Here is a 57,671-nt window from a genome sequence, read left to right as displayed (position 1 = left end):
TGATTTTACCACCTTTAGACTCTTCAACTGCTTTAGCAACATCCATTGTTACAGTACCAGTTTTAGGGTTTGGCATCAAGTTACGTGGTCCAAGAACACGTCCAAGACGTCCAACAAGAGCCATCATGTCAGGTGTAGCGATAACTACGTCGAAGTCCAACCAACCGTCGTTGATTTTCGCAACAAGGTCATCTTCACCAACAAAGTCTGCACCAGCAGCTTTTGCTTCTTCAGCTTTTGCACCACGTGCAAAAACAAGAACGCGTGAAGTTTTACCAGTACCGTTTGGCAATACCATTGCGCCACGGATTTGTTGGTCAGCTTTTTTAACGTCGATGTTCAAGTTGTAAGCAACTTCTACAGTTGCGTCAAATTTTGCAAAGTTAGTTTCTTTTGCAAGTGCTACAGCTTCTTCTACACTGTATGCTTTTGTGCTGTCGATTTTCTCAAGAGCAGCACGAAGTTGTTTGCTTTTTTTAGCCATTTTCTATTCTCCTTGTAAGTGGTTCAATCGATTTTCATCTCCCACGTCACTTCTCGAAATGATGAAGTCTTGCGGGTTATCAGTCTATTGTTTTTCTTTTCCTACTTCGTTAAGTTCCTTTGCTGTACCTAAGTACAAGCATCAGTCACTTGCCTAGTATGAAAAGCAACTAATAGACTGCTGTGAGATTTTCTACTGTGTTATTGATTAGTCAACAACAGTGAATCCCATAGAACGAGCAGTACCTTCGATCATACGCATTGCAGACTCAATGTTTGCTGCGTTCAAATCTGGCATCTTAGTTTCTGCAATTTCTTGTACTTGTGCACGAGTAACTGTAGCTACTTTAGTTTTGTTAGGTGTACCTGATCCTTTTTCAACACCTGCAGCTTTTTTCAAAAGAACAGCAGCTGGTGGTGTTTTTGTAACGAAAGTAAATGATTTGTCTTCGTATACTGAGATAACAACTGGAATGATCATACCAGCTTGGTCAGCTGTACGAGCGTTGAACTCTTTTGTGAATCCCATGATGTTGATACCAGCTTGACCAAGAGCAGGTCCAACCGGTGGAGCTGGTGTAGCTTTACCAGCAGGGATTTGCAATTTTACAAGTTTTTCGACTTTTTTAGCCATTTTTAAATCCTCCTTTGTGGTTTTGGCGGTAATGTAAGATTTTTACCTCCCACAAGTATGCTTTACACATACCTTTCAATTATACACTATTTATCTAAAAATGCAAGAGAAAACTTTCATTTTTAATCGACATAATCTCCGCCTTCAAAGCCATAGTATTCTTCCAAACTGAGGCCACTTGCAGCAATTTCTTTGGCTTCTTTTCCAACGTAGCGGAGATGCCATTCTTCTGCCATGTAGCCAGTCTCTTTTTCCTTGCCTTTGAGATAGCGAACAACAAAGCCATAGTCAGCCGCATGATCCAAGAGCCACTGAGCTGCCTTCTCCTCTGTCACCAATTCTCCATTAGTCCCAATCAAATCAAAAGCAAGACCTGTTTGGTGTTCACTATAACCTGGGCGAGCTGAGTAGCGATCTGCTGCTTCCTTACCGTCTTGATTCACATAGTCTTGATAAAGCTTGGTTTGAGTTTCATAACTCCTAAAACCACTGTAATGATCGCTGATTGGGTAGCCAGCTGCTTGCATGGCTGCGATGAGTTTGACCAACTCTGCTTTAGCTGTTGGATTTTCTCCTGGATTGTAGTCTTTTGACAAAGGATAGTGCTTATTGGCTACGACGATTTCATCATATTTCCCTTGGATACTATAGTGGTCTCCCTTATTCACAACTTCTGCTTTTTTCTGACTAGAAGCTTGGGATTTACTTCCTACAGTTCCCTCAGGTTGACTGCTTTGCTCCGTCTTTTGAGTGTTTTCTTCATTTTTAGGTTTTTCTTGAGCACATGCTACTAGGGTTACTGCTAGCAAACCAGATAAAACGATGTATCTTTTCTTCATTTTTTCTTCCTCTCTTAAACCACGTGCTTCTCTAGTTCATCGGATAAGGCTCTTATCATTTGTTCCAGTTCAGGGGATTGCACTTGGTAATCTTCTGCCGCCATTTCTTCCCAGGGCACCCACCAGACTGGACCACGGCCATTAAGTCCATGACCCTTCATATCACCCGACCGTCTTGGAAAGAGGTGCCAGTGAGCGTGGGCATCTCCATTTCCTAGAAGTTCGATGTTCATCTTTTCAGCCTTAAACGCTTTGGCAACAGCTTCTTGGACCAGACTCATTTCCTCTAGAAAGCGAAGTTTCACAGAAGTCTCCATTTGATAGAGTTCTGTGACATGATCCTTTGCTAGAAATAAGGTATAACCCTTAAAGTATTGATGGTCTCCAATAACAACATAGCCTGTTTCTAGTTCTTTGACAAAGTAAGGATTTTCCCCTGCCTTGATCCATTCAATTCTTTGACAAATCAAACACATATTAGTCTACCAATGCACTCTTGAGATAAGCATCGACCATACGCTCAGTCGCCACTACTGAATCAATGTGTGTTCGTTCGTAAGAGTGACTGGACTCAATACCAGCTCCAAGGAGGGCATGCTTAACCTCTACTCCTGCTGACATAGCTGCGGAAGCATCCGAACCGTAAAATGGATAGATATCCAACTTAAATGGAATATCTTGCTCTTTCGCCAAAGCTACCAAGTGTTGACGGAAGTCATAGTGATAGGGACCTGAAGCGTCCTTGACACATATAGACACTGTATATTCATCCGTCTGCTGGTCATCGCCCATAGCTCCCATATCTACAGCTAGATATTCCACCACTTGAGTTGGAATATTGGAGTTAGCACCGTGGCCCACCTCTTCGAAGACTGAAAAAGCAAAATGAGTTGTTACTGGCAACTCAATTCCCTCTTCCTTATAAACACGAAGTAGATTGAGCAAAATCGCTGCGCTGACCTTGTCATCCAAGTGACGTGACTTGATAAAACCAGTCTCTGTCACGACAGTTCGCGGGTCAAAACTGATAAAATCACCGACCTCGATGCCCAAGGCGCGGGTTTCTTTTTCATTGGTCACTTTTGCATCCAAACGCACTTCCATATTGTCCTGTGTGCGTTCAGCAGTTCCTGCATCTTTGTAGACATGGCATGATGTCTGGTGGATGAGGATGGTCCCAGATACCTTTTGACCAGTGCTAGCCACATGAACGGTACAGTTTTCTCCTTCAATCATGTTCCAAGGAAAACCACCAATACGATCCAATTTGAGACGGCCATCTGGTTTGACTGCACGAACAATAGCACCTAGCGTATCCACATGGGCAGTCACATAGCGTTGTTGTTCATCATTTTGACCTTTAATGGTCACATTGACACCGCCCTTGGCTGTACGAACAGGCTGGTAACCAAGCTCTTCTAAAGTATGGACTAGGTAGTCTGAAATCTCACGAGTAAAGCCTGTTGGAGATGCAATAGCGGTTAGTTCTTTGATATAGTTTATAGTCTGATTCATTTCTTCACCTCTTTTGCTACCTATTATAGCACATTTCAGTAGAGAGGAAAAAAGAAAAATCACTCCTGTAGAGTTGACTTACAAAAGTGATTTCTATTTTTTATTCCATTTCAAAAACATCGCTTTCTTGCTTGTTTGGTAAAACCAAGGAAAGCAAAATTCCAATAATAGCTGGCACCAACCATGGTAGAGAGGCAGCTGCAAACGGAAGAGCATTGACGAGATTTGCTAGAAACTCAATTTTAAAGGAACTTCCAAGAACACTTGCAAGAGCAATAGCTGTAACAAGCCCAATAGTTAACTGCATGCCCGGTTTTGATAGGGCGACAAACTTATTAACAATCACGATCATCACAATGGCGATGGTGATTGGGTACAAGATTACCAGTACTGGCACTGAGTACTTGATAATGGCATCCAAACCAAGGTTGGCAATAGCAAATCCAATCAAGGTAAAGGCAGTTGCATAAATCTTATAGCTGATTTGCGGGAAACGTCCGTTAAAGAACTCAGCTGTAGACACAATCAAGCCAACTGTCGTTGTGAAGCAGGTTACAGTTACCATAACAGCAAGGAAGAGTTGAGCCGTTGAACCAAAGATTTCCTGAGTTGCTTGTGACAAAATATAAACACCTGGTGTTCCACCCTTGATGGCTTCTGCTGGTACTGGGAAATGATTTCCAAGGAAACCTAAACCAATGTAAAGAGCGCTAAAGGCAAGAGCTACAACGATACCAACCACCCAAATAGTTGAAATGTATTCTTTCTTACTGGAGAATCCAAGTTGTTTCAAGGTTTGAACAGCGATTACGCTGAAGGCCACTGAGGCAAGGGCATCTAAGGTGTTATACCCTTCTAGGAAACCTGTACCAAAGGCAGAAGCTTGATAAGCATCTGAAGCCGCTTGAGGACTTGTTCCACCATATTTAAAGGCACCTAGTACAACTAAGATAACGATAAGCAAAGCAAAGACTGGTGTCAAGATACGTCCGATTCGATCCAAAATCTTTGATGGATTGAGTGAAATCAGATAGGCTGCTGCAAAATACAGCACTGTAAAAATAATCAATCCTAGACCTTTATTTGCTTCAGACAAGAGGGGGCTAATGCCAACTTCATAAGCTGTTGTAGATGTACGTGGAATGGCAAAGAATGGGCCAATCGATAGATAGAGGACTGCAAGATAAAGCGTCGCAAACCAAGGTGAGATTTTCTTAGAAATCTCGTGAATGTATCCTTTAGGGTTTAGAGTTCCAATAATAAGTGTCAAGACGGCAATACCAACACCTGAAAAGACAAAACCTGCGATGGCAGGAAGAAACTGTTCTCCAGATAAAGCACCTAGAGAAGGTGGAAAAATCAAGTTTCCCGCACCAAAAAATATTCCAAACAGGAGCAAGCCTGTTAGAGCACCTTTTTTAGCCATAAAAATCTCCTTCATATTTCTAAAATACTGACCTAGTATACCATGATTAAGACTCTGAAAAAAGTATCCAAAATTAATCATTGAATGTTTTCAATATTTTTAAAAATAAGAATTGTCTAAAAACACAAGCCCTCACTCAGTTAGAACCTAGCAAGGGAAGATTAGGATCTATCGCCATACAGTTTTAAAGATTTTCAAAGGCCGTCATTCCACCTTGGACATTGATGACCTTGTATCCATGCTCCTCTAAGAATTGACAAGCACGAGCCGAACGAATGCCCGACTTACAAATGACATAATGCAAGAGGTCCTTGTCCAATTGATCATAGATATCAGCCAATTGACTAAGTGGTAGGTTCTGAGCACCTTCTAAATGAAGCATCTCAAACTCTTCTACTTCTCTCACGTCTATGACTGAAAGGGACCCTTTCTGGTAAAGCTGGTAGAATTTGTCAAAAACAATTTCTTTCATCATTTCTTCTTTTTGATGCCTTTAACGCAAAGTTAAAAACTTATAGGTAAATCCAATCGACTCTAAAAATCGGAACAAGTCTTTGCTTTTGATAAAGATGGTCTTTTCATTAGTATTGGGATGGAAAGTCATGATATCCTCCGATACAATGTCCTTATCAAAATAAACTAGAATATCTTTTTCTTCATTATTTAACAAACCAAAAGGTGATACAGTTCCTGCTGATAGGGTCATTTTCTCAGCCAAGGAGTCCAATGAGGCCATTCGAATCCGATCGGCTCCCACTTGAACTTTAAAGTCATCCATATCCAATCGTTTCTTGTCACCCATGATGAGCAGATAGTACTGGGTTTTCTTTCTATTGGTCAAAAACATGGACTTAGTCCGGACTCCTTCCATTCCTTCAATATAGCTATCTGCCTGCTCTGTCGTAAATACAGGTGGGTGCTCCACCACATCAAAGGTAATTCCCAACTCTTGCAACTTATTAGCTACTTGTTGATAAGCATCCATAGTTTTTCTCCTTTATTGATGAATAATCTTTTGTACCAACGCTTTCAAATCTGGCACCACTTCTGACTCAAACCAAGGATTCTTAGCCATCCAGATTTGATTACGAGGAGAAGGGTGAACTAGAGGAAAATATTCTGGCAAATAGTCTTTGTAGTGTTTTACCCGCTCTGCTACCTTGCCACTAACTTTCTCATGAAGATAGTAGGCCTGAGCATATTGTCCAATCAAAAGGGTCAATTCAATATTGGGACATTCCTTGAGGAGTTGTGGGTGCCATTTTTCGGCAAAGCCTTTACGAGGTGGAAGGTCGCCTGATTTTCCATGTCCTGGGAAATAAAAGTCCATGGGAATAACTGCGAAATAACCTGAATTGTAAAAAGTATCTTCGTCAACACCGAGCCAGTCTCGCAAGCGGTCACCACTTTTATCTTTCCAATAAAGACCTGCCTCCTGAGTCTTTAGACCAGGCGCTTGACCGACGATATTGATACGTGCTGTCTTTGGCGCTGCAAAGAGAGGCTCTATCCCCTGCTCTGTATAGCTTTTATTTTGCGAATCTGCCATAATGGCTTGTTTGATCTTTTCGATTTGAGACATCTAGTTTCCCTCCAAAAAGAAGTCCAAGCATAAAATCTCAGACTTCTATCGTTTTATTTGATTAATTCATAGATAGCTTCAGCATAGATTGCTGCTGCTCGGAAGAGATCGTCCAAGGCGATAAATTCATTGGCTTGGTGCATGGTGTCAATTGAGTCTGGGAACATGGCACCGTAGGCTACACCACGCTCTAACAAACGTCCAAATGTTCCACCACCGATGACTTGCTCATGACCTTGAAGTCCCGTTTGTTTTTCATAGACATTCAACAAGGTTTGCACAAGTGGATCTTCCATCGGTACATAGTGAGGCGTGTGTCCGTGTTCAGAAAGACTAACAGAAGCAACTGGCAAGTTTTCAAGAACTGATTTGATTTGCTCTGGACTTGTTCCTTTTGGATAACGGAAGTTGAGGGCAATAGTATTGTCAGCACTTGCTTCGTCAAAGCGGAAGACACCGGCATTCATAGAAAGGGCACCCATCTTTTCATCCACATGAGCAACCTTAAGATTTTCACCCTCATGGTCGTTCAAAAGAATCTTACCAGCGATGTCGAGGTAGTCTTTAGCAGGTCCAGCAAAGTCAAACTGACTGAGGAAAAGGGCAAGGTAAGTTGCACCATTGACACCTGAAGCAGGCATAGCACCATGGGCTGATTTACCAATAATCGTCACCTTGTATTGACCAGCTTCTTCTTGGAGTTCTCCTCTGAGTTTGTGCTCTGCAACGAAGGAATCTAGTTTAGCTTGTAAGTCAGCCAAGTCACCTGAAATAACTGCTGTTGCTGATTCAGGTACCATGTTTTCACGCAAACCACCTGTAAAGCTGTGAAGACGGGCTGCACCTGTATTTTCACCTGCAAAGTGGAGGTATTCTGTAATGTTTCCTTTTTCACCATTGATGATTGGAAATTCAGCGTCCGGAGAGAAGCCAAAGTCTGGTTTCGCAAGTCCTACATGTTCAAAATAGTAGTCCATGTCTGCCCAGCCTGATTCTTCATCAGTTCCGACGATGAAGCGAACTTTTTTAGAAGTTGGAAGGCCCAATTCTTTAATGATTTTCAAACCATAGTAACAAGCTATTGTAGGTCCCTTATCATCAGAAGCTCCACGCGCATATAGGCGACCATCTTTGATAGTTGGTGTGTAAGGATCTGTATCCCAACCGCTACCAGCTGGCACCACGTCCATGTGGGCGAAGATTCCGAGAACTTCTTCTCCATCACCAAACTCAAAATGTCCTGCGTAGTTATCTACATTGGTAGTTGGATAGCCATCACGGTCTGCGATTTCAAGGAATTTTTCTAAGGCTTTTACTGGACCAGGTCCAAATGGATGCTGCGCATCTACCTTGCTATCGTCACGTTCTGAGTTGATTTCCAAAAGGCTAAACAAGTCAGCCAAGAGGTCTTCTTTGCGTTTTTCTACTTCTGCTGTAAAATCAATTGCTGTCATTTTTTCTTCTTTCTATCTTTTCTCAATGATTTCATCTACTGGCAAGCGGTAGCTTGGTTCCAATTTTTCGTCTGTATAACCTACCGTAATCAAGAGTTCTGGGCGGAAACGGTCTTCAATTCCCAAAACCTCATTGACTTTTGATTTGTCAAATCCAAGAATCAGATTTGATCCGATTCCTTGATCTGTAAGAGCCAAAACCAAGTTCATAGCAACCAAACCTGCATTGAGGGCTAGGTAGTCGCTGACTTGTTGTTCACTGTAACGTGCAAACTCAGCAGGCAAATTTTTCATAAAGTATTGAAGTTGCTCTTCAGAAAAATTATTAGCACCGCCAACACGGGCAATCTTACGAGCACGTTTAGCCAAATCTGTATCGGTAAACAAGGCAATGGTCACTGGCGCTGACGAAACCTGCTCAAAGTTCGAACCATAAGCCAATTTTGCCAATTCAGCATTTTTCTCACGAACGACCACAAATTTCCATGGCTGGCTGTTGTGGGCACTTGGGGCTAAAGTTGCGATTTCGATAGCAGTGCGTACATCTTTGGGATCAACTGGCTTATCAGTGAAATGCTTGGTCGCATGACGTTTTTTATTTAATTCAAGAAATTTCATAATCGATTTCCTTTTCTAATTCTACTGCTTCCATTCTACCATATTTTGAAAGAGCTTGCAGGGATTTTTCATAGAATTAGTACTTCTTTCAAACTCTCTGCTATTAATTTGGAGCTATTTAAGTAGGTATCGCTTTAGATTTGAAGCAATCAAAAAGCAGGTGATCGAACACCTACTTTCTTATATTATTGACCAGATGTGTATGGAGCAATTGCTTTATAAGCCGCTTCCAGCGCTTTCTTCATTGTGTCACGTCCAGTTTTCAACTGTTGAACAAATAGAGTACGAGTTTGTTCTGGCACTACTGTATCATCAGAACCAATACTTGAAAGGCTTTCGTTAAATGACTCTCTTACAGTCTCCATAGACTTAAGCGCTGGTTCAACTTGGGCGTTATATGCTTCTTTTCCACTCTCTGGAATTTTTTCCCCAATTTCAACTGCATGCTTTTTATAATTGTCGACTAGTTTACCAAAGACTTTCTTCACATCTCCAACAGTTTTAGCATTGTCAATTTCTTCATCGGTGATCAAAACAACCTCATTATTTTCTGTCTTTGAACTAGACGTTGTTGATGAAGTCTCTGAGGAAGAAGTTTGTTCTACAGAGCTTGAAGTCTTAGTTGAAGAATCAGACGTTGTTTTCCCTGAACATGCTGCTAAAACAACAACAGATAAAAGAGCCATACTGGCTGTAATAATTTTCTTCATAATGTTCTCCTTTTTATTAAGAATTAAGTCCATTTTATAACAAAATAATTTCAATGTCAAACTTTAGCTAAGCCATCTTTTCTTCCTTATCGTCTGACTCTCTTCTAAGCAATTCGGCTACCACCTCACTTCAAATTAAGGGCGTCCATTTTATTTCTAACTTTGCAGAAAATTAAAATACTCCTTTACATCCTCTACATACCCATGCTTTTTGATTAAACTAGATAAAAGTTCCAGATTGTGCCCCTGATAATTGTCTTCTCGTCGTAGCTCTTCATACATTTCGATAAAGGGAAGCCCCTTGGACTTGGCCAATTCTAACTCCGCTTCATAGTCATAAGCGACTTTGCGGAATTGGATATTTACCAATTCCCCATCTTCCACTTCTATCACGGCGTACTGGGCACGATGATTTTTTAACGCCTCCCAGTTAAAATAGGGCATGCCAATCGAACCTGGATTGATGATTTGTTGCCCTTGACTGCCATAACGAAGCAACTGCTTGTGAACATGACCATAGACTGCCACATCAGTCTCCTCATCCAGTAGCCGGTCAAATTTCTCTGTATCATTGTCAACCAGTAAGTCACTCCCATAGTTCTTATCAGGCAAATTATGAGAAAGAGAAAAGTGCAGTCCGTCAACTTCTTTCTTTTCTAGCAAGGGTAAGCTTCGTAGCCAGACAATCGTTGCAGGATCCATTCGCTCCATCAAATACTGGGTCATACGCAAGAGCTGGACTTCCTGTGGATCTTCTAAGCCATATTGCCCATCTAAAGCCTCAAGGATACAATCATCCCAATTTCCTCGAACACTTGCTGTGATAGGAAGTTCCTTTAACAGAGCGACCAAGTCATTTGCACCTGGACCAGGTAGAAAATTATCTCCCATAAGCCAATATTCACTGGCTCCTTGAACTTTGGCATCTGCAATTACTGCTTCTAAGGCTGTCGCATTGCCATGAATATCTGATAAAATTGCGATTTTATGGTTCATAATAGTTTCCTTCCGTTTGGTAATCTACTCTCTCTTCTGCCACTTGAGCCAATTCCACTTCTTCCTGAGGGTTCAACTTTCTCTGCACAGCTTCTGCGACTGCTCTTGGCACTCCAACTTCGACAATTTCATCCACACTGGCTTCCTTGATTTTAGTGAGAGACTTAAAATGCTTCATGAGATTCTGTTTGCGTTTAGGTCCCAGACCGTCAATCCCATCCAATTGAGATGAAAAAGAATTTTTAGAGCGCAGTTGGCGGTGGAAAGTGATAGCAAAGCGGTGTACCTCATCTTGAATGCGTTGGAGGAGGAAAAATTCCTGAGAATTGCGAGACAACTCCACCACTTCCAGCGGATCTCCAAAGAGCAGTTCATGGGTTTGGTGCTTGTCATTCTTTTGCAGACCTGCAATTGGGATATCCAAACCTAGCTCTTCTTGGATGACTTGCTTTGCGATATTGACTTGACCTTGTCCCCCATCAATCACAATCAAATCTGGCGAGGTTAAACCATCACGTTGAACTCGGCCATAACGTCTGCGAATAACCTCTCGCATACTAGCATAGTCATCTGGGCCAACAACCGTTTTTATCTTGTACTTTCGGTAGTCTTTTTTACTCGGTTTGCCATTGACAAAGACCACCATGGCTGAAACAGGGCTAGTTCCCATGATATTAGAGTTATCAAAGGACTCGATGCGAACTGGAGTCGGTATTTGGAGCAAGCGTCCCAGATTTTCAATAGCTCCTTGGGTCTTTTCAACAGATTTCTCTAGCAGATTGAACTTCTGCTCCAGACTAACACGAGCATTTTTTATGGCTAGATTGACCAGTTGTTTTTTTTCTCCACGTTGGGGTTTGAGAATCTTGGTATCCACCAAGACCTTGACGGCTTCTTCATCGATATCCTGCGGAATCAATACTTCATTGGGAACCAGGTGAGATTTTTCTTGATAGAATTGTCCCACATAGGTCAAGAAGTCCTCATCCGGATCATTGTAGTAGGGGAAGAGGTTGACGTCCCGCTCAATGAGCTTGCCTTGACGAACAAAGAAAACCTGGACACACATCCAACCCTTGTCCACATAGTAGCCAAAGACATCACGGTTTTGGAGATCCTTTGCCATAACCCGTTGCTTGGTCCGAAGTGTTCCAATAGCCTGAATCAGGTCACGGTATTCCGCCGCACGTTCAAATTCCATAGTCTGAGCTGCCGTAGCCATTTTTCCCTTGAGGTCATCGATGATTTTGTCATCCTGTCCTTTTAGGAAATCAGAAACCTCCTGAGCCATGGACTTGAAATAGGCCTCATCTTTTTTACAGATAGTATGGGCCATACACTGGCCGATATGGTAGTAAAAACAGACCTTAGAGGGTGGATTAGTACACTTGCGAAAAGGAAAAATCCGATCCAGTAGTCGCTTGATTTCATTTGCTGCCCCCACATCTGGATAAGGGCCAAAATAAAGGCCGCCGTCCTTCTTGACCTGACGGGTGATAATCAAGCGAGGATAACGCTCATTGGTGATTTTGATGAAGGGATAGGACTTATCATCCTTGAGCATGATATTATATTTAGGCTTATTCTCCTTGATCAGGTTAATTTCTAGGAGAAGCGCTTCGATATTGGACTCAGTGACGATAAATTCAAAATCCACAATCTCAGATACCAGAGCTTCCGTCTTGGTATCGTGACTGCCACGGAAGTAGGACCGCACGCGATTGCGTAGATTTTTAGCCTTTCCTACATAGATAATGGTGCCGTTTTTGTCTTTGTGAATGTAGCAACCAGGGCTGGTCGGCAAGAGCTCTAGTTTTGATTTGATCAAGTTATTCATAGTTCTATTATAGCAAAAAGGCCGTAACAGGACGAACAAAAAGCCCCACCCACCGCTTGATGGAGGAGCTTTGATTTCATTTCGGATTGCACTGACTTCATCTAGTCGCTACTGGTATAGAGTTCTTGAACAGCGGTCACATCCCGAGGCTGAATTCCATAGTAGGAACCTGCTGGTTGCATGACAGAAGTTTCGTTGGTATGATCCAATCCGATGGCATGCCCCAGTTCGTGCTCCGCCGTGTGCACGATCCGTTCATAAGAATAACCATAGTTTGGATTGGATAGATAATAGTGATTCAGGCGAACCGTTACAGATATAAATTGATTGGTCAACAAATTGGTTTGACTCTCGGCTTGACCTGCTACAGCGGTCGATCCATCATTCATCTCACTTGCCACAATATCTGCCTGGCTAGGATCTGCAACCACCTCAAAGGTAAAGGCTCCCGTTTGATTCCAGTTTTTTATGGCTTCTGCATAGGCACCTTGGAAGGTCTCATCCATTTGAGGCTCAATATAGATGCGAGCTGAGGCCTGAGTCCACTTGCCTTCTGCATGTTGGTGACTGTCTGTCTGAGACAAGACTTCCAGCGTTCCCGTCTCCCTCCATTGATTCCAGCCACCTTGACCAATCTTGCTCATTTTTTCAACCTGATTGACCGCAGAATGAAAATCACCTGTCAGATACCATAGCACTCCAAAAGCAAGGAGAACGATGATGACCAAGGTCCAGACCAGACGCCAGAAGAAACGCCAAATTCCCAAAAGAAATCGGAACAATAATCGAATAATCCAGAACATGACGCTCCACCTTTCATAAAAATAAGAACCTATCTTGAAATCACATTCTCCTTGACCAAGATAGATTCTCTATTTTACTGAATAAAGCTGAAAGAAACCTAAAACTAAGATAAGCGCTCTTCCAAAACAAAGTTAATTGGTAGAGTAGCTAAAAAACGCTCCAATTGTTTTTCCCAGTAGTACCACTCGTGCTTACCTGGACTATGACTATAGGTCACCTCAAAACCAAGCTTTTTGAGATTCTTCACCGCTAGATTATTAGCAGAATAGAGATAGTCTTGCTCCCCACACCAAGCCCAAAGTTTGGTTTTTTTATCCGATTTCGCAGCAATACTTTCAAGCGAATGAGGGCTAGCTGTCCAGTCTTTGATTTCTCCAAAAACTCCCCTCCAGTAGGCAAGAGACCCCAAATCCTGACTTTCAGGAGAAAATTCCTGAAAACTGAGCGCACCAGAAAAACTAGCCGCATGAGAAAAATGATTGGTTGCGAGAGCTAGTTTGAAGGAACCATAGCCACCCATGGAGAGACCTGCTATGAAGGTCTTTTCTCGCTTGCTGGTCATGTTGGGGAAGAAACGTTTCATAACCTGAGGTAACTCTTCTGCTAGAGCAGTAAAGTAGTTAAAACCGTACTGGGTATCCGTGTACCAGCCATTATTTGTATTAGGCATGATAACAATGAGATTGGTTCCGCGCAACAAACGTTCGACATTGGTACGTTTGAGCCAGCTATTTTGATTTCCTGACATTCCGTGCAAAAGATAAAGGACAGGAATATCTGTGCAATCTGGTTCAGTCACCCGACTGGCATCCGGATAGAGCACAGTAACACCCCACTCCATATCCAAAACTTCTGAGTAATACTCAATATTCATAACTGCCATGGTTTTCTCCTTTTACTATTCTATAAGAAAAAGCCGAATTTCGACTTTTTCTGTAGGTATTCTGCTTATTATTTTGCTTCCATCACGACTGGCAAGATTGCTGGGCGACGCTTGGTTTGATCAAAGAGGTACTTGGTCAGATTGTCACGAACCTTGCCTTTGAGATCTGCCCAATCAAAGTCATCACCTTGAAGATACTCTTCTACAGTTTGGTTAATCAATTCTGAACTTTCACGGAGAATATCACGGCTCTTCTTGAGGTAAACAAATCCACGCGTATGAACACGGGCCTTGGCCACAATTTTCTTCTCACGACGGTTGACAGTGATCGCCACGATAAAGATTCCATCCTCTGACAAGACCTTACGGTCACGAAGGACCACATTTCCAACATCCCCGATGGCATTTCCATCAATCAAGACATCACCTGCAGAAACTCCTCCAGCTGGAACAAAGTCCCCATGTTCATAAGACATGGTCGTTCCCTTTTTAGGGATGAAAATGCGCTCTGGCAACATCCCAACTGCCATGGCAGCCTTGGCATGCGCATCTAACTCACGGTATTCCCCTTGGATAGGGAAAAGGTATTTTGGTTGCAAGAGATTGATCATCAACTGCAAATCACGCGCATTTCCGTGTCCTGATACTCGCAAACTTTGGGTAATGAGTTTCACCACACCACCAGCTTGGTAGATCATGTTTTCAACACGCGCCATGACGGCTTCTTTGGCGATAGATGGAGTCGTTACGATATAGACCAAGTCCCCATCTTTGATTTCCACATAGCGGTGGCGACCGATAGACATCTTACGAAGTCCATTGATCGGTTCACCCATACGACCTGTCTCAAGAATAATCAACTCATGGTCTTCAAAACGAGACATTTCTTTTGGTTTGATCAAGAGACTTTCATTAGCTAGAGACAATTTTTTGAGACGAATCGCTGTTCGGACGATATTTTCAACATCAAAACCAGTCAAAACAACTCGGCGACCTGTATCTGCAGCCGCATCAAAAACCTGCTGGATACGAGAGAGGTTGCTGGCAACTGCTGCAACGATGATACGACCTTCCCAGTCTGCAATGGTCTGAGTAATTTCATCCCCAACTTCACTCTCGCTCGCCACCTGGATATTGCTGTCTGCATTGGCGGAGTCACTGAGGAGCGCCAAGACACCCTCACGACCAATCTCCGCCAAACGAGCAAAGTCTGTCGCATAAGATTCACTAGCTGTCTGGTCAAATTTGAAGTCACCTGTATAAACGATACTACCTTCAGCCGTCTTCAAGACAACTCCCAAACTTTCTGGGATAGAGTGAGTTGTACGGAAGAAGGAAACAACAGTTCCTCCAAAGTCAATCTCCGTATCCTCATCAATCACATGGAAGTCATTGAATTTCTTAACCGTATCATTTCCTTTGACAAAGAGTTTTGCCAACTCAATGGTCAACTCAGAGCCAAACACAGGCACCTTAGCCTCTGCCAAAAGATAAGGCAAGGCACCAATAGCATCCGCATGCCCATGGGTCAAGAAGACCCCAGCGATACGATCACTATTTTCAAAAAGGTAGTCCATGTTTGGAATGACGACATCAACCCCTAGTTGTTCATTTTCAGGGTATTTAAGCCCTGCATCCAAAACAAAAATTGAATTGCCAATCTCAGCAATGTACATATTTTTCCCGTTTTCTCGTACACCACCTAGTGTTGTTAAACTGATATTACTCATTTTCCCTCCGAAACTTAATTTATCTTGATTATAGGGTAGATTTACCCTTTTATTCTAAAAGTTCTAAAACTTTCAGCCGAATCTTTTCCTACCATTATACCATTTTTTTGATGATTTTCAAAATGAAGATTTGTTTCCAAAAAAGAGCTGGTTGCCCAACTCTGTCCTACCTTCTAGTTTTCTGCCATTAAAAAATCATACATTTCCTGCACCGTACCCAGCGCCATCATTTCTTGATCTTTAACGGTTTGTTTGAGATTTTGGTAAATCCGACTTTCTCCTATCTCTCGCTTTGGCGCTTCCTTATTGACTGTCATGACACCATCTTTGATTGTCACAAAGCCCAGTTCTTCAAAGACTTGAATCATCTTGACCAGCAAGATTTGTTGGATATTGAGATAAGCCGCCAAATCCTTAAGCTTGTAGCGAATATCAAACTCTGGGAACTGGTAAATAGTCTTGTACAATTTTGCAAACTGTTCTCTAGTTCCATAACCTGTCAGATAGTAGGCCTTGTCAATGTCGTTTTTGAAATAGACTGCAGAGAAATTTTGTTCCTGAAAAATGGTCTTCAACAGGGTGATATCTTCAGGAATGGTTTTTACAACCACAGCTTCACTGGTCGCTAGATCTGGCAACTCTCCAGAGAAATCCAAGACTGGAACCCCTTCTGGCAAGGCTGCGTTCTTCCCACGAATGTTAAAGAGTTGAACGCCTTCCACACGCGCATCCACCATCATCAACTGGAGGGCAGTTTGGCCATTCCATTGATTGACAGACAAGGTGACTGCCAATTCAAGATTTTTTGTTTGAGCAAACTCCGTCGCCCATCTGCCTTGACCAAAGGCCACCACTTCAAAACTCGCTTCACCCTTGGAAATTTTTAGTTTGAGATGAGCATTACCTGCCCCCATGGTACGGGCACTTTCAACCTGAAAATCCTTGATATAAAAGACAGGTTTCTGATTGTCCATTCCAAAGGGTGCCAAGCGCTCAAAACTCTTGACTGTTTCAAGACTCAAAGTCTCCAAGTCTAGCTCTTCATCTAGGTTTAACTTGTTCTTACCACCCGCATCTGCGCCTTTTTCACGGACATAGTCTTCCAAAACCTGAGATAAATCTGAGAGCTTCTCAACTTCCAGCGTCATTCCTGCTGCACCAGCATGGCCACCGAATGCGATGAAGAGATCTCGATGAGGATCCAGAGCTTCAAAAATATCGACTGCTTCCACACTACGAGCACTACCCTTGGCACGACCATCTTCTATATTAAGAACGATAACTGTCTGCCCTAGTTCTTCCAACAAACGACCAGCCACGATACCCAGAACCCCAGGATTCCAGCCTTCCTTGGCCAAGACCTGGACCTTCTTCTCAGGATCCACCATAGTCTTGGCTTCTTCATAGATTGACTGAACGATTTCCTTACGTTCTTCATTTTTCTGATGAATCATGAGGGCAATCTCATGAGCTTCCTCGTCGTCAAATCCAGTCAACAAATCAATGGCAGGATTGGGATCATCCAAACGCCCCAAAGCATTTAAACGAGGAGCAATCTGGAAACCAACCGTTTCTTCTGTCACTTCATTAGCAGAAATCCCAGCCATTTCCAGCATTTCTTGCAAGCCAATACGCTGAGTATGCCCCAGCATTTCCAGACCATATTGAACCAAGATACGGTTCTCATCCGTCAAGCTCACCATATCGGCAATGGTACCGATAGCAACCAAATCAAGCAGTTCCACTTGCACTTCCTCTAAAAGGGCGCAAGCCAGCTTGAAAGCCACTCCACAACCAGCCAAATATTTGAAAGGATAGTCCGCATCTGGATGCTCGGGATGAACAATCGCATAAGCATCTGGCAGGGTTTCCGGCATGGAATGATGGTCCGTCACAATAACATCCACTCCCATAGACTGGGCCAGTTCAATGGCCTCGTGACCAGCAACTCCATTATCCACTGTCACAATCAAGGAAATTCCCTCTTGCTCGATAAAGTATTTATAGACACTGGCATTGGGACCATAGCCATCGGTAAAGCGATTTGGCAGATAAACACGGCACTCGGCGCCAAGCTGTTCCAAACTTTCCTTAACAATAGAAGCTGAGGTCATGCCATCCGCATCGTAGTCTCCATAGATGAGAATGTTTTCCTCTTCTTCAATGGCCTGACGAATCCGTTCCACTGCCTTATCCATATCATGGAGCAGATAAGGGTCATGCAAGTCCTCCAAAGAAGGTTCTAAAAACTTCTTTAGACTTTCTTCATCCTGAATCCCTCTTTCAAATAATAAGCAAGCCACCTCAGGACCCAGCCCAGCCTTCTTGGCTATCTTTGTAAAATCCGCATCTTCAACCTGCGGGGCAAACTGCCATTCATAAGTAGGAGTTATCAAAAAGACATCCACTCTTTCTAAGAATTCTATCGCTTCATTATAACATGATTTAGGCTTTTTCTCTATCCTGATTGCTTTTTTATAAAATTTTAGTGAATTTTTTCAGATATGATTTGACAAGAACATTCTTTTGGTGTAGAATCATGTTATAAAATCTAACACAAAGGAGATCTCTCATGGCTTTAGTAGAATTTAAAAACGTCGAAAAATATTACGGAGACTACCACGCACTCCGCGACATCAATCTCCGTTTTGAAAAAGGACAAGTTGTTGTCCTGCTTGGACCTTCTGGTTCTGGGAAGTCCACTCTTATCCGCACCATCAATGGTTTGGAGGCTGTAGACAAAGGAAGTCTTCTAGTCAATGGACACCAAGTAGCAGGCGCTAGCCAGAAAGATTTGGTGCCTCTTCGTAAGGAAGTCGGCATGGTTTTCCAGCATTTCAACCTCTATCCACACAAAACAGTGTTAGAAAACGTGACATTAGCACCCATAAAAGTTCTAGGAATTGATAAAAAAGAAGCTGAAAAAACAGCCCAAAAATATTTGGAATTTGTAAACATGTGGGACAAGAAAGATTCTTATCCAGCCATGCTATCTGGTGGACAAAAACAGCGGATTGCCATCGCACGTGGTCTCGCTATGCATCCTGAGCTCCTCCTCTTTGATGAGCCAACATCTGCCCTTGACCCTGAGACTATCGGAGACGTTCTAGCTGTTATGCAAAAACTGGCACATGACGGGATGAACATGATCATCGTTACCCACGAAATGGGCTTTGCCCGTGAAGTTGCTGACCGTATCATCTTTATGGCCGATGGAGAAGTTTTGGTGGATACGACAGATGTCGATGACTTTTTCGACAATCCAAGCGAACCTCGTGCCCAGCAATTCCTCAGCAAAATTATCAACCACGAAAGTGATAAAGTCAAATAAGGAGGCACCTATGAAAAAGAAATTCTTTTTATCCGCATTATTAATTAGCCTTTTCAGCCTTGTTGCTGCCAAACCAGTTCAGGCTGACACCAGTGTCGCAGATATTCAAAAGAGAGGCGAGCTAGTTGTCGGTGTGAAACAAGACGTTCCCAATTTTGGCTACAAGGATCCCAAGACAGGGACTTATTCTGGTATCGAAACCGACTTAGCCAAGATGATTGCAGATGAGCTCAAGGTCAAGGTTCGCTACGTTCCTGTTACCGCTCAAACCCGTGGCCCACTTCTTGACAATGAACAGGTCGATTTGGATATCGCGACCTTTACCATCACAGAAGAACGTAAAAAACTATACAACTTCACCAGTCCCTACTATACGGACGCTTCTGGCTTTTTGGTCAATAAATCTGCCAATATCAAAAGCATTGAAGACCTAAATGGTAAAACGATCGGAGTTGCCCAAGGTTCCATCACCCAACGCTTGATTACCGAACTAGGTAAAAAGAAAGGTTTGAAGTTTAAATTCGTAGAACTTGGTTCCTATCCAGAATTGATTACTTCCCTTCACGCTCACCGTATCGATGCCTTTTCCGTGGATCGCTCTATCCTGTCTGGCTACACCAGTAAACGAACAGAACTACTAGATGATAGTTTTAAACCATCTGACTACGGTATTGTTACCAAGAAATCAAATACCGAGCTCAACGATTATCTTAATAACTTGATTACAAAATGGAGCAAGGACGGTAGTTTGCAGAAACTCTATGACCGTTACAAGCTCAAACCATCTAGCCATACCGCAGATTAAGGAGGACACCCCATGACAGATTTATCATCTTGGACAGCCTATTTTCAGGATTTTGGACAATTTTTCAATGGTTTCCTCTTCACTCTTGCCCTAGCTATTGGATCCTTTATCCTAGCTATGGTCTTAGGAATCATCTTTGGAGTCCTATCAACTAGCAAACATCAAATTTTAAGAATTTTGGCTCGTATCTTTGTCGAATTTTACCAAAATACTCCCCTCTTAGTACAGTTTGTCATCGTCTTTTATGGTTTGCCTCTTATCAGTGACCATACCATCATGATTCCGATTTATTGGACAGCTGTTCTCTGCGTGGGACTCTATCACGGCGCTTATATCGCTGAGGTTATTCGTTCAGGGATTCAGTCTATTCCTAGCGGTCAGATAGAGGCCGCCTTGTCTCAAGGTTTTACCTATATCAGCGCCATGCGCTTGATTATCTTGCCTCAGGCCTTCCGTATCATTCTCCCACCTTTGACCAACCAAATCGTTAACCTCATCAAGAATACCTCTACCGTCGCTATCATTTCTGGAGTGGACTTGATGTTTGTGACTAAGTCTTGGTCAGCTCTCAATGGAAACTATATTCCAGCCTTTTTAGGCGCTGCCCTACTCTACTTTGCCCTTTGCTTCCCTGTCGCCCAGTTTGGTCGCAAGATGGAGCAAGCCAATAAAAAAGCCTATTCACTTTAGGAGGTTACTATGGAATCTATTTTAGAAGTTTTGACCCCAGATAACCTAGTCTTTATCTTTAAAGGCTTCGGCTTGACCCTCTATATTTCTCTGATTGCCATTGTCCTTTCTACCCTTATAGGGACAGTGCTAGCCGTCATGAGAAATGGGAAAAACCCTGTCTTGCGAATCATCTCCAGTATTTATATCGAGTTTGTACGTAATGTTCCCAACCTTCTCTGGATTTTCACCATCTTTTTGGTGTTTAAGATGAAGTCCACACCAGCAGGTATTACTGCCTTTACCCTTTTTACCTCAGCAGCCCTGGCTGAGATTATCCGAGGTGGTCTCAATGCTGTAGATAAGGGCCAGTACGAAGCTGGAATGTCGCAAGGATTCACTTCAGCCCAAATCCTCTACTACATCATTCTCCCACAAGCAATCCGTAAAATGCTGCCAGCTATCATTTCTCAGTTTGTGACCGTGATTAAGGATACCAGTCTCCTCTACTCTGTTATCGCGCTGCAAGAACTCTTTGGCGCTAGCCAAATCTTAATGGGACGTTATTTCGAACCAGAGCAGGTCTTCAGTCTTTATATCTTGATTGCTCTGATCTATTTCAGCTTTAACCTAGCAATTTCAAGTCTGTCTCGTATGCTAGCCAAACGTTGGCAACAAGCTGCAGAATAAAAAGAATGTGAACTCGAAACAAGAGTTCACATTTTTTGTTATAAATGAAAAAGCAACAACTTAATGCTATGCAAACGTTTTACTTTTTGATAAAATGACTTTAAAACCATAAAGCAAGGAGAAAAATCATGATCCAAGAACTTTATAAAGAATTCTCTCAATTGGAACAAGTAGAAGCCATCGCTCTTGGTGGTTCTCGTGCAGGACAAAACTATGATCAAAATTCTGACTATGACGTTTATGTCTATCTCAACTCTCCTATAGATGAGACGATTCGCCAAAACATTCTGAGTAAGTACTGCTCTTATATGGAAATTGGAAACCAGTTTTGGGAACTAGAGGACGACTGCGTGCTAAACAACGGTGTCGAAATCGAGTTGATTTATCGTTCACTGGAGTCGTTTGAGCAAGAACTAAACTCAACTGTTTTTCAGCATCAAGCCCAAAACTCTTATACAACCTGTATGTGGCACAATCTACTCCATAGCAAAATCCTATACGATCCAAATGGACGCTATGCTTCTCTCCAAAAGACTTACCAGATTCCCTATCCTCAGGAACTTAAAAAACATATCATTGAAAGGCAACTCCTTTTACTAGAACAAGCCATGCCTGCCTTCTCTCATCAAATTGAAAAAGCTATCAAACGTCAAGATCTTATCAGCATGAATCATCGTACAAGTGAATTTTTTGCTTCCTACTTTGACTTGCTGTTTGCCCTCAATGAGCAAACTCATCCAGGTGAAAAACGAATGCTCGACTATGCTAAGAGCAATTGCGCTCTCCTCCCTAAACAATTTGAAGAAACTATTCGCGACTATTTCCAACTACTCTACCAACCGCAACAAGGAAAGCAAGCAGTCGTAACCTTACAAACTATCCTGAAGGAACTAAAAGCCATTTTGCCATAAGCAAAATTGAATAATAATGACTACATGAATTTTACAAAAAATCTCCTAACGGAGATTTTTTTCATATATTACCATAAAATACCCCTATAAGAGAAAATCAGAGCTAGAATCAACAAAACATAGAAGGCGATAAAAATCCATTTTATCTTCACACAGAGGGCAATATATTCTCTGATAAAGGCCGATGGGATATAGTAGGCGGCAGTACGACAACCAAGACCATCTCCCTTCATCCCAATACGGCGGGCATAGGNACTGGTACGAAAAACATGGTAATCATTGGTCACAAAGAGAAAACGTGGATTTGCTACCAGTTTCTCTCCCATTTCTTTTGAAAAGAAGAGATTCTCATAGGTTGTCGTTGAGGCTTCCTCTAGAAGAATGGCTTCTCTCGGAATGTCCGTCTCTTCCAATAAATAGTCGCAAATCGCCTGAGCTTCAGAAATTTTCTCGTCCCCACCTTGACCTCCACTGGCGATGAGTTTAACGTTGGGATTGGACGACTGACGATAAACCTCTACAGCCTTGTCAATACGGCTCTTAAGTAAGGGAGTTACTTTTTCTCCATTCAACAAGCCTGCTCCATGAATAATAATAAAATCATAATGTTTTTTCTTAGGAATAAAAAGATACAGAATAGAATAAAGTAGAAACCCTGCAAAGGCAAAACCAAAAATCAAATACGAATAAATCAGAAAGAAAAAGAAAATATTCACTAGATGATTGGTGTAGAAGAAGCCATTGGTATCGCTCATTCGGATTGCCATGATCACAAAAAAGAATAGAATCACGCAGCCTAATCCTAGAGACAAATAATTTGCCTTGGATTTTCCTTCTTTTTTCAATAACACAAATCCATTATAAATCAGGAAAAAGCCACTTAGAAAAACTAAAAGAGGTAGCAGGAGAAAAATCCCTGCAAAGAAAATCATGTGCACTTCTTCCTGTCCAGCTTCATAAAAAAGATTGGCAATAGACAGGTAAGAAAAGAGCAGAGATAAAAGCAAGAGAGCTGGATTCCAGAGACTGCGATTGTCCCTAAAAAATGAAATCAGAAAAAGTAGGACGAAAAATCCTGTAATAAAGTACATAGTCTTCTCCTTTGATGACAACATTGTACCATAATTATGGTAATAGAAAAAGAGGACTCTAGCCCTCTTACTTTGTCATTTTATCCTGAGCATCTGCCACAACCTGAGCCAGACTCGTCTGACGAAGCTGGTTTTCCATCGCTTCTTGGATATCCAGCAATTTTTGATCCAAAACTTCATGAATATTGGCCCCTACTGGACAGTTAGGGTTGGGATTATCATGGAAACTAAAGAGTTTACCAGATTGTCCTAAACATTCAACTGCCTGATAAACATCAAAAAGACTAATATCTTGTAAGTCTTTGAGAATCTCGGTACCGCCCGTCCCACGCGCAACTGATATCAGTTTAGCTTTTTTGAGTTGAGACAAGGTTTTGCGAATAATGACCGGATTGACCCCAACACTGGCCGCGAGAAAATCACTGGTTACCTTGCTCTCTTGACTCTTGATGGCAATGATGATTAACATATGAGTCGCAATCGTAAATCGACTTGAAATTTGCATCTTCTTCTCCTTTCACATCCTATCTGATACCCATTATACCCTTTTACGTTGTAATGTCAATCGTTACCACAATCCAGCCACGCATCCAACTCAGCATCATGCCCCTGTTCTTGGGCAATTTCATACAAAAGTTCCTGATTATGAGTATGGTGAATCCCATTTACCAAACTTTCATAGTAAATCTGGAAATAGGGGAGTTTTAAATCCTTAGCCAGCTGCAACTCGGCTTCTACATCATAATCCACTCGACGAAAATCAACATCAGACAAACCAGCCTCATCAAACTCTAAAATCATATATTGAGCCCGCAGGTCCTTACGCAACTTCGCATCTAAAAAGAAGGGTTGCCCAATCGAACCTGGATTAAGAATCAACTGTCCGTCACTTCCGTAACGAAGAAACTGTTGGTGGATATGGCCATACACTGCGATAGAAGCATGCGGTTCCGTCACCAATCTATCAAAATCTTCTTGTTTTCCCGTATGAATCAACTCTCTACCCCAGTTTTTATCAGGGAGATGGTGAGTGATTCCTACCGTCAAATCACCAAACTGACGATGAACTTGCATAGGTTGATTGTTGAGGTCTTCGATTTCTTTAGGGCTAATTTCTTCTAAGATATACTGGCATTGGCGCAGGAGATATCGATGACTCGCTTTTGTAGGATCTAGCTTGCGATGCAAACCACGCCAGAGACTGTTCTCCCAATTTCCCAGCACTCTTGCAGTGATGGGCAAGCTAGCTAAGAGATCCAATATCCTTCTACGTCCTGTTCCAGGCATGAGAATATCTCCCAAAAGCCAATACTCTTCTACCTCTGCCGCTCTTGCATCAGCCAGTACGGCTTCCAGAGCTGTCATATTTCCATGTATATCTGAAAGAACTGCTATTTTAGTCATTCTTTCTCCTCATTTCCTCTTACTTCTTTTGTTAGTATTATAGCAGAAAACACTCCAAAAAATCGCTATCACTGCTTACCTAATTAACTTGTAAGGGTTTGCAAATTGTGCTATAATATAGGTAGAGAGTTCCCCTTCATTTAGGATTATGTGGTCTTCAACATCTCTCTATTTTTGCAGATTGGAGGACTATTGCCATGCGGAAATATCTTAAGTATATCCCATACTACCTTGTCATATTCTTCTTTTACTGGCCTCTCTATGAGTTGCTGTTACTGCTGATTTCTGACCCTTATACACTGAAAGGGCTCTACATTAACAACATCATCTTCTTTTCACCTTTGGCAACCTTCATCGTATCCCTTCTTTATAGCTACCGTTTCCAATTCTCACTGTGGTGGCTACTCGGTATTGGTCTGCTCTATTGCTTTACCATCATCACTTTCAATGAATTCATTCTCGTTTATTTCCTAGCTTATGAACTCTTTGCCCTACTTGGTATGGCTTCAGGTTCAGGTATTAAATATATGCTCCAGCAAGGAAAAAATAAAAAACTTTTACAAAATCCTTGAAAATTCTCGCAATCATGCTATAATAATGCATAGAGACAAGTCACTTAGTCCCTTTCTACTAGAGAGTGCGTGGTTGCTGGAAACGCATAGAGAGCCTAAACTGATACTACTCAACTGACTTTTATGAAAACATAAAACGGTGGCCACGTTAAAGCCAATCAGAGGTGTTCCTCTTTTTTGAGGAACATAAATGAAGGTGGAACCACGTTGCGACGTCCTTTCGAGGATGTCGTTTTTTGTTTTGTCAGAAGGAGGAAGAATAATGCTATATATGATTGGCGGATCGCCTTGTAGTGGAAAATCAACAATTGCCTCACTTCTTGCTAGACAGTATCAACTACTTCATATCAAACTGGATGATTTGGTGGAAGAGATGATGAGTCAAGCAAGTGCAGACTCACAGCCGATTTGCCTTCTGAGACAGGACAGAAGTCCAGAACAAATCTGGATGAGAAATCCAGAAGAGATGGCAGATGAAGAATGGCGCTTTTATGAAGAGATTTTTCCTTATGTAAAATCTTACTTGATAAAAAATCAAAACAGACCTCTCTTGGTAGAGGGAGCAGGACTTTTGCCTCACTTGGTAAAGAAGCTTGAATGTCCAGCGTCTTCCTATCTATGCTTGACTCCAACAGCCGATTTTCAAAAAAAGCACTATAAACAGAGAGAATGGGTTCCTTATGTCTTAGAGGGTACAACCAACCCTGAGCAAGCTTTTGAAAACTGGATGCAACGAGACATTCTTTTTGCTCAAATGGTTCGTAAGGAAGCGGTGTTATTAGGCTATCCTAGCCTCGTAACAGATGGTAGTCAATCAGAGAATCAGAATGCGGAAGAAGTTGCTCGGCTCTTAAAATTGTCCAACAAAAATAGAATAAATATTTAAGGAGAAAACTATGGTTAAGATTACTTTCCCAGATGGCGCTGTTCGTGAATTCGAATCTGGCGTAACTACTTTTGAAATTGCCCAATCTATCAGCAATTCCCTAGCTAAAAAAGCTCTTGCTGGTAAATTCAACGGCAAACTCATCGATACGACTCGTGCTATCACTGAAGATGGCTCTATCGAAATCGTGACACCTGATCACGAAGATGCCCTTCCAATCTTGCGTCACTCAGCTGCTCACTTGTTCGCCCAAGCAGCTCGTCGCCTTTTCCCAGATATTCACTTGGGTGTTGGTCCAGCTATCGAGGATGGCTTCTACTATGATACGGACAATACTGCTGGTCAAATCTCTAACGAAGACCTGCCTCGTATCGAAGAAGAAATGAAAAAAATCGTCAAAGAAAACTTCCCATCTATTCGTGAAGAAGTGACTAAAGATGAAGCGCGTGAAATCTTCAAGAACGACCCTTACAAGTTGGAATTGATTGAAGAGCACTCTGAAGACGAGGGTGGTTTGACGATTTACCGTCAAGGTGAGTACGTAGACCTCTGCCGTGGCCCACACGTGCCTTCAACAGGCCGTATCCAAATCTTCCACCTGCTCCATGTAGCAGGTGCTTACTGGCGTGGAAATAGCGACAATGCGATGATGCAACGGATCTACGGTACAGCTTGGTTTGACAAGAAAGACTTGAAGAACTACCTTCAAATGCGCGAAGAAGCTAAAGAACGTGACCACCGTAAACTTGGTAAAGAGCTTGACCTCTTCATGATTTCACAAGATGTTGGTCAAGGACTTCCATTCTGGTTGCCAAATGGTGCGACTATCCGTCGTGAATTGGAACGCTACATTGTCGACAAGGAAATCGCTGCAGGCTACCAACATGTTTACACTCCACCAATTGCCTCAGTGGAACTCTATAAAACTTCTGGTCACTGGGATCACTACCGTGAAGATATGTTCCCAACTATGGACATGGGAGACGGTGAAGAGTTTGTCCTCCGTCCAATGAACTGTCCTCATCATATAGAAGTTTATAAACACCATGTACACTCATACCGTGAATTACCAATCCGTATCGCTGAGATTGGCATGATGCACCGATATGAAAAATCTGGCGCCCTTACAGGCCTTCAACGTGTACGCGAAATGTCCCTAAATGATGGTCATACTTTTGTAGCTCCAGAACAAATTGAGGAAGAATTCAAGAAAATTCTTCAATTGATTATCGACGTGTATGAAGACTTTAATTTGACAGATTACCGTTTCCGCTTGTCTTATCGTGACCCAGAAGATAAACACAAATACTTTGACAACGATGAGATGTGGGAAAATGCACAACGCATGTTGAAAGCAGCTATGGATGATATGGAACTGGACTACTTTGAAGCTGAAGGTGAAGCAGCCTTCTACGGACCAAAATTGGATATCCAGGTTAAAACTGCCCTTGGTAAAGAAGAAACCCTCTCTACTATCCAACTTGACTTCTTGCTTCCAGAACGCTTCGACCTCAAATATATCGGAGCTGATGGCGAAGAGCACCGTCCTGTTATGATTCACCGTGGGGTTATCTCAACTATGGAACGCTTCACAGCTATCTTGATTGAAAACTACAAGGGTGCCTTCCCAACATGGCTAGCACCACACCAAGTAACCCTCATCCCAGTATCTAACGAAAAACACGTGGACTACGCATGGGAAGTTGCTAAGAAACTCCGTGACCGTGGTGTCCGTGCAGATGTGGATGAGCGCAATGAAAAAATGCAGTTCAAGATCCGTGCTTCACAAACCAGCAAGATTCCTTACCAATTGATTGTTGGGGATAAGGAAATGGAAGACGGAACAGTCAATGTTCGTCGCTATGGCCAAAAAGAAACACAAACTGTCCCAGTAGATGAGTTTGTAGCAGCAATCCTTGCTGATATCGCCAACAAATCTCGTGTTGAGAAATAAAACGATCACTGTCTGAGAAACATTTTTCAGTAAGAAAAAGCAACAACTATTTCAGTTGTTGCTTTTTTATATTTTATTTAACCTGAGCTAGTAGTGATTGGTCAAACCACCACAAATGGTATCCTCATCAACAATCCTTTCTATCCACTAACTGTTGAATATAGGATATCCTCCCAAAATTTGCTTCCATGAGTTAGATAAGTTCAATATCCTCAATCCTTGTCTGCTTCATTTTCTTTTACGAGATCTTTTTGCGAATCCTTTTCAGAGAGTTTTTGATCGATATACTTGTTAATGTTTTCATAAAATTCCTTGGTCATCTCACTATCTAATTTTGTCGAATTATGGACTTGATTGACTTTTAATTGAACAGATTGAATACCGTAAGAGGCTTGTTTTTGATGGAGCGTTTCTAATTCTTCGTCTGAAATCGGATCTCCAACAACCGTCAAGACCAATTCATTGTTTCTTGACTTGTAGACTTGATTAATGACCGTGTGATTAGCGAACTCTTTTGCTACAAACTGTTTGATTCCTTCTTTTCGCGCCTGATCTATTGTCAGAGTAACTGCTGAATAGCTGGCTGGAAGAACCAATAATACAATCAAGGATGTCAAGCCAATTTTCATTTTAATGTTTAGCTCTTTAAATGAACTTAAGGGAGATTTTCTCATCAAAATTCTTGTTCCAACAATGTTGGCTAGCATGATAAAGATACAGTTGATCAAGAAAAGATAGAGAGCCCCAAATAAAAATCGTACATTTCCATTAGCTAAACCATATCCTGCAGTACAGACAGGTGGCATCAGAGCTGTTGCAATGGCTACTCCTGGCACGATATTGTTTGCTTCTTTTTTCCTTGACCCAATTACACCTGCTATCCCACCAGCAATAGCAATGAGAACATCCCAAATGGTTGGAGTGGTTCGTGCAATCAGTTCGCTACTTGCATAAGATAAGGGAGAAATCCAGAAATACAGAGTCGAGACAAGCAAGCTGACCAATACTTGTGTAAATAAAACCTCTAGAGATTGCTTGATTAAACGCGTATCAAAAATAGCTAAACCAAATCCGAGTCCAACAATCGATGTCATAAGAGGGGAAATCAGCATGGCTCCAATAATGACAGCTGTTGAATTCATATTTAGACCGATAGAGGCAATAAAAATCGCACACATCAAAATCACTGTATCTCTTAATCGCACATGAAGGTCATCATATAATTTCTCTCGGTATTCACGTGTTGAATAATTTCTGGTCATTGGTTACTCCTTTTATTTCATATAATCTTGTTTCTGCTTGGATGATGGTAGAGAAACTTCTTTTCAATCTTACATATTTTTCTTCTCACCTGTTATTTTTTTGAAAATTATCCTTTAAGCATCCGTCAGTCTATCCTTAACATTATATCAAAAATTTTACAGTCTTTCTCTGGAAAAATATATCAATTTAAAAGATAGAGAAAGGAAGAAATTTTTGTTTCCTTATCCGAAAAAGAAAAAACGGTATCTCCTCTGAAAGAAGATGCCGTTTTAATCTTTAAACATGATGAATGTGTTTGACATTCCATTGCTCCATTTTTATTTTCAACCAGAAGCCATAGATCCCAAATGTGATGATGGTTAGAAGAAACCGCTTGATCTAGTTACCGAACAGTTGTGCTCCAGTCCCGTCAAAGTATAGACGTTGACCATCCACTACCGTGTGTTTGGTTTTCCAATTTTGCATCATGCAAACCGCCCAAGGTGTTGCGATCCCAAAAGTAAGTCCGCAAATTATGGCTGCTAAGATAGAGTATCCAATATAATCTAGGATTCCTCCGTCAAAATAACTTTCTTTCATTTTTGCATCTTTTATTTTTTGACTATATTCTAGTCTTTTCCTAGTGTAATATTTTTTACATCTGGACAATCTTACGGTAACTTCTAGACGTTATCATGAAAATAGAGATATAGACTAGAACAAAAATTCCACAGATGGATGAGGTTATCATCAACTATGCTCACTCAATCATCAGATTCATATCGGCAAACTTGATTCTTACTGTCGTTCCTTTTCCAATCTCAGACTCGATACGAATTTGATGGCCAAGTTCTTCAGAGATTTTCTTGGATAGGTAGAGGCCCAGTCCAGATGACTGCTGGGTCAAGCGACCATTGTAGCCTGAAAAACCCCTTTCAAAGACTCGGAGCACATCGCTGTTTTTAATACCAATCCCCGTATCCTTGATACAAAGCTCTTGATTCTCCATATAGATTTCCAAACCACCTTCCTTGGTGTATTTTAGGCTGTTTGAGAGGATTTGTTCAATGACGACCAATAACCACTTCTTATCGGTCACAATGGTTTTGTCTAAGTCATGTAGATTGACAGTCAGCCCCTTTTGGATAAAGAAAAGAGCGTATTTACGAACCATCTCCTTGACCAAGTCCTCCACTTGAACCTTTTCAAAGACCAAGTCATCGTGAAAACTCTCTAAACGTAAGTACTGCAAAACCAGATTGGTATAGGAGTCAATCTTAAAGATTTCCTGTTCCAGTTGCTGCTTGACCTCCCGATCAGAGACTTCTGCTACTAAAAGTCGACTAGCCGCAATGGGCGTCTTGATCTGGTGAACCCATAAGGTGTAGTAATCAAGCAAATCCGTCAGCTTGCTTTGGGCTTCCGACTTCTTTTGATACAATTCAGATTCAAGCTCTTCGAGCTTTTCTGCTAGCGCACATTCCAGAGGAGACTTGGGGTCTCGCTCAGCATAGAGTGCTTCCTGACGGTAAACCTGAGCTTCTGCAAATATATCCCAAGCCAAAAATAAGAAGGTCAAAAAGCCACTGAGCAGAAAGAAATAAAGAAAATAAGTTCCTAGACTAGCAAATAAAAATTGAAAGAGAAGGACGAGAAAGCCTAATGAAAAAATATAGGCAAAAACGCGACTGCGAGAACGCAGATAGGCTAGAAAAAATGATTTCCAATCAAGCATGTTTCAGTCCGTATCCTATCCCTTTCTTAGTCTCGATAAAACCTGCCAAGCCTTGTTCCTCCAACTTTTTGCGCAAACGAGCAACATTGACAGACAAGGTATTGTCATCGATGAAAAAGTCGCTATTCCAGAGTTCCCGCATCAGGTCATCACGCGCCACGATATTGCCCGCATGTTCAAACAAAACCCGCAAAATTTGAAATTCATTCTTGGTTAGGCTCAGGATTTCACCTTGATAGTGCAGATCCATAGACTTGGTGTTGAGGATCACACCCGCATACTCTAGCAAACTTTCATCCCGTCCAAACTCATAGGAACGGCGCAACAAGCCCTGAACCTTGGCAAGGAGGACCTGCTGGTCAAAAGGCTTAGTCACAAAGTCATCTGCTCCCATGTTGATTGCCATGACTATATCCATAGCCTGGTCTCTCGAAGACAGAAACATAATGGGCACCTTAGAAATCTTACGAATCTCCCGACACCAGTGGTAACCATTAAAAAGAGGCAGGCCAATATCCATGAGGACCAAATGAGGTTCCGACTGAACAAAAAGGCTCAATACTTCCATAAAATCTTCTACCAAAACGACCTCAAACCCCCACTCTGAGAGCAGTTTCCCCACTTGTTGCCGAATAACTTGGTCATCTTCTACTAGTAAAATCTTGTGCATGCGCTCCTCCTTTACTCTTGTTCAAAATATCAAATACCTTAATAAAAAATCTATGGATTAGTATCCCTACTGTTTATCAATCTATTTTTCAAATCCAGATTAGGAAACGAAAGCTAAATAGAGAATAATCCCATTGATATCATACCTTATTTTTAACTATAGTTCCAGCCTTATCCTATATTTCCCTTTTTTGTGCTCATTTGTTCTGTGTTTCTTTTACTTAAGGAATAGATTTTAAATGAGCTATCTCATTAAGGTAAATGCCTTGTAAGTTTATGTAACTCTTCTGTTCATAAATGTAATTCTTTAAACTAATTAATTTATCCTTCTTATTGACAAGCCAGCTAGGATTTGCTAGAATATGAATGAACTAAATATAATATTCATTCATGTCCGAAGGAGGTAAGGTCAGATTGGACAAAAAACAAGCTTTAAAGACAGCGGCCTATGAAGTTTTTTCGAAAAAAGGTTACAAGGCGACAGGAATTTCAGAAATTGCTAGGCAAGCTGGGGTGGCAGTTGGCTCTTTTTATAACTATTACGAGAGTAAAGAAGCCATTTTTCTAGATATCTATATAGATGAAAACAACCGTGTTCGCCAAGCTATGATCGAAGAACTGGATTGGGAAATTGACATGATCGACCTCATTGGTCAACTATTTGCTCAGTCCAGAACTCTCGTTTCTTCCAATAAAATCCTTGCAGAATGGTACAATCCTGCCATAGCAGATGAGTTGCACAGCTACTATTCCTCAGAAGAAGGCAAAGTCGCAAATCCATTTCATCAATTTCTAGTTAAAACTTTTACAAATCGTATGCAGGCTGAAGGGTATTCTCCAGAAAAGATTCAAGAGATTTTACAAGTTTATAACCTATTTTACTACATGGATATGCATATCACGGAAAAAGATTTTCCAGATATTGGCAAAACTGTCGAAATACTTGCAACCAACTTCATAAAAGGAGTTCTAAAATAAAGAATGGATTTCTTTATTTTTTGGAAAAATATGAATGAATTTGTTTTTAGTTCATTCACAAAATTGAGAACAGGAGTCATAAAAAATGAAAAGAGGTAAAAAAATGTTTATTATCATTCTATCAACACTTGGAGTCCTAAGCCTTATAACTTGGGCCACCATCGCTTATCTTGGACGAAGCCAGACATTATCGATAAAATCCATCGAAAACCCCAGCGGGGATCTGTATTTAATTCATATCACAAAACCGAGTCATCAAATCTGGAAAGCTGGGGCTTATGCTAAGTTCACACTCCCTGATACGTCGTCTGAAGCTAAGGGAGAGCAAACCAGTCGATGGCTAACCATTGCCTCCACACCTGATGAAGATGAAATTCTCATTTTGACTCATAATAGTGGTAGCCTCTTTAAGGAAACCTTGACACATTTACCGGCTGGCAGTGAGATTGAGATGAGTTGGCTGGATTCCTCTTTGACCGTTAAAGATATGAATCAGCCACTAGTTTGCTTTGCATCTGATGTCGGCATTTCTGCTCTACGCCCCCTTATCAAAGAATGGGCTGGTAAATGCCCGATTGTACTCAATCATTTTGACAAAGGAGTGACTATTTTTGATAAAGAAATGAAGGAACTAGCTCAGAAAACATCGAATTTTACTTATAAAACAAGCGATGAATTTTTTCAAAGTCAAGAATTTTTAAAACGTGCTATTGATGAATACGGCAATCAAGCCAGCTATCTCATCACAGGTCAGCCTGATGATGTAAATGAGATGAAGAATTTTTTAAAGGAAAATGGGATTGATAGCAAAAATATACAAGTAAGCTCGTTTAGAGGTTTGAAATAGGAGCAGCCTGTCTTCTATATATCTGAATCAATCCCTGCTAGGTCATCCAAACAAGCCTACTAGCTAATTCTAGGTAAATGTGATAGGATAAACATAGAGAAAGGAGCTTTTATGGCCAATATTTTTGACTACTTGAATGATGTAGCATATGATTCCTTTTATGACCTTCCCGTGAACGAGTTAGATGTTCTTGCCTTGACCGAATTAACCTATCTTCCTTTTGATGATTTAGTCGCTCAAGAACCCCAGCGCCTCATAGATCTTGCACCTCAAATCCCTAGAGAAACGACGATGCTGACCAGCAAAAACCGCCTCCAGTTATTGGATCAACTCGCTCAACACAAACGCTTTAAAAATTGCAAGCTCTCAGACTTTATCAACGATATCGATCCTGAATTGCAAAAACAGTTCGCAGCTATGACTTATCGTATCAGTCTCGATACCTATGTGCTTGTTTTTCGTGGAACTGACGACAGTATCATCGGTTGGAAAGAAGATTTCCATATGACCTATATGAAGGAAATCCCAGCTCAAAAACATGCCCTCCAGTATTTACAGGACTTTTTTGCTCAACATCCTAACCAAAAGGTTGTCCTAGCAGGACACTCAAAAGGAGGCAATCTAGCCGTCTATGCTGCTAGTCAACTCGATCCACTTTTACAAAAAAACATTGTCGCTGTCTATAATTTTGATGCGCCTGGGCTTCACAAGGAACTAACCGAAACACCAGGCTATCAAAACATGATGGAAAGAACGAAAGTATTTGTCCCACAAGGTTCTATCATCGGGATGATGCTGGAAATTCCTGATAAAAAAATCGTCGTTCGAAGCACTGCCCTAGGTGGTATCGCCCAGCATGACACCTTTAGTTGGCAGGTTGAAGACAAACACTTTGTCCAACTGGATGAGACCAATAGTGACAGCCAGCAAGTCGATACTACCTTCAAGGAATGGGTTGAAACAGTTCCTGACGAAGAACTGCAACTCTACTTTGACCTCTTTTTTGGAATCATTCTCGATGCAGGCATCTCTTCTATCAACGACCTTTCTTCCTTCAAGGTCATTGAACACGTTCACCATCTCTTTGTCCAAGCCCAATCCCTCACTCCTGATGAAAGAGAAACCATGGGACGACTAACCCAACTCTTGATTGACACTCGATACCAAGCTTGGAAAAATCGTTAAGGTAGAAAAATACTTTCTGATACTGTACCACACCAGCTTCTCTATCGCGCTTGACTTGAAGCCTGGTGCGGTACACTGAGAGGATAACAATAGACGGCTCTTGCTGACCACTAGACTCTCGGTAGAGCTCTAAGGTCCCTACACCATAGTCCGCAAGGAGTTTCTTACGACGGTTGAGTTCGCGCTCCATGATCCGCACAAACTTAGAAATCTTCTCTGCCTGATCCAAAAGCATGGTGTCTGCCACCTGCGGAAGCTTGGACAAGGGCGCCAATCCATTGGTCCCAAAGTCCATCAAGTACATGGTAAGAGCCTTGGGACTGTGCTTTCTCGCCAAGTCCATACCGGCTGTCTGAAGGAAGGTGGTCTTCCCTGTACCAGGACTTCCGTAAAGAAGAACATGCCCATCCTTGGAGAGGTTGATAGAGACGGCTTCCTGCTTCTGGGCCTGCGGGATATCCGCCATCCCAAGTAGGAAGGAAAGGGACTTCTCTTCTTTCCAAGCAACCGCTGGCTGCACCTCTTCCAGCTCCTCTAGCGCGATGCGCTCCTTAAGTGGTGGCAACCATGGCTGGGGTACTGGAGGAATTTCTTGTTCCTGACACAGATCTTGGATATGTTGCACTATCGCATCCAACTCTGTCGGAACTTCCTTGATCTCGTCAGCCTCTTCTAAGCCTGATAGGTCTTCATTCAATATCTCATATTGACCCAATTCATTGATTAGATAGATGGTATGATCCTCGATCCCCATATCGTCCTTGTCCAGCTGGTAATCCGCCCCTGACCAGGCTGAGGCGATGCTTCTCCGCATTGATCGAAGCCAAGGCCCGCATGGATTGGGCTCCATCCAAGTTGGTAATGGTTCCCAAGAGGTGGGGCAGGTTCTTAAAGAGATTGGCCATTCCACCACCCTTGTAGTCGATCAACAAGAAGGCCACATCATGAGGATGAAAATTGACGGCAAGGGACAAGATATTTTTTTGGAATTAGCAGAGCAGATAAACAAGCGGAAAATATAGAATTTTCAAGGTACTAGAAAGAAAATGTTCTTGTTCCATTATACCACAATATCAAAATAGCCCTCTTCCCATAGGAACAAAGCTATATTTTTGCATCATGAATTTAGACTTACAGCCATGCTAATTCATCTTACGACATAGAACAGACAAAAAACGAGAAGTTACTTTAATAATAAAGCGACTTCTCGTTTTTTATTTTTATTTAAAGCATAGTGATTTTTTCAACAATCTCTAAAAATATAGCTTATTCGAATTTTGTTACACTTTTTAATGGTTTTAAAACTTTCAGCAAAAAGACAGAATTAGCATACTACGTCCAATATAGAGAATCTATGATAGTTACTCCACTGTAATTCTATTTTATCTCTTTCTTAGGAACTGTGAGTGTTTTCGTCCATTCTCTATAAATTTCTGAAAAACGCTCCTCTTCCTCATCTGAATAGCCTACAAAAACGACTTTGTCAATATTTTCATGTTGAAAGAAAAGTGTCGATTCCGTTTGAAAGCCCATTGGGTACAAAACACCCATATAATCAGCAAATGCTTTTTCTCCAGTTTCCTCGTCGTCAAAGATAACTCCACGACCAATAATCATTAATTTCTGCGTTCCTTCTTGAAGATAGACAATACTACCTAACGGTAATAATTCTTTATTTTTATTTTTATTTTTGTTTTTATTATTCATTTTTTAATAACTCCTTGTGTTTTTTTTAATATTTTTTCCCATACCATTCTTCCACTGATTTTCCTTCCCACTCACGATACTCTTCAGGATATTTCCATTTGTAATAGCCTTCTAAAAAGAAAGGAAACTCCATAAATACAATCATGGCGATTATACCAATATTTAATAGAATCCAAAATATAAAGAGACCTGAAACAGTTACGGAATGTGAAAAATTAATAGAAAAAGCTTTGAAAATATAATTAACAATCACAGCTAAGCCCAATATACCTGCTCCATAAATAGCAATACCTTTGGCAATTTTATCTTGTAAGGTAGGTGACTTAACTTCTCCATACATTCGTTTTTTCAAACTTCTAAGCTCTGTTCTTAACATTACATAAGTCAACAATACTTGAAGCCCTAAAAGTACTAAGATCCCCCATATTGATAATATAGGTAAAGAGATAGTTGTTGCCAGCAAATTAAATTCAAACACAAACCATATCATAAAAGTTATAATATGAAATCGATAACGATAAGGGAGAATAAACGTCCGTTTAAAGAATTTACCCATTAATACCAATAACAACCAAATTAACAAGCAAATTAAATAAAGCTCGACTGTTAGCAAAGGATACTGAGAAACTGGTAACCTTAAATCTTTAGGATCAGAATTTTGGAATGATAGGGTAACAGCAAGGAGCATGAAATTTGCACCTATCGGAAACAACAGACTAAGAATAAAAGTTTTAATACCAAACCAAAAAGAGGGTTTCCCTTTCTTAAAGGCTTTCCCAAGTTTATTATAATAATCTTGTTTCTGATACTGCAAAAAACCATCATCCTCCAAATTTAAACTCTCTTCAAAACTTGCTTTAAAAATTGATTTCTTCCTCATACTTTTCACCCAACTCCTAATGCCTTACCGATTCCACCCATAAAATTAGATATATTTTTAACAGTTCCTTTTATACCGTTACCAACATCATCTATAATCTCTTTCGTTCCTTTAACAGGATCATCAAAAAATTTCGGCTTCCATGCTTTTATACCTTGAATAACACCTCCAACAACTGCTCCAACAGCTGCTCCTGGGAGACCACCTATTGCTCCTCCGATGGTTGCTCCTTCTAATGGACCCACGCTAGCTATAGCTGAAAGTGCACCTTTCCCAGCAGCTCTTCCTATATCCTTAGTTTTGCTATATTCGTCTACTCCACTAGAAATCGCTGTAATCCCAAGATCAGCAAACGTCATTACTGTCCCTACTTTCCCCAGAACCTTAGCTACTTTTGGGAAATATTTGAGCCCTTTTCCTAATAAGCCTGTTGCCTCTTCTCCCCCTTTTATATATTTGCCAAATTTCGCCATTCCAGCATCTCTGGCACCTTCCAATCCTTTTTTTACAATAGTTTCTACAGGGCTTGCGATATCAGAAATACCATCGAAAATCTTTTTCAGTGTCCCTCCCTTATTTCCTAATGATTCATACCAAGCCATGGTACTCATTACACCATTTACAAATTTCCTACCTTTTGTCCCCTTATCAACCGATCCCAGCAATCCTATGACACCGTCCGATTGTAGGAAAGCCTCAGTCAAGTTTTTCGGTGTTAATCCAAGTACTTGGGCTCCTCTCTTAAACCAGTCATTATCTGAGATTGCCGTAATTGCATCATACAAATTCATTGTATTGTACTTAACACCATCATCACCAAGTGCTTCAGCTAATGTCTTTTCATAGATGTGTTGCTCAATGGCATTAACTAATGTATCTGGTAACTCTTTACTTGGATGACGTTTTTTATAGGATTGAATTACTTCCATATCCTTCTCGGTCAATCCCTTACCATCCTCAATTTTTTTGAGGATATTCTTATAATCTCCATCAATCTTAACCTTATTTTCCCACTCACCCTCGATATTCTGTGCCCAGCCCAGAGTATGTACAGAGTGCTTGGGAAAAGTACCACTAAAACTTGCAAACTCTGTTTGGATTTGACTTAAACCCGTTTGGAGATTTTGAGCTAAGTTATCAACTAAGCTACTACCTTCCCCTACAGAAAAAACGTCATTGGAACTTCCAGCAAACATATTTAGCTTACGGAGTTTATCCATTTTTTCATTTCTTTGTTTTAGGAGGACATCCATACGATTTGAAAGACTACTTAAAGTGCTTGCACTTGTAGATTCGTCTCCAACCATAGCATTGTACATTCCTCTAATACTATGAAGACTAGATTCAAGACTACGAATTTCACTCTCAAGTACCTCTGAATCAAGGTCATCATCTCCGACTTCTGAACGATATTTTGAGGGAAGACCTGGAACAGCTTCGCTTACTAATTCTGAGTACATGATAGCTCCCTTGAGCAAGGGAGTGATTACATTCATACCATATTGTTTACCACTATCATAGGCTGCCCCTTGCAAATCTCCTGCATTATCAAATGCTGATAATGCAGAAATTGCTTGATCGTAGGAAGCTATTCTAGCTTCTCCTACCCTTGTAGTTAATCAACAAGAAAGCCACATCATGAGGGTGGTAGTTGACGGCAAGGGACAGGATATTTTTTGAAAATAGCAGAAGAGATAAACAAGCGAAAATATAGAATTTTCAAGGTACTAAAAAATGTTCTTGTTCTATTATACCACAATATCAAAATAGCTCTCTTTCCATAGGAACAAAGCTATATCTTTGTATCATGAATTTAGGCTTATGGTCACGCTAATTCATCTTACGACATAGAACAAACAAAAACGAGAAGTTGCTTTAATGATAAAGTAGCTCCTCGTTTTTGATTTTTATTTAAAGTATTGTGATATTTTTCAATAATCTTTACAGATGAACATTATTTTGTTACACCTTTTTTAATTGTTGTTGCATTTTCATCAAGCCAACGTTGATAAATTTCAGCGAACCGTTCTTCTTCTTCATCACTATAGCCTTTATAAACCACTTTATCTACATCATCACGATTGAAGTAAAACAACTGTTCTGGGTTTAGTCCCATTGGATAAAAAGCTGCAGAATAGTCAAACAAAACACTTTCACCATTCTGTTCTATAGTAACCCCACGATTGAGAATCATTAGTTTTTGACTCCCCTCTTTTAAATAAACAATTGTTCCAATTGGCAAAATAGACATTTATTTTTTTTCCTTTCAATTTATATTTTTCTAATTCTACAATACTCTACGCTATCATATTAGCAGTCTTGAACTTTAAATGAATCATTCACCACCCAAACACTTTCTGAATGGATTTAATACCTGAATCAATATCATTTCTAACTTCTCGGCATTCTGTATTTATAGCTCTTCAATTTCAGTTAATATTAGTGTCTTATAATATGAGGGAACTTGCGGCATTCTCATCATTACAAAGTAAAACCAAGAAATTATACCATTAATTATCAACAAGACTCCTTCTGAGCCATCATTATTTCCCAAAAAAAACATTAAACAAACAATATTAATTGCTAAAATTAGATACCAATCAATCATTCGTTTGCCTTTTGGTTCAAAAACAAGTCGAAATCGTTTACTATTTTGGGGGATTCTTGATTCGAACTTTCGTACCGCAGCTTTTTCATACCAGACAGCCATAAGATAAGACAAAAACACGGAGAAAGCAAACACACCTAATTTCAAAGAAAGTTGCTGACTTATCCCCCAATCAATAAATGCATCTTTTATAAGTCTATATGAGATAGCTACGAATGGCTGAACCATGATGACTAAAGCAGTAGACGCCCCTATTGGTGTCTTTGATTTTATTCTAAAACTATCATTTGATGGAGATAGTTCAACCATTTCAGCAGTAACTTCTTTAGGAAGCAAACCGAAAAAATAGGACTTTCCTTTTATGGAAGTAGGATCTAAGATATAATCTTTGTTCTTAAACTCAACGATCCTAAAAACTGCTAAATTCGAATTTTTAAATTTTAATTCCACATTTACCACCCAAACACTTTCTGAATAGATTTAATACTTGAGTCGATGCAATTTCCGACTTCCTTGATACCTGAATCAATATTGTCACCTACCCATTCTATTCCTTTATTAAGATTATCACCAAAATCATTTGCTATATCTTTAATACCCAAAAAGTTATGCTCATAAGCATATCCTACTGCATATCCTATTGTAACACCTGCTACGATAGTCCAACCAATTGGATTAGAGGCTAAAAATGTTGCAGCAGCTGCTACAGTTCCAGAACCTGTAGCTGTAGTCAAAAGAGCTGTTGTTGCAAAGTCTACCCCTACTACTGTCATTGCCGTCGTTGCTGCAGTATGTGTAAAGGCACGTCCTGCATTCTCATTCTGTAGGTTGTTCAAAAAGTCCATTCCCATAAATACTGAACTAATCCCTGAAATTCCAACAGAGGAGTTGGTTCCTGGTATAGGAATATTAATTTCTGAAGTTGTGAATTGCTTAAGTAGATTCGCAGCATTTGCTTTGAATAAAGCATCCGTATATCCTTTACTATCCCCAGAGTAGGTAATGTTTATATTACCAAACTTATCAGTAGTAGTAAGATACTTAAAGTACTCTGATAGCTTAGGATTCTTTGAGCTTAACTTAGAAATTGTTTCTTTAGCAATTTCCTCCAGAGACGTATCTCGTATAAGTTCAAATAACTCTCCAATTTTGTTGTCATTTATATCACTATTAACTTTACTCTCAACATATTTTCGTACAGCATCTTTAACATTCTCTGGCAACTCTTTATCAGGATAACGTTTTCCATACTCTGCAATCACTGCTATATCATTCTCATCCAATTCTGTTTTATTTTTAATTTTATCTAAAACATTTTGATAATTTTGGATCACCTCAGAACGTTTCGTCCACTCATTATTAATAGTATTAGCCCAAGGAGCTTGTCCCTCTACTTTAAAAGTTCCATCAAACTTTCCAAAGTCACCCGTGACTTGTTCGAAACCTTGAAAAACTAAAGTCTGTAAGCTTTCTGAATCCGAAAAATGACCACTGGTCGAGCTCGCAAACGACTGCAATTTTTCTAATTTCCTTTGTAACTCATCTCTCTTTCTCGTTGCATTTGAGATAATCCCTCGAACATTACTTTTATAAGTAGGATCGATGTCCTTTAGATTAGATAAACTATACAAAATAGCTTCATGAGTCGAAATGGTTGTATTCTTCGCTTCAATTTGCTTTTGAAGTATCTCCTCATCTAGACTTTCTCCACCGACTTGTGAACGGTAAAGAGTCGGTAATTCACTGGCTTTTCCTCCTAGACTCTCTGAAAATAGAATAACTCCTCTAAGTAGGGGAACCATTATATTTTCCGCATAGGACTTAGCGCTATCATAGGCTTTCCCTTTCAACTCCCCCTCTGTAATCAAATTATTAAAGGCAGTAATGACATCGTTATAATAATTCACACGGCTGCTTAATACACTATTCGCTGTACTGAACTATGAAATAACTCTTTTGCAAATCTTACATATATAATCGGAAATTTCTTTACCAAACTTAATAAGCATAACCAAGCAATACTGTTACCTGCCCTGTTCCTTCTGTTTGGAGAATATGATAAAAAGGGGTTTGTTGTTCGCGGTTATTCTTCTCTAAGGTCCATAATAATCTAGCATATGCTTCCTTGGTTAATTCCTCATAATCATGATTTAGAGTTACCATTATAATATTATTGATTTCAAAGTAAGATGAAAATTTCATCCCCTTGACTTCAAGAAATTCCTCCTCTAAGGGAAGAAAGAATTCAATATCCATATTTCCTTCATATGGCACATTATTTAGACTATATACAATAGGTCCTGCTGGATGACCTCCTGCTTCATAAATAGCTGTCATAAAAGCATCTAGTTCATTTCTCATCTGACTAACATGAAAAGTCTTACGCTTTTTAATCACATTCCGTGCCTCAAAAATGTTTTCATTGGTCACACCTTGTGCAACAACATATTTCATCACTCTACCTCCCAACTACTATATGCATCAACTACAATTTCTTTTCCAGGATGATAAAGCACATGATAAACAGCTAAATACTCCAAATTTTCTTTAGCATATTTTACACGTAAGGTATCATAATAATCCGCTAAATTTTCTGAGGAAAAAGTAGCGAAATCATTACTGTCTATAAAAATATTTTCTTGAAAAAGAAATGGTCCTTTATATCTATCTATTTGGGTATATGCATTGCCAAATGTTGTAAAAATAGAAATCGTTTTTTTATCCCCAAAAGGATAACTCTTAAAATATACTGGACCATCTGAAAAAACCATATCTAGCATATCCTCTATAAACTCCCAACATAAAGGATATACTTTATGACAAATCTGTTCGACTGGTACAATTCCCAACCCATTTTCTTCATAACCAAACTGATTATGAAGAACTAACTTTTTAGGTCTCACTTCCATATTTCTTAACTACTTTCTTAACTATTTTTATTTTTAAGCTAATTCATCATTGTTAGGATGCTTTTTTACATAAATAGCCGCATAAACAGCATCTACCATGACAGCTGGAAGGGTCAAGGTCAATAAAATCCCCAATAAAACACCAAAAGCAATCTGAATATAGCCTGTTAGGAGAGAGGGAATGATTGTTGCCCCAGCAAAAGCTATAGCAAAATTATTCCACCATGTTTTCTTTCTATCTTCCTCTTTTACTTGATTAAAAGCCCAGACTTTCCCCTGATTCTTTGGGAGATAGTACCAAGCATAGAGGCCACATGCAAAGATAAAAAGGAACATCATCAATATTACATAAAATGGAGTGAGAGGGGATTGATATATCTCCTTAGCTCCTATAGAACTACCGTCTGAAATAACTATTAGTAAACAAATAAAATTTGTAACTATCACTAAGCTTAACACTGTGAGGGCTATCAAATAATATGTTAAAGCCCTCCATGCGTTTACCAAATAGGGAATAAAAGAAATGATAATACCAAGTATATTCACAACACCGCAAAACAAAGAAAGTCCTTTAAAGATGCCTAGATTGTCTTCATAAGTTCCACCCACATACAGAAAACCAGTTAATGCTAAAGCAATCCATGGATATAATTTAATATAACCTAAACTGACACCATGTGTGATCAAAGGACCATGGTATCTTTCGCCTTCTATGCTAGTAATCTTTGCTTTATTTTTTCTATTTATCTTTGCCATTAGCTAAACCACCCTCCTATTGCTTTTAAGCCATTGCCAATTGCATCCTTAGCTGCATCCGTTACAGATTTATGATTCAATAAGCCAAACTTAACATTGTTCATAGCATACCCAATGGCTGCACCTAATCCTAACCCTACAACTGTTCCAATAGGACCTCCGATAACAGTTCCGATTGCAGCACCAGCGCTTGCAGCAGAGGCCCCTGAAATAAGGTCAACACCTTGGTCAACTACGAAATTTTGGATTTTTTCCCCAACGGAAGAAGTTTTATCATCAAAAAAGTTTTCTTTTATATTTCCCCCAACATTGAGAACTGTCCCAATGGCACCAAACGCTTTGCCAGCCTGTCCCCATTTTGAAAGCTGTGAAGCATCTTTCCAGTTGAAGTCATCCCAAAATTTCAAAGAATTTTTAAAACCGCTTTTAGCCGAATCCACAGCATCGCCAAGAGCAGCTCGCCAACCAGTTGTCTGAACCCCTTTGCCAATATTGGTATCAGTAGGATCAAACGCTTTACCTGTCTCTTGTCTATATTCTCCGCTTCCATTAGTATATACATGCCCTGTATTTTTATTATAAAGAAAACGAGAGCCTATCTTAACACGACCTCTGGAGTCAGAAATAATTTGTCTACCGTTAATAAAGTCTAATTCAGCCTTTGCCAAAATAGCTCTACCAACGATGTTCGAAAATTTTGAAGATTTATCGGCTGATTCTTCCTGCTTCAAAATAAAATCAATGGCTTTTTCAACAGAAATTCCCTGTTCCTTTGCAACATCTTGGGCCATCGTTAGCAATTCAGCTTCCGTCCTATCTACAAATCCCTGAATTGCATTCTTAACATTCTCTGGCATGCCCTTAGCTGGATAGCGGTTCTGATAAGCTTGGATTGCCTTTATATCCTTCTCATCCAATTCTGTTTTATTCTTAATTTTATCTAAAACATTTTGGTAATTTTGGATCACCTCAGAACGTTTCGTCCACTCATTATTAATATTATTAGCCCAAGGAGCTTGTCCCTCTACTTTAAAAGTTCCATCAAACTTTCCAAAGTCACCCGTGACTTGTTCGAAACCTTGAAAAACTAAAGTCTGTAAGCTTTCTGAATCCGAAAAATGACCACTAGTCGAGCTCGCAAACGACTGCAATTTTTCTAATTTCCTTTGTAACTCATCTCGCTTACTCGTTGCATTTGAGATAATTCCTCGAACATTACTTTTATATATGGGATCGATGTCCTTTAGATTAGATAAACTATACAAAATAGCTTCATGAGTCGAAATGGTTGTATTCTTCGCTTCAATTTGCTTTTGAAGTATCTCCTCATCTAGACTTTCTCCACCGACTTGTGAACGGTAAAGAGTCGGTAATTCACTGGCTTTTCCTCCTAGACTCTCTGAAAAGAGGATAACTCCTCTAAGTAGGGGAACCATTATATTTTCCGCATAGGACTTAGCGCTATCATAGGCTTTCCCTTTTAATTCTCCCTCTGTAATCAAATTATTAAAGGCAGTAATGACATCGTTATAATAATTCACACGGCTGCTTAATACACTATTCGCTGTACTGCCCTGCGAATCTGCTGAGCCTATGTCTACTTTAATCCCCATTCTTCTCCTCCTTCTCCTCATTTTGTGATTCAAGACGGCGTTGTTGAAAAAGAAGTTCCTCTTTTTCGTTCTCTAGCTTGCTCATTGCTTTTTTTAGTTCTTCTCTCCTCTCGGAGATAAAATCATCAAGTAGCTGTTCATTCCTTTTTAACATCTCTATATCTTCAAGACGATCCATCTCATCTTTAACTGATAACGGATAATATCCTAATTCTCTATATGGGATGAAGTTTGTTTGACAAAGATCTATGATCTCCGTCGCAACGTAAGAAAACTGATTTCTTTCTTCTTCTAGCTTTGATAATTTCGTTTGAATCTGTTGAACACTACATTGAATATCTTCTAATTTTCTAGTTTTTTCCATCCTCACTCCTTAAACAAATTATTTTGAGGAACAAATGATGGATTTGAATACAGAGAAGGTAGACCAGTTGTCCCCTTATTTTGACTCGACGGCAAATTATTTTGCCACAATGTACTTATCTTCTCATCTACTACTTCGAATTCATTTGCGACACCATGAATTAGTTTTACGAATTCACTTATTTTCGATTGAACATTTTCAGCCATAGAGGCCTCATTTATGATCAATCTTCTTCCTACCGTATTAGCGGTATAATAGCTTGTCTTATCTCTCGTAACTGTACCAGCAGTAGTAATGCTATTGCTTGCTGATACAATTCCAGTTGCAATAGTGCTTGCCTTGCCTTTTTCACTTTTTACTTGTCCCATATTCAATAACCTTTTCAATTATCCTTTCTACTATCAAATCGTCAAGAGATAGGGTTGAATCTTAAGTATCAAAAAATAGTTTTACTTATTCTTACTAATTTTGAGTTTGATGACTTCTTTCCGAGAATGCAAATAAATCTGATCGGGATCTGGAGCCACATCTCTGCTATACATTCCTTTATCTAAGAAGGTTTGATCCATTAGGCGCATACCAAAGATGACCCATTGGACATTTGTTTTAAGGTATCTAGGAATTGGATCAATACTTGTCCCAATATAAGTATAATCAGTACCAATAATAAACCTCATCCCTACTCGATACCCCTTCTCAAACATAAATTGAAGCTGTTGTTCATTTAGATCGCTTTCGGATACCAGTGCTTTCATATTTGGTATAAAAATGATCCATTCAGATGATATACCTTTTTCAAGACGGCGCTCTATTTCATAGATTAGATGATTTCCTATGTCCGACAGTTCCTTTTTACTTCCAACATAGGTTTTCACCTGCTTACTATATGCTTCATATTCTTGGAAAGCATCAATCAACATCATATAGACGTTAGGCATTCTAAGAATAGTTTTTATTAAATGATGAGTTATATTATCAAAAGCATCCTCTGCATTTGATACATAAGCCATGTGTTTAAATTTGCTAAGAGAGATATTGACACTTCCAACCATTTCTAGCTCCAAACCGATAGGAATCTGACCATTCTCAATAGCTTCTTGTACACTAGGCAAATTCAAAAATTCTTCCATCATCAACTCCTCCGGCACCATCGGAATGGCACTTGGGCGTTGACCTGTCCAGGCTTCTTGGAGGGAAGCCACTTCCTGGCGCAGGTTGTTGAGGACTTGGGTGTCATTGGCTCCATAAACTGGGAGAGCTAACTGGATCACATCCACCTCTTCACGCTTCATGAGCGCACGGCCCTTGATGTCTTCCATGGTCATGGCAAGGGGTGTAGAGCCCACGATTGCCCGCACCTCGCTCACATCATTCTGTGGAAGGCTCAACTGGTGCTTGAAGTTCGAGTAGAGCTGAGCCCGAAGGTTGGACTGTCGGCCCGCTGTCATCAAGAGATGCACTCCTATGCTGAGACCTTCACGAGAGATGCGCACCAAAAGTTTAAAGAGTTCTGCCTCATAAGCCTCCTCCTTGATGGCCTCATAGCTGTCTAAGAGGATAACGATAGCCGGCTCTTGCTGCCCACTAGCCTCTCGGTAAAGCTCCAAGGTCCCTACACCATAGTCCGCAAGGAGTTTCTTACGACGGTTGAGTTCGCGCTCCATGATCCGCACAAACTTAGAAATCTTCTCTGCCTGATCCAAAAGCATGGTGTCTGCCACCTGCGGAAGCTTGGACAAGGGTGCCAATCCATTGGTCCCAAAGTCCATCAAGTACAGGGTAAGAGCCTTGGGACTGAATTTGCGAGCCAAGTCCATACCAGCTGTCTGAAGGAAGGTGGTCTTCCCTGTTCCCGGACTTCCGTAAAGAAGGACATGTCCATCCTTGGAGAGGTTGATAGAGACGGCTTCCTGCTTCTGGGCCTGCGGGATATCTGCCATTCCGAGTAGGAAGGAAAGGGATTTCTCTTCTTCCCAAGCAACCGCTGGCTGCACTGTTTCCAGCTCCTCTAGCGCGATGCGCTCCTTAAGTGGTGGCAACCATGGCTGTGGTACTGGAGGAATCTCTTGTTCCTGACACAGAACTTGGATATGTTCCACAATCGCATCCAACTCTGTCGGAACTTCCTTGATCTCATCCACATCTTCTAAGCCTGATAGATCCTCATTTAAAATCTCATATTGCCCCAATTCATTGATCAGGAAGATGGTATGGTCCTCGATCCCCATATCGTCCTTGTCCGGCTGGTAATCCGCGCCTGACCAGGCTGACTGGAAGAGCTCATAGACTTCATTGTTTCCGACTTGCAGATAAGCACGTCCCGTCTGAGTGATCTCGGCCGCATCAGGTGTATGAAGCATTTCATTGGAGTCCGAACGATCCGCCACCTTAAGGGCTATCTTGAAGCGTGAGTTGGACCAGATCTGGTCATCGACCACACCTGATGGCTTCTGAGTAGCTAGGATCAAGTGAACCCCGAGGGAACGCCCGACCCGAGCGATAGACACCAGCTCCTTGATAAAGTCGGGCTGGTTGACCTTGAGCTCCGCGAACTCATCTGAAATGAGGAAGAGATGAGGGAGAGGTTCTGTTGCTTCTCCGTTTTTAAATTTCTTCTGGTATTGATTGATATGATTGACTTCAAACTCCCCAAAGAGTCGTTCACGACGATGGATCTCCGCATTGATTGAAGCCAAGGCCCGCATTGATTGGGCTCCATCCAAGTTGGTAATGGTTCCCAAGAGGTGGGGCAGGTCCTTAAAGAGATTGGCCATTCCCCCACCCTTGTAGTCGATGAGTAGAAAAGCCACATCGTGTGGGTGGAAGTTGACAGCGAGGGACAGGATATAGGATTGGATCGTTTCTGACTTCCCTGATCCAGTCGTCCCTGCGATCAAACCATGAGGTCCATGAGCTTTTTCATGTAGATTGAGCTGAACCAGATCATCCTGACCACGCAGACCAATCGGCACAGCCAAACTCTTGTAGGGTGCGTTCTTTTTCCAACGGCTCGATACCTGCAAATCCTCAAAGGTTTCCGCCCCATACATTTCCATAAAGGTCACAGAATCCGGGATCGAACTCTTAAGGTTTTGGAGGTGATTGAGCGGTGCCAAGGTACGGGCAATCCGCTCCTTATCATAATCTGTTGGAAAATGATCCAAACGGAAGTCCGTCTCTTTCAAGACCCCTTCTTCCATGACCAGTTGGCCCGTATTTCGGTCCTTGATGTTGATCACTGTCTGGATATTCTCAGACAAGGAACTCATGACATCCTCTACAAAGATAAGAGAACAGCCTAATTCCGTTGGATCTTCGGTAAAGAACTCCATAATTACATGATCCAAAATCAGCTTTTCATCGGTTACTAGAACCACGTAATGGGGATGGAAGAGGGTGCTCTCCTTGTGGGATGCTTCTTCCTTTTGGCTACGACGCAGTTTCAAGATTTGGTTCAAGCTATTGAGAACCTGGTCCCGTGTCCGTTGATTGTAGACAAAACCTCGAACATTGAGCTCTTGCAGTTTGGCATGAGGGAGCCAACGCATCCAAGACCATTGGTCTCTCTCCTCTTCCGACAAGATAGTAATAAACTGCACATCATGATAAGAATGAAAAGTCGCTAGTTGCATCACCAAAAGCTGCAGTTGTTCTAGGACGAGATTTCTAGGTCCAATATACCCCACCGGTCCATGGCTGAGATTCGCTGGAATCGGCATATCGGGAATCTTTTTGTGACGACTATAGAGAGCGTAGCCCTCTTCTTCCAGAGCATCCTTCTTACCGCTGCGTTCCTGTTGACCATAACTCAACTCATAGCTGGTAGGAAGTTTTCCTAAGCCCAAGCGATAGTATAGAAAGTCAAAATGCAAGGGAGTTTTTTCATAAATCCGGTGATTGTAACTCTCAACCAAGTCCGTCAACTCTGAAATAGTTGGAAAATGATAGTGCATCCCTTCTTTTTGTTCCCGTTCCAGACGAGTCAATTCCTTGACCTTATCTTTCAGGTAAAGACGATAGAGATCAATCCGCTCCTTCTTATCAGCCTTGTACTTTTTACGATTTTTGATAAAACCACGGATAGAAAAAATCATTGTGGTTATAGACATCCCTACTGTCGCAAGAATATAGATCCCTCGAGGTTGAATCAAGGTGATCAAGACGGTTACCCCTACCATCATAAGAGGAGGAACGATTAGCTTTAAGAGTTCATCACTGGGCTTACTTGGTTCCTGTCCAGGGGGATTGATCAAGATTTTATCCTCACTCCCACGATAGATGATTCGTGGAGAACGATGATAATCTGGATAATCTTCATAAAAGCCATATCGAGATGGTTCTCTCAGAGTCAGTTGTTTCCCAACTTGGGCAGGCCCCTGAATCCATACTTCATCTGGATAGAGCTTTATTGTCACCGCCCCTAGACTCAACTCATCCCCAAAGTGAAGCAGTTGCTGGTCCACCTGTTCCAGATGATTATTTCGATAAAATGCGCCTTTTAGTCTATTTAGCATCCATTGATTCTGAGATTTTTGGAGTAAGAGTTCAACATCTTCATCTAGTGTGATCAACGCACCTCTTTGAGAACCGATCTGAAACTCTGATAAATCCAAAAGATCATAAACCCTTGGCTCCCCTTCTCGGAGATAAAAGACAACCTCGCCCAAACGTAGACCATCTTTCAATATTCCTGCTTCGTCCTCATACTGATAAAAGACCTCGTCACCGTCAATCTTGAGCTGAATCGGGCTCTCTTGTTGAGAGAGGTAGACTTGTGCCTTTTCAGTAGCCCCAACCAAGACCGTCTTATCTGCACTCAGTTCTACTTCATAACGCAGACCTTGGCTGTAGAAAATGATTTGTTTTTTCATAATTTCTCTCCTTGGTCTACTTTAATTGCTAGAGGAGCTGCTAGGGCTAGATTTCTTCTCAGATGAAGGTTTGCTTTCAGAAGCCTTTTCTTGAGAATTTGGACTAGTAGATGCATTAGAGCTAGAATCACTTGTTAATAGTTCACTTCGGCTATCCCAGTATTTCTTATATTCACTCTCCAAAGTATTCAGTTTACTTTCACGATCTTTTCCTGACAACTTGCCATCTTCACGAACCTGCTTGATTTCCTGAGTCAAAGCATAGAGAATCAAATCACTGTCATTGATCCGCTTCGCTGTATCAAGAGCATCCTCAAAACGATTACGCCCAACTTGAATCCAATAGGTCAGATAGAGTTCATCCGACTTAAGGGTGACATTATTCAAGATGACCTTCTTTTGGTCTGAAGAAAATTCCAAACCTTGAATATAAGAGTAGGCCAACTCATACTTTTGCGTATTAGGAAGACTGGAAGGGGAAATCCCTTCTAACTCTGTAATCACACCACTGTAATCCACCTTGATAAAGGCCGTATCTGCCTGCAACATCTTTTCTTTGAAGGGATTTTGGATGAAAATCAGATAGATCAGAGGGACGACTAACAAGACGACACTCGCTGTCAACCAAATCGTCGCAAGCTTAAATACACGATGCCGTCTACTTGGAACCAAGACCAAATCCGCCTGTTCTTTCGCAGATTTCTCTACATAATACCGTTCCAAAATAGCAACTGCTGTTGCAATATCATCTGCCTGACACAGGTCATTTAAAAAGTCTGGCAAGGTCTCTAATTCTAAGGAACCATTGTAAAGGTCCATAAAATCCAAATCACTAAAGAGGGTTACCACAAAACACTTAGCCTGACGTAAAAAGTCCTCTGAGGAGACTGCTTGAGGAGTCATGAGGCCTGGTACCCCACGATAGGCAATCTTTGCTTGGGCATCCTTTGTGATAAAAAGATTCATCGGATGCAAAAGAAAGGTCACCGGCAAGGCCAAGGCTGCCTCTAAACCAAAGACATTTAAGGCCAAACGAATCCGCTCTGAAATGGTTCGGCTCTTCACTTCTTCATAACGAAGACCATGAGGCTCTAGCTGATACGTAAACGTCACACTATCCTCATCTGCCTCCATGGTCTGTTCCAAAAAGAGCGGATGATGCAAATCCAAAAGCAGGAGCTCCCGCAAATCCTGACTCGCTACATCTGAGCGCTTAAGGCTCAATTGCCAAGTTGTTTCATTTTTTTCATAGATAAATGGCTGCTCGCCAAATACAAATTTTTCCTCAGTCACCTATATCTCCTCTATCTCTACTAAATCTCCTGTCGTCATTGGATAATCCGACAGATACTTACCCTCATCAAGCAACAAGCCCTTATTAACAACTCGTAGTTGATATTTTTTTCGCTTCTTACCTGGATTAAAAATGGTATCCACTTCTCGGATTAATCGACGCACTTCAATCCGACGTGGAATACGAATATCCACATCCCTTTCTTTCAGGCGTAGGGTAATATTGATATGTTGCTCCACTTCTTACATGCCTCCTGTATCTGATTTATCTTTTTTCTCACAAAGTTGTCTTAATGGATTTACCAAAAGTTTAATCCACACTCTCTACCATCACGCGATAACTCATCACAGCGGTTGCTCCAAAAAGCAAGAAAATTAATGCTATATAGAATATCTCTGGAAGAAAGTCACTTAATCCACTTTTTTCTACCTGACCTATATTTGTTTGAAATTTAGCTATTTTTTTTGAATTTGGCTGAAACAACTGCTCTTCGGGAGATTTTTTCACTGACCCCTGTATAGCAGAAAACAGTTGGCCCCTTTCTGTGATCAACTGTTCCTCTTGATACTGCTGCATATCTTGCAACTTCTTTTGAGTCGCTTCGTTAAAAAGCTCCTTGATTTGTTCAGATTGTAATCCAAATTTTAATCCCTCTTTCTTCTCAAGTCGGGAGTCATCAATCTGGAGACTATTATCCTTCAAATCATCTGCAGCAGCCATTGAGACTGCTGCACATGCTACTAAGGTAAGAAGCAAAAGAATTATTTTTTTCATTTCCTATTCTTTCTCAGTTTGAAATACTTGAGGCCAAAAGCTTCTTTCTTTGATAAAAATATTCATAACAAGTAATCCAGCTACGACAATCGTCACTGCAACAAATGCTAAAATGTTTGCTGGTTGCCCATCAAAATATCCTGAGAGTAAAGCTTCTAATATTGATAAAGCATTGAGATTTTTGATAAAGGCTGGGAAACCTGTTAGACTGGCCGTCGTCCCAATTGCATTCGATAGATAGACAAAGCTAATCATCATAAAGAAGGCAAGACCCATTCCAATCACTCGGAAATGTTTGAGCAATAAATACTGGCCTTGAATCAGTACTAACGTAGCTAAAACAATCAGCAAGACCCATGACGGTTGGTATTCACGGCCAACATGAAGCTGTGCACTCGATACAATACCAACTACTAGACCAACTACTACAGCCAAAATCGAGAGTAGCCCAACTGTCATAATATCCGTATCATGTAGCTTATCTAGTTTGAACTTATCTTTAACTTTGCGAATAACATTTTGAGTTGCAAATAGGTAGGCTGTAAAGAGACTAATAATCTCCAATAGTAAAATCCATGTAAACGGACGGTAAACATTGACAGTCGCTTTTACTGAAGTAGAATTTTGAGCAACAGGGTTGGATAAGAAGTTCAGCAATACGTCGTTTGGTACCCCATTTTCATAGGCATTATTCAAAACCTTCACGAAGGATTCTACAAAGTTTCCATTATTAGTCAATTCTTCATTAAACTGTGTCATCAAAGATTCTGCATCCTGCGACAACTTTTCAGTACTTGTTTGAGCGTTTGATAATTCACGATTGAAATTGCCTAAAGTCTCATTAACAGACTCAGCCGCCTTAACATTGCTTTGAGAAGACTCTTTCACACCCTTAGTTTCAGATAAGAGAGCCGCATAATCAGTATTTAGAGCTGCCAATTGATCATCAGTATTTTTAAAGGCTTCATTTCCTCCGTCTTGTGCCTTTTCCAAATTCTCTAATTTCTCTTTTAACTGCTTGTACTTATCCAATTGGTCCTTTATTTTGGTATCCAATTCTTGGTTGGTAGTCAAAATATCTTGCACATTTTTTTCTAGAACAGGCTTCAGAGTAGTCAATTTTGATAAGGCTTTATCTACTTTTCCTTTAGTACCATCTGTATCTGTACCGCTAGCAGGTGCAGTTAAGCTGTCTTCATATTTCTTCAGATTTGAATCAATCGCTTCAAACCAAATATCCGATAATGCTTTAGACACATTACTATTTTTTAACTCTTTGACGGTATCGTATGCTTGTTTTAGTGATTCTACCTTTTGGTAGGCAGAAGCTATTTTCTGAACCTTTTGTCCGTAAGAAACTGCTGCTTTCTGAACGGCTAAGACATCTACCGGCGCACTGACTGCTTGAACATCATTCAAGGAAATATCAATTGATTTTAGCTCTGCTTTTGGAGTTGGGCTTGAAGTCCCAGTTGAACCTGTAGTTGAAGTTGAAGTTGGAGCTGCCTCTGCAACACTATAGGCTACTTTGAAAGTCCCACCAGTCTTCAAATCAATCTCGTCGCCTAAGGCAACCGGTGTGCCATCATAAGTGACCGAATGAACTGTCACTCCTGTTCCAGCCTTCCATGATACCTTAGCCTTTGTTCCTGTTCGTCCAACAGCACTCGTACTAGTAATTGCTAGATTTTCCAGATTCTTCAAATCCGTCAAAGAGATCTCGTCGCTAGGCTCTTTAATCGTTTTTAAATCTGTATAGTTTACAGAAGGTATTGTGATTGGTGTCATACCAAAACCACTAAATTTTTTTCCACTAAAGTCTTCTTTTGGTAATTCTGATATTGCAGAAGCCAGCTGCGTTTTTAGAGATTCCTCAACCTTCTCTAGATCCTTATTTGCAGCTCTATCCAAAAATTGACCGAGAGTGATTTTGCTCTTCTCACTTGTTCCATAGTAAGTGGCTAATTTCTCATCGATAAAGTTACGAATATCCTTTTTATGATTTTCAAACTTCGTTCTTTCATCTGTTAGATTGGTCTGTAAACTATCAATCTCTTTGCTGATATTTTCTGCCACTGTTTTATAGGAAGGCCCAAGTTCTGGTGGCGTTCCATCTATATTCGCAGTCAGACTACCATGAGCTTCAATTAATTTCTGATAAGTTTCAACTTGCCCCTGAACGTCTTCCCGACTCTGAGAGATAAGTCGAGTGATAATATTCGCATGATTTTCCTTCTCACTGATCCTATTTTTAAGCAAAGTTCCAAACTTCTCACCATAGGCAATCTGCGAAACATCAAAATGATCAAAAATCTGTGAGTAGCTCTCCAAACCTGTCTTTAAAGTACTGTTGGCGTCAACTGATGAACTAGACATACTATAGAGAGTTGGGAAAAGATTTTTAGAGTTGATAGCTGTCCCATATAAGTTCGTACGATAGTTTCCGATATTGGTCGCTTGTATCTGTGAGCTAGCTTGAACATTTTTTTGTGCTGTATAAAGGTTGTTCAAAATACTAGCCATATACATGTCGACTAACTGACCATTCAAATCAGCAACAATGTCTTTTGCTAGTTTATTTGCATCATTTTCTACTTGCAAATTTCCTTGCGCATTCACCTTATAATTGATGGTTGTCTTATCAACATTGATACTGTTAATATCGAGTATTTTTTCAGAAAAATCACTAGGAATTGTTAAAACGAGTTGGTATTTCCCACTTTCTAATCCAGAATCAGCTACTCCACGAGGCACAACAGACCAATTTTGTGAATTGTCACGCTCGATATTTTTTACATAACTAGCACCCAGATTATACTCTTTTGTATCAACATAGACTGACTTATCTTCATTTACAATAGCCACATTTAATTTGGTCTGTTGATTTGTTTTTGCACTATTCTCATTATGAATAGTCGTATTTTTTTGAACAGATAGATTCAAAAAAACCATTAGTGCAAGCAATCCTAATGCCAACAGACTACTTCCTATATATTTAAAAATTTTATTCTTCCTCATATTACTTTAAATCTTCTCCGTCATAAAAAATAGGAAGGCTCTCGCCCTCCTAAAGCCACTTATAACAAATTAATGAATTTGTGCTGCAATATCTTGGTCAGTTTGTTCAACGATGTCCGCAACTTTAAGCAACTGTGCATTGATTTCATCAAGCAAAGTCGCAAACTCATCAATTTTTGGAGACAATGCTGTAAACTGTTGATCAAAGCTATCAAAAGCTGAACCTTTCCAGTTACTTCTGATAGTTTCTTGTTCGTTGCTTAATGTACGAAGAACTTGTCTTACTTCTTCGGCACCACTAGTGTATTTTTGAGCAGATGTACGTAGATCTTCTGGTGTTAATTGAATTAAAGCCATGTGAATCTCCTTTAAATTAATTTATACCTTCATTATATCAACAATTTTAGCCAACCGCAAGCTTAAAACTCAATTTTATGATAATTAATTAAGGATAAAACCCTTTTCTATCTAAGGATAAGTAAAAAGTCTTGGATGTACTGCCCCTAAAAAGTTAGACAGATAATTCTAACCTTTGGGACAGTTCTTCCCTTTTTTGACATTCTTTTCTACTCAGTAATGATTAACCCGTTTCAGTATTTAAGAGCCGAAAAGTTCGGTAGAATGATATTCTTAATTATGTGATTGGTTTCATTTTGAAACTTGTAATTATAATGGTTTAAAATGAAACTAAAGATACAGCCCACGAATCAAAAAAGACGGAACTTCTAATACCCTAAGCCTTCTCTTCTGTGTTATACTGATATCAGTACATTCTTTGAGAGAGGAAATCCTATGAAAATCCATAAAACCGTGAATCCCGTTGCCTATGAAAACACCTACTTCATAGAGGGAGATCAACACCTGATTGTGGTTGACCCCGGTAGTCATTGGGAAGCTATTCGCAAAACTATCGAGAAAATCAACAAACCCGTCTGTGCAATTCTACTGACCCACACCCACTACGACCACATTATGAGCCTTGACTTGGTCCGAGGTACTTTTGGAAATCCCCCAGTTTATGTAGCAGAAAGTGAAGCCAGCTGGCTCTACACTCCTGTAGACAATCTCTCTGGTCTACCTCGTCATGATGATATGGCTAATGTCGTCTGCAAACCAGCTGAGCACACCTATGCCTTTCATGAGGAATACCAGCTTGAGGAATTCCGTTTTACAGTATTGCCAACACCTGGCCACTCTATCGGTAGTGTTTCTATAGTCTTTCCTGATGCCCGCCTAGTCTTAACAGGAGATGCTCTATTCCGCGAAACCATCGGACGGACAGACCTTCCTACAGGTAGCATGGAACAACTCCTCCATAGTATTCAGACTCAACTCTTTACTCTTCCTAACTACGATGTCTATCCTGGGCATGGTCCAGCTACGACCATCGCTCACGAAAAGACCTTCAATCCCTTTTTCTAGCAAGCAAAAAACCAAGGATGCTATCCTTGGTTTTTATCTTACCAAATAATCACACGGTCCTCTGGTGAACGCCACATACCATCGCCTTCTTTGACATCATAGGTTGTAAAGAAGTCATCGAAGTTTGGCACTTGCACATTGACACGGAGTTTGGCAGGCGCGTGCACATCGACACTGGCCATGAGTTTCATCAATTCAGGACGGCCTTTCATACGCCAGATACGAGCAAAGTTGTGGAAGAATTCTTCAGCTGAGAAGTCTGGTTCTCTCTTAGCAGCTTCAAGGGCTGCAGCAATTCCGCCCAAGTCAGCAACGTTTTCGGATACGGTTAGTTTTCCGTTGATTCTTGCACCGTAAGATTCTTGGCCATCAAACTGGTCGATAACTTTCTGCGTTTTTTCTTTAAAGGCAGCATAGTCACTCTCTGTCCACCAATCCTTGAGGCTACCATTTTCATCAAAGGACGCACCATTTGTGTCAAAGGCATGAGAGATTTCATGGGCAATAACAGCACCAATACCACCGTAGTTAGCTGAAGACGACTGATGCAAATCATAGAATGGAGCCTGTAAAATGGCAGCTGGGAAGACAATCAAGTTCTTCTGAGGATTATAGTAGGCATTGACCATGTGAGCAGGCATCCCCCACTCCTTGTAGTCAACTGGCTGGTTCCACTTGCTCCAGCTGTGCTTGATTTCCACACGCGCAAAGGCTAGGGCATTCTCAAAGAGACTGGCAGTTTCGTCCACTACCTTGTCCTTGTAGCGGGCTGGCAATTCCTCTGGATAACCGATATAAGGCTTGATGACATTGAGTTTGACAATAGCCTTATCACGCGTTTCAGGAGTGAGCCAGTCGTTCTTAGCCAAGCGTTCCTTATAAACGTCAATCATGGTCGCCACTTTTTTCTCTACATCCGCCTTGGCTTCTGGGGAGAATTTTTCATGCGCATACCAGAGACCCAGAGCCTGCTTG

55 protein-coding genes and 3 pseudogenes (2 of these 58 cut by a window edge) are annotated in these 57,671 nt (G+C 40.7%); 12 read left to right on the top strand and 46 right to left on the bottom strand.

Features of this window, described 5'->3' with window-relative positions:
• From rplA to recJ, 18 genes are all read right to left on the bottom strand, one after another.
• A protein-coding gene (rplA, locus tag D8801_RS05205) for a 50S ribosomal protein L1 (RefSeq protein ID WP_001085675.1) crosses the window boundary here: on the bottom strand, positions 1 to 484 show its 5' portion. 206 nt of this gene lie to the left of the window's left edge; only the first 484 of its 690 coding nucleotides appear in the window; it begins with the start codon at positions 482 to 484; its stop codon lies off the left edge, out of view.
• Positions 485 to 691: 207 nt separating this feature from the next.
• Positions 692 to 1,117, bottom strand: a complete 426-nt coding sequence (rplK, locus tag D8801_RS05200) for a 50S ribosomal protein L11 (RefSeq protein WP_001085808.1) — start codon at positions 1,115 to 1,117, stop codon at positions 692 to 694.
• A 122-nt stretch (positions 1,118 to 1,239) separates the two neighbouring features.
• A complete protein-coding gene (gene ldcB, locus D8801_RS05195; RefSeq protein ID WP_125848355.1) occupies positions 1,240 to 1,956 on the bottom strand; it encodes an LD-carboxypeptidase LdcB/DacB in 717 nt (238 codons plus the stop codon).
• A gap of 14 nt (positions 1,957 to 1,970) precedes the next feature.
• Positions 1,971 to 2,432 carry an HIT family protein gene (locus tag D8801_RS05190; protein WP_125848353.1) on the bottom strand — a complete coding sequence of 154 codons (462 nt, stop codon included), beginning with the start codon at positions 2,430 to 2,432 and terminating at the stop codon, positions 1,971 to 1,973.
• Position 2,433: 1 nt separating this feature from the next.
• Complete coding sequence (locus D8801_RS05185; RefSeq protein WP_125848351.1) at positions 2,434 to 3,471, bottom strand: M42 family metallopeptidase; 1,038 nt, start codon at positions 3,469 to 3,471, stop codon at positions 2,434 to 2,436.
• 100 nt (positions 3,472 to 3,571) lie between these two features.
• Complete coding sequence (brnQ, locus tag D8801_RS05180; RefSeq protein WP_001074598.1) at positions 3,572 to 4,897, bottom strand: branched-chain amino acid transport system II carrier protein; 1,326 nt, start codon at positions 4,895 to 4,897, stop codon at positions 3,572 to 3,574.
• Positions 4,898 to 5,081: 184 nt separating this feature from the next.
• Positions 5,082 to 5,369 (bottom strand): rhodanese-like domain-containing protein, encoded by a 288-nt coding sequence (locus D8801_RS05175; RefSeq protein WP_125848349.1) that lies wholly within the window; start codon positions 5,367 to 5,369, stop codon positions 5,082 to 5,084.
• A gap of 21 nt (positions 5,370 to 5,390) precedes the next feature.
• Positions 5,391 to 5,882 (bottom strand): prolyl-tRNA synthetase associated domain-containing protein, encoded by a 492-nt coding sequence (locus tag D8801_RS05170; RefSeq protein ID WP_125848347.1) that lies wholly within the window; start codon positions 5,880 to 5,882, stop codon positions 5,391 to 5,393.
• A 12-nt stretch (positions 5,883 to 5,894) separates the two neighbouring features.
• Positions 5,895 to 6,479, bottom strand: a complete 585-nt coding sequence (locus D8801_RS05165; protein ID WP_125848346.1) for a uracil-DNA glycosylase family protein — start codon at positions 6,477 to 6,479, stop codon at positions 5,895 to 5,897.
• Between the two features lie 53 nt (positions 6,480 to 6,532).
• The gene (gene pepV / locus D8801_RS05160; RefSeq protein ID WP_125848344.1) at positions 6,533 to 7,933 is read right to left on the bottom strand and encodes a dipeptidase PepV; all 1,401 of its coding nucleotides are present in this window, start codon (positions 7,931 to 7,933) and stop codon (positions 6,533 to 6,535) included.
• Positions 7,934 to 7,945: 12 nt separating this feature from the next.
• A complete protein-coding gene (locus tag D8801_RS05155; protein WP_125848342.1) occupies positions 7,946 to 8,551 on the bottom strand; it encodes a nitroreductase family protein in 606 nt (201 codons plus the stop codon).
• Between the two features lie 185 nt (positions 8,552 to 8,736).
• Positions 8,737 to 9,261, bottom strand: coding sequence for a hypothetical protein (locus D8801_RS05150; protein WP_000720917.1), 525 nt, complete (start codon positions 9,259 to 9,261; stop codon positions 8,737 to 8,739).
• 156 nt (positions 9,262 to 9,417) lie between these two features.
• Positions 9,418 to 10,257, bottom strand: a complete 840-nt coding sequence (locus D8801_RS05145) for a metallophosphoesterase family protein (protein WP_125848340.1) — start codon at positions 10,255 to 10,257, stop codon at positions 9,418 to 9,420.
• On the bottom strand, positions 10,247 to 12,094 hold the full coding sequence (uvrC, locus tag D8801_RS05140) for an excinuclease ABC subunit UvrC (protein WP_125848338.1): 1,848 nt from the start codon (positions 12,092 to 12,094) through the stop codon (positions 10,247 to 10,249). The genes D8801_RS05145 and uvrC overlap by 11 nt, the downstream gene beginning before the upstream one ends.
• 101 nt (positions 12,095 to 12,195) lie before the next feature.
• Positions 12,196 to 12,897, bottom strand: coding sequence for a M57 family metalloprotease (locus tag D8801_RS05135; RefSeq protein WP_125848336.1), 702 nt, complete (start codon positions 12,895 to 12,897; stop codon positions 12,196 to 12,198).
• Between the two features lie 104 nt (positions 12,898 to 13,001).
• Positions 13,002 to 13,781, bottom strand: coding sequence for an alpha/beta hydrolase (locus D8801_RS05130; protein WP_125848334.1), 780 nt, complete (start codon positions 13,779 to 13,781; stop codon positions 13,002 to 13,004).
• Positions 13,782 to 13,849: 68 nt separating this feature from the next.
• Positions 13,850 to 15,511, bottom strand: coding sequence for a ribonuclease J (locus D8801_RS05125; protein WP_125848332.1), 1,662 nt, complete (start codon positions 15,509 to 15,511; stop codon positions 13,850 to 13,852).
• 173 nt (positions 15,512 to 15,684) lie between these two features.
• Positions 15,685 to 17,907, bottom strand: a complete 2,223-nt coding sequence (recJ, locus tag D8801_RS05120) for a single-stranded-DNA-specific exonuclease RecJ (protein ID WP_185758501.1) — start codon at positions 17,905 to 17,907, stop codon at positions 15,685 to 15,687.
• Positions 17,908 to 18,083: 176 nt separating this feature from the next.
• Between recJ and D8801_RS05115 the strand changes: the two genes are divergently transcribed.
• The 5 genes from D8801_RS05115 (at position 18,084) to D8801_RS05095 (ending at position 21,917) form a co-directional block, all read left to right on the top strand.
• Positions 18,084 to 18,842 (top strand): amino acid ABC transporter ATP-binding protein, encoded by a 759-nt coding sequence (locus D8801_RS05115; protein WP_001229587.1) that lies wholly within the window; start codon positions 18,084 to 18,086, stop codon positions 18,840 to 18,842.
• 10 nt (positions 18,843 to 18,852) lie between these two features.
• The gene (locus tag D8801_RS05110) at positions 18,853 to 19,647 is read left to right on the top strand and encodes a transporter substrate-binding domain-containing protein (protein ID WP_125398912.1); all 795 of its coding nucleotides are present in this window, start codon (positions 18,853 to 18,855) and stop codon (positions 19,645 to 19,647) included.
• Positions 19,648 to 19,659: 12 nt separating this feature from the next.
• The gene (locus D8801_RS05105) at positions 19,660 to 20,337 is read left to right on the top strand and encodes an amino acid ABC transporter permease (protein ID WP_125398913.1); all 678 of its coding nucleotides are present in this window, start codon (positions 19,660 to 19,662) and stop codon (positions 20,335 to 20,337) included.
• Positions 20,338 to 20,346: 9 nt separating this feature from the next.
• On the top strand, positions 20,347 to 21,006 hold the full coding sequence (locus D8801_RS05100; RefSeq protein ID WP_000443891.1) for an amino acid ABC transporter permease: 660 nt from the start codon (positions 20,347 to 20,349) through the stop codon (positions 21,004 to 21,006).
• Between the two features lie 128 nt (positions 21,007 to 21,134).
• Positions 21,135 to 21,917 (top strand): DUF4037 domain-containing protein, encoded by a 783-nt coding sequence (locus tag D8801_RS05095; protein WP_125848328.1) that lies wholly within the window; start codon positions 21,135 to 21,137, stop codon positions 21,915 to 21,917.
• 68 nt (positions 21,918 to 21,985) lie between these two features.
• Here D8801_RS05095 and D8801_RS05090 read toward each other — a convergent pair whose 3' ends face one another.
• The 3 genes from D8801_RS05090 to D8801_RS05080 all read right to left on the bottom strand — a co-directional run bounded on the left by D8801_RS05090 (position 21,986) and on the right by D8801_RS05080 (position 24,412).
• Positions 21,986 to 23,008, bottom strand: coding sequence for a YdcF family protein (locus D8801_RS05090; protein ID WP_125848326.1), 1,023 nt, complete (start codon positions 23,006 to 23,008; stop codon positions 21,986 to 21,988).
• Positions 23,009 to 23,075: 67 nt separating this feature from the next.
• Positions 23,076 to 23,513 (bottom strand): Rrf2 family transcriptional regulator, encoded by a 438-nt coding sequence (locus D8801_RS05085; RefSeq protein WP_125848324.1) that lies wholly within the window; start codon positions 23,511 to 23,513, stop codon positions 23,076 to 23,078.
• Positions 23,514 to 23,569: 56 nt separating this feature from the next.
• Positions 23,570 to 24,412: a metallophosphoesterase family protein gene (locus tag D8801_RS05080; RefSeq protein ID WP_125848322.1), complete on the bottom strand. Its 843-nt coding sequence runs from the start codon at positions 24,410 to 24,412 to the stop codon at positions 23,570 to 23,572.
• Between the two features lie 197 nt (positions 24,413 to 24,609).
• Between D8801_RS05080 and D8801_RS05075 the strand changes: the two genes are divergently transcribed.
• From D8801_RS05075 to thrS, 3 genes are all read left to right on the top strand, one after another.
• Entirely contained in the window at positions 24,610 to 24,984 is a 375-nt protein-coding gene (locus tag D8801_RS05075; RefSeq protein WP_125848320.1) for a hypothetical protein, read from the top strand.
• Between the two features lie 259 nt (positions 24,985 to 25,243).
• Positions 25,244 to 25,870, top strand: a complete 627-nt coding sequence (locus D8801_RS05070) for an adenylate kinase family protein (RefSeq protein WP_185758506.1) — start codon at positions 25,244 to 25,246, stop codon at positions 25,868 to 25,870.
• A 10-nt stretch (positions 25,871 to 25,880) separates the two neighbouring features.
• Positions 25,881 to 27,824 (top strand): threonine--tRNA ligase, encoded by a 1,944-nt coding sequence (gene thrS, locus D8801_RS05065; RefSeq protein ID WP_125848316.1) that lies wholly within the window; start codon positions 25,881 to 25,883, stop codon positions 27,822 to 27,824.
• Between the two features lie 212 nt (positions 27,825 to 28,036).
• Here the strand turns inward: thrS and D8801_RS05060 are convergent, their stop codons facing one another.
• The 5 genes and pseudogenes from D8801_RS05060 to D8801_RS05040 form a co-directional block, all read right to left on the bottom strand.
• Positions 28,037 to 29,086, bottom strand: coding sequence for a DUF389 domain-containing protein (locus D8801_RS05060; protein WP_125848314.1), 1,050 nt, complete (start codon positions 29,084 to 29,086; stop codon positions 28,037 to 28,039).
• Between the two features lie 277 nt (positions 29,087 to 29,363).
• Positions 29,364 to 29,666 (bottom strand): annotated as a pseudogene (locus tag D8801_RS05055) (DUF898 family protein).
• 55 nt (positions 29,667 to 29,721) lie between these two features.
• A pseudogene (locus D8801_RS10055) lies at positions 29,722 to 29,820 on the bottom strand (peptide ABC transporter); the annotation flags it as partial.
• Positions 29,821 to 29,826: 6 nt separating this feature from the next.
• Positions 29,827 to 30,801 carry a sensor histidine kinase gene (locus D8801_RS05045; RefSeq protein ID WP_125848312.1) on the bottom strand — a complete coding sequence of 325 codons (975 nt, stop codon included), beginning with the start codon at positions 30,799 to 30,801 and terminating at the stop codon, positions 29,827 to 29,829.
• The gene (locus D8801_RS05040) at positions 30,794 to 31,471 is read right to left on the bottom strand and encodes a response regulator transcription factor (RefSeq protein WP_125848310.1); all 678 of its coding nucleotides are present in this window, start codon (positions 31,469 to 31,471) and stop codon (positions 30,794 to 30,796) included. Before D8801_RS05040 ends, D8801_RS05045 begins: the two co-directional genes overlap by 8 nt.
• A 413-nt stretch (positions 31,472 to 31,884) precedes the next feature.
• Here D8801_RS05040 and D8801_RS05035 point away from each other — a divergent pair, with 413 nt between their 5' ends.
• The 3 genes from D8801_RS05035 to D8801_RS05025 all read left to right on the top strand — a co-directional run bounded on the left by D8801_RS05035 (position 31,885) and on the right by D8801_RS05025 (position 34,480).
• Positions 31,885 to 32,448, top strand: coding sequence for a TetR/AcrR family transcriptional regulator (locus D8801_RS05035; protein WP_185758500.1), 564 nt, complete (start codon positions 31,885 to 31,887; stop codon positions 32,446 to 32,448).
• 85 nt (positions 32,449 to 32,533) lie between these two features.
• Positions 32,534 to 33,295 (top strand): ferredoxin reductase domain-containing protein, encoded by a 762-nt coding sequence (locus tag D8801_RS05030; protein WP_125848306.1) that lies wholly within the window; start codon positions 32,534 to 32,536, stop codon positions 33,293 to 33,295.
• A 111-nt stretch (positions 33,296 to 33,406) separates the two neighbouring features.
• Positions 33,407 to 34,480 (top strand): DUF2974 domain-containing protein, encoded by a 1,074-nt coding sequence (locus D8801_RS05025; protein WP_125848305.1) that lies wholly within the window; start codon positions 33,407 to 33,409, stop codon positions 34,478 to 34,480.
• Between the two features lie 79 nt (positions 34,481 to 34,559).
• On the opposite strand, the pseudogene D8801_RS05020 reads toward D8801_RS05025, so the two are convergent.
• From D8801_RS05020 to D8801_RS04930, 19 genes and pseudogenes are all read right to left on the bottom strand, one after another.
• A pseudogene (locus D8801_RS05020) lies at positions 34,560 to 35,466 on the bottom strand (FtsK/SpoIIIE domain-containing protein); the annotation flags it as partial.
• Between the two features lie 391 nt (positions 35,467 to 35,857).
• Complete coding sequence (locus D8801_RS05015; RefSeq protein WP_125848303.1) at positions 35,858 to 36,187, bottom strand: DUF4176 domain-containing protein; 330 nt, start codon at positions 36,185 to 36,187, stop codon at positions 35,858 to 35,860.
• A gap of 25 nt (positions 36,188 to 36,212) precedes the next feature.
• A complete protein-coding gene (locus tag D8801_RS05010; protein ID WP_125848301.1) occupies positions 36,213 to 37,067 on the bottom strand; it encodes a hypothetical protein in 855 nt (284 codons plus the stop codon).
• A 5-nt stretch (positions 37,068 to 37,072) separates the two neighbouring features.
• A complete protein-coding gene (locus tag D8801_RS09930) occupies positions 37,073 to 38,602 on the bottom strand; it encodes a hypothetical protein (protein ID WP_260468143.1) in 1,530 nt (509 codons plus the stop codon).
• 419 nt (positions 38,603 to 39,021) lie between these two features.
• Positions 39,022 to 39,318 (bottom strand): DUF4176 domain-containing protein, encoded by a 297-nt coding sequence (locus D8801_RS05000; RefSeq protein WP_020902045.1) that lies wholly within the window; start codon positions 39,316 to 39,318, stop codon positions 39,022 to 39,024.
• Between the two features lie 162 nt (positions 39,319 to 39,480).
• Positions 39,481 to 40,125, bottom strand: a complete 645-nt coding sequence (locus D8801_RS04995) for a DUF443 domain-containing protein (protein ID WP_125848299.1) — start codon at positions 40,123 to 40,125, stop codon at positions 39,481 to 39,483.
• A gap of 2 nt (positions 40,126 to 40,127) precedes the next feature.
• Positions 40,128 to 41,582, bottom strand: a complete 1,455-nt coding sequence (locus tag D8801_RS04990) for a T7SS effector LXG polymorphic toxin (RefSeq protein ID WP_125848297.1) — start codon at positions 41,580 to 41,582, stop codon at positions 40,128 to 40,130.
• A 91-nt stretch (positions 41,583 to 41,673) separates the two neighbouring features.
• The gene (locus D8801_RS04985) at positions 41,674 to 42,129 is read right to left on the bottom strand and encodes a DUF5085 family protein (protein ID WP_061421998.1); all 456 of its coding nucleotides are present in this window, start codon (positions 42,127 to 42,129) and stop codon (positions 41,674 to 41,676) included.
• Positions 42,129 to 42,584, bottom strand: a complete 456-nt coding sequence (locus D8801_RS04980; protein WP_125848295.1) for a hypothetical protein — start codon at positions 42,582 to 42,584, stop codon at positions 42,129 to 42,131. Before D8801_RS04980 ends, D8801_RS04985 begins: the two co-directional genes overlap by 1 nt.
• Positions 42,585 to 42,617: 33 nt before the next feature.
• Complete coding sequence (locus tag D8801_RS04975) at positions 42,618 to 43,340, bottom strand: hypothetical protein (protein WP_125848293.1); 723 nt, start codon at positions 43,338 to 43,340, stop codon at positions 42,618 to 42,620.
• On the bottom strand, positions 43,340 to 44,953 hold the full coding sequence (locus D8801_RS09925) for a T7SS effector LXG polymorphic toxin (RefSeq protein ID WP_260468142.1): 1,614 nt from the start codon (positions 44,951 to 44,953) through the stop codon (positions 43,340 to 43,342). Before D8801_RS09925 ends, D8801_RS04975 begins: the two co-directional genes overlap by 1 nt.
• Complete coding sequence (locus D8801_RS04965) at positions 44,943 to 45,317, bottom strand: hypothetical protein (RefSeq protein WP_125848291.1); 375 nt, start codon at positions 45,315 to 45,317, stop codon at positions 44,943 to 44,945. The genes D8801_RS09925 and D8801_RS04965 overlap by 11 nt, the downstream gene beginning before the upstream one ends.
• 2 nt (positions 45,318 to 45,319) lie before the next feature.
• Positions 45,320 to 45,685: a TIGR04197 family type VII secretion effector gene (locus D8801_RS04960; protein WP_084973077.1), complete on the bottom strand. Its 366-nt coding sequence runs from the start codon at positions 45,683 to 45,685 to the stop codon at positions 45,320 to 45,322.
• Between the two features lie 81 nt (positions 45,686 to 45,766).
• Entirely contained in the window at positions 45,767 to 50,188 is a 4,422-nt protein-coding gene (gene essC, locus D8801_RS04955; RefSeq protein WP_125848289.1) for a type VII secretion protein EssC, read from the bottom strand.
• A 21-nt stretch (positions 50,189 to 50,209) separates the two neighbouring features.
• Positions 50,210 to 51,481 carry a type VII secretion protein EssB gene (gene essB / locus D8801_RS04950; RefSeq protein ID WP_125848287.1) on the bottom strand — a complete coding sequence of 424 codons (1,272 nt, stop codon included), beginning with the start codon at positions 51,479 to 51,481 and terminating at the stop codon, positions 50,210 to 50,212.
• Positions 51,482 to 51,721: an EsaB/YukD family protein gene (locus D8801_RS04945; protein ID WP_000434882.1), complete on the bottom strand. Its 240-nt coding sequence runs from the start codon at positions 51,719 to 51,721 to the stop codon at positions 51,482 to 51,484.
• A gap of 70 nt (positions 51,722 to 51,791) precedes the next feature.
• Complete coding sequence (gene essA, locus D8801_RS04940; RefSeq protein WP_125848285.1) at positions 51,792 to 52,256, bottom strand: type VII secretion protein EssA; 465 nt, start codon at positions 52,254 to 52,256, stop codon at positions 51,792 to 51,794.
• Positions 52,257 to 52,259: 3 nt separating this feature from the next.
• Entirely contained in the window at positions 52,260 to 55,274 is a 3,015-nt protein-coding gene (esaA, locus tag D8801_RS04935; RefSeq protein ID WP_125848283.1) for a type VII secretion protein EsaA, read from the bottom strand.
• A gap of 69 nt (positions 55,275 to 55,343) precedes the next feature.
• On the bottom strand, positions 55,344 to 55,631 hold the full coding sequence (locus D8801_RS04930) for a WXG100 family type VII secretion target (protein WP_001173990.1): 288 nt from the start codon (positions 55,629 to 55,631) through the stop codon (positions 55,344 to 55,346).
• A gap of 435 nt (positions 55,632 to 56,066) precedes the next feature.
• Between D8801_RS04930 and D8801_RS04925 the strand changes: the two genes are divergently transcribed.
• Positions 56,067 to 56,696, top strand: a complete 630-nt coding sequence (locus tag D8801_RS04925; protein ID WP_125848281.1) for an MBL fold metallo-hydrolase — start codon at positions 56,067 to 56,069, stop codon at positions 56,694 to 56,696.
• A 38-nt stretch (positions 56,697 to 56,734) separates the two neighbouring features.
• Here D8801_RS04925 and D8801_RS04920 read toward each other — a convergent pair whose 3' ends face one another.
• A protein-coding gene (locus D8801_RS04920) for a M13 family metallopeptidase (protein ID WP_125848279.1) crosses the window boundary here: on the bottom strand, positions 56,735 to 57,671 show its 3' end. 956 nt of this gene lie beyond the right edge of the window; the window shows 937 of its 1,893 coding nt (coding positions 957-1,893); the start codon falls outside the window, past its right edge; it ends in the stop codon at positions 56,735 to 56,737.

Source organism: Streptococcus oralis, from assembly GCF_003943415.1.
Lineage (GTDB): Bacteria > Bacillota > Bacilli > Lactobacillales > Streptococcaceae > Streptococcus > Streptococcus oralis_BJ.
Note: the sequence above shows the minus strand (reverse complement) of the source record. Positions and strands in the feature narration are given on the sequence as shown.

Excerpts from the sequence above, each read along its gene's own strand:
- rplK (WP_001085808.1), bottom strand. The coding sequence starts at position 1,117 with ATGGCTAAAAAAGTCGAAAAACTTGTAAAATTGCAAATCCCTGCTGGT.
- ldcB (WP_125848355.1), bottom strand. The coding sequence starts at position 1,956 with ATGAAGAAAAGATACATCGTTTTATCTGGTTTGCTAGCAGTAACCCTA.
- D8801_RS05190 (WP_125848353.1), bottom strand. The coding sequence starts at position 2,432 with ATGTGTTTGATTTGTCAAAGAATTGAATGGATCAAGGCAGGGGAAAAT.
- D8801_RS05185 (WP_125848351.1), bottom strand. The coding sequence starts at position 3,471 with ATGAATCAGACTATAAACTATATCAAAGAACTAACCGCTATTGCATCT.
- brnQ (WP_001074598.1), bottom strand. The coding sequence starts at position 4,897 with ATGGCTAAAAAAGGTGCTCTAACAGGCTTGCTCCTGTTTGGAATATTT.
- D8801_RS05175 (WP_125848349.1), bottom strand. The coding sequence starts at position 5,369 with ATGAAAGAAATTGTTTTTGACAAATTCTACCAGCTTTACCAGAAAGGG.
- D8801_RS05170 (WP_125848347.1), bottom strand. The coding sequence starts at position 5,882 with ATGGATGCTTATCAACAAGTAGCTAATAAGTTGCAAGAGTTGGGAATT.
- D8801_RS05165 (WP_125848346.1), bottom strand. The coding sequence starts at position 6,479 with ATGTCTCAAATCGAAAAGATCAAACAAGCCATTATGGCAGATTCGCAA.
- pepV (WP_125848344.1), bottom strand. The coding sequence starts at position 7,933 with ATGACAGCAATTGATTTTACAGCAGAAGTAGAAAAACGCAAAGAAGAC.
- D8801_RS05155 (WP_125848342.1), bottom strand. The coding sequence starts at position 8,551 with ATGAAATTTCTTGAATTAAATAAAAAACGTCATGCGACCAAGCATTTC.
- D8801_RS05150 (WP_000720917.1), bottom strand. The coding sequence starts at position 9,261 with ATGAAGAAAATTATTACAGCCAGTATGGCTCTTTTATCTGTTGTTGTT.
- D8801_RS05145 (WP_125848340.1), bottom strand. The coding sequence starts at position 10,257 with ATGAACCATAAAATCGCAATTTTATCAGATATTCATGGCAATGCGACA.
- uvrC (WP_125848338.1), bottom strand. The coding sequence starts at position 12,094 with ATGAATAACTTGATCAAATCAAAACTAGAGCTCTTGCCGACCAGCCCT.
- D8801_RS05135 (WP_125848336.1), bottom strand. The coding sequence starts at position 12,897 with ATGTTCTGGATTATTCGATTATTGTTCCGATTTCTTTTGGGAATTTGG.
- D8801_RS05130 (WP_125848334.1), bottom strand. The coding sequence starts at position 13,781 with ATGGCAGTTATGAATATTGAGTATTACTCAGAAGTTTTGGATATGGAG.
- D8801_RS05125 (WP_125848332.1), bottom strand. The coding sequence starts at position 15,511 with ATGAGTAATATCAGTTTAACAACACTAGGTGGTGTACGAGAAAACGGG.
- D8801_RS05115 (WP_001229587.1), top strand. The coding sequence starts at position 18,084 with ATGGCTTTAGTAGAATTTAAAAACGTCGAAAAATATTACGGAGACTAC.
- D8801_RS05110 (WP_125398912.1), top strand. The coding sequence starts at position 18,853 with ATGAAAAAGAAATTCTTTTTATCCGCATTATTAATTAGCCTTTTCAGC.
- D8801_RS05105 (WP_125398913.1), top strand. The coding sequence starts at position 19,660 with ATGACAGATTTATCATCTTGGACAGCCTATTTTCAGGATTTTGGACAA.
- D8801_RS05100 (WP_000443891.1), top strand. The coding sequence starts at position 20,347 with ATGGAATCTATTTTAGAAGTTTTGACCCCAGATAACCTAGTCTTTATC.
- D8801_RS05095 (WP_125848328.1), top strand. The coding sequence starts at position 21,135 with ATGATCCAAGAACTTTATAAAGAATTCTCTCAATTGGAACAAGTAGAA.
- D8801_RS05085 (WP_125848324.1), bottom strand. The coding sequence starts at position 23,513 with ATGCAAATTTCAAGTCGATTTACGATTGCGACTCATATGTTAATCATC.
- D8801_RS05080 (WP_125848322.1), bottom strand. The coding sequence starts at position 24,412 with ATGACTAAAATAGCAGTTCTTTCAGATATACATGGAAATATGACAGCT.
- D8801_RS05075 (WP_125848320.1), top strand. The coding sequence starts at position 24,610 with ATGCGGAAATATCTTAAGTATATCCCATACTACCTTGTCATATTCTTC.
- thrS (WP_125848316.1), top strand. The coding sequence starts at position 25,881 with ATGGTTAAGATTACTTTCCCAGATGGCGCTGTTCGTGAATTCGAATCT.
- D8801_RS05060 (WP_125848314.1), bottom strand. The coding sequence starts at position 29,086 with ATGACCAGAAATTATTCAACACGTGAATACCGAGAGAAATTATATGAT.
- D8801_RS05045 (WP_125848312.1), bottom strand. The coding sequence starts at position 30,801 with ATGCTTGATTGGAAATCATTTTTTCTAGCCTATCTGCGTTCTCGCAGT.
- D8801_RS05040 (WP_125848310.1), bottom strand. The coding sequence starts at position 31,471 with ATGCACAAGATTTTACTAGTAGAAGATGACCAAGTTATTCGGCAACAA.
- D8801_RS05030 (WP_125848306.1), top strand. The coding sequence starts at position 32,534 with ATGAAAAGAGGTAAAAAAATGTTTATTATCATTCTATCAACACTTGGA.
- D8801_RS05025 (WP_125848305.1), top strand. The coding sequence starts at position 33,407 with ATGGCCAATATTTTTGACTACTTGAATGATGTAGCATATGATTCCTTT.
- D8801_RS05015 (WP_125848303.1), bottom strand. The coding sequence starts at position 36,187 with ATGAATAATAAAAACAAAAATAAAAATAAAAATAAAGAATTATTACCG.
- D8801_RS05010 (WP_125848301.1), bottom strand. The coding sequence starts at position 37,067 with ATGAGGAAGAAATCAATTTTTAAAGCAAGTTTTGAAGAGAGTTTAAAT.
- D8801_RS05000 (WP_020902045.1), bottom strand. The coding sequence starts at position 39,318 with ATGTCTATTTTGCCAATTGGAACAATTGTTTATTTAAAAGAGGGGAGT.
- D8801_RS04985 (WP_061421998.1), bottom strand. The coding sequence starts at position 42,129 with ATGAAATATGTTGTTGCACAAGGTGTGACCAATGAAAACATTTTTGAG.
- D8801_RS04980 (WP_125848295.1), bottom strand. The coding sequence starts at position 42,584 with ATGGAAGTGAGACCTAAAAAGTTAGTTCTTCATAATCAGTTTGGTTAT.
- D8801_RS04975 (WP_125848293.1), bottom strand. The coding sequence starts at position 43,340 with ATGGCAAAGATAAATAGAAAAAATAAAGCAAAGATTACTAGCATAGAA.
- D8801_RS09925 (WP_260468142.1), bottom strand. The coding sequence starts at position 44,953 with ATGGGGATTAAAGTAGACATAGGCTCAGCAGATTCGCAGGGCAGTACA.
- D8801_RS04965 (WP_125848291.1), bottom strand. The coding sequence starts at position 45,317 with ATGGAAAAAACTAGAAAATTAGAAGATATTCAATGTAGTGTTCAACAG.
- D8801_RS04960 (WP_084973077.1), bottom strand. The coding sequence starts at position 45,685 with ATGGGACAAGTAAAAAGTGAAAAAGGCAAGGCAAGCACTATTGCAACT.
- essC (WP_125848289.1), bottom strand. The coding sequence starts at position 50,188 with ATGAAAAAACAAATCATTTTCTACAGCCAAGGTCTGCGTTATGAAGTA.
- essA (WP_125848285.1), bottom strand. The coding sequence starts at position 52,256 with ATGAAAAAAATAATTCTTTTGCTTCTTACCTTAGTAGCATGTGCAGCA.
- esaA (WP_125848283.1), bottom strand. The coding sequence starts at position 55,274 with ATGAGGAAGAATAAAATTTTTAAATATATAGGAAGTAGTCTGTTGGCA.
- D8801_RS04930 (WP_001173990.1), bottom strand. The coding sequence starts at position 55,631 with ATGGCTTTAATTCAATTAACACCAGAAGATCTACGTACATCTGCTCAA.
- D8801_RS04925 (WP_125848281.1), top strand. The coding sequence starts at position 56,067 with ATGAAAATCCATAAAACCGTGAATCCCGTTGCCTATGAAAACACCTAC.